At 52.2% G+C, this 57,671-nt stretch carries 49 protein-coding genes, 1 tRNA gene and 1 rRNA gene (1 of these 51 running past the window's edge); 24 read left to right on the forward strand and 27 right to left on the reverse strand.

Annotation, left to right across the window (positions count from 1 at the left end):
- The 5 genes from FHC49_RS08985 to FHC49_RS09005 form a co-directional block, all read right to left on the reverse strand.
- Positions 1-453, reverse strand: a 16S ribosomal RNA gene (locus FHC49_RS08985); the annotation flags it as partial.
- Between the two features lie 489 nt (positions 454-942).
- Entirely contained in the window at positions 943-2,538 is a 1,596-nt protein-coding gene (locus FHC49_RS08990; protein WP_220439575.1) for a cyclic peptide export ABC transporter, read from the reverse strand.
- A gap of 31 nt (positions 2,539-2,569) precedes the next feature.
- Complete coding sequence (fhuB, locus tag FHC49_RS08995; RefSeq protein WP_220439576.1) at positions 2,570-4,561, reverse strand: Fe(3+)-hydroxamate ABC transporter permease FhuB; 1,992 nt, start codon at positions 4,559-4,561, stop codon at positions 2,570-2,572.
- Positions 4,554-5,411 carry an iron-siderophore ABC transporter substrate-binding protein gene (locus FHC49_RS09000; RefSeq protein WP_220439577.1) on the reverse strand — a complete coding sequence of 286 codons (858 nt, stop codon included), beginning with the start codon at positions 5,409-5,411 and terminating at the stop codon, positions 4,554-4,556. Before FHC49_RS09000 ends, fhuB begins: the two co-directional genes overlap by 8 nt.
- Before the next feature lie 2 nt (positions 5,412-5,413).
- Entirely contained in the window at positions 5,414-7,513 is a 2,100-nt protein-coding gene (locus FHC49_RS09005) for a TonB-dependent siderophore receptor (protein WP_255581276.1), read from the reverse strand.
- Between the two features lie 214 nt (positions 7,514-7,727).
- Here FHC49_RS09005 and FHC49_RS09010 point away from each other — a divergent pair, with 214 nt between their 5' ends.
- From FHC49_RS09010 to FHC49_RS09020, 3 genes are all read left to right on the forward strand, one after another.
- A complete protein-coding gene (locus tag FHC49_RS09010; protein ID WP_220439579.1) occupies positions 7,728-8,480 on the forward strand; it encodes a helix-turn-helix domain-containing protein in 753 nt (250 codons plus the stop codon).
- A gap of 225 nt (positions 8,481-8,705) precedes the next feature.
- Positions 8,706-9,041 carry an endoribonuclease SymE gene (gene symE, locus FHC49_RS09015; protein ID WP_220439580.1) on the forward strand — a complete coding sequence of 112 codons (336 nt, stop codon included), beginning with the start codon at positions 8,706-8,708 and terminating at the stop codon, positions 9,039-9,041.
- Between the two features lie 184 nt (positions 9,042-9,225).
- Positions 9,226-9,501 (forward strand): hypothetical protein, encoded by a 276-nt coding sequence (locus FHC49_RS09020; RefSeq protein WP_220439581.1) that lies wholly within the window; start codon positions 9,226-9,228, stop codon positions 9,499-9,501.
- Positions 9,502-9,968: 467 nt separating this feature from the next.
- Here FHC49_RS09020 and FHC49_RS09025 read toward each other — a convergent pair whose 3' ends face one another.
- The 9 genes from FHC49_RS09025 to FHC49_RS09065 all read right to left on the reverse strand — a co-directional run bounded on the left by FHC49_RS09025 (position 9,969) and on the right by FHC49_RS09065 (position 14,988).
- Positions 9,969-10,766, reverse strand: a complete 798-nt coding sequence (locus FHC49_RS09025) for a helix-turn-helix transcriptional regulator (RefSeq protein WP_220439582.1) — start codon at positions 10,764-10,766, stop codon at positions 9,969-9,971.
- A gap of 118 nt (positions 10,767-10,884) precedes the next feature.
- Positions 10,885-11,160, reverse strand: a complete 276-nt coding sequence (locus FHC49_RS09030) for a type II toxin-antitoxin system RelE/ParE family toxin (protein WP_220439583.1) — start codon at positions 11,158-11,160, stop codon at positions 10,885-10,887.
- Between the two features lie 3 nt (positions 11,161-11,163).
- Positions 11,164-11,412 carry a CopG family ribbon-helix-helix protein gene (locus FHC49_RS09035; RefSeq protein WP_220439665.1) on the reverse strand — a complete coding sequence of 83 codons (249 nt, stop codon included), beginning with the start codon at positions 11,410-11,412 and terminating at the stop codon, positions 11,164-11,166.
- A gap of 76 nt (positions 11,413-11,488) precedes the next feature.
- Entirely contained in the window at positions 11,489-12,322 is an 834-nt protein-coding gene (locus FHC49_RS09040; RefSeq protein ID WP_220439584.1) for a DUF4942 domain-containing protein, read from the reverse strand.
- A 114-nt stretch (positions 12,323-12,436) separates the two neighbouring features.
- A complete protein-coding gene (locus tag FHC49_RS09045; RefSeq protein ID WP_220439585.1) occupies positions 12,437-12,778 on the reverse strand; it encodes a TA system toxin CbtA family protein in 342 nt (113 codons plus the stop codon).
- A gap of 23 nt (positions 12,779-12,801) precedes the next feature.
- Complete coding sequence (locus FHC49_RS09050; protein WP_220439586.1) at positions 12,802-13,128, reverse strand: type IV toxin-antitoxin system YeeU family antitoxin; 327 nt, start codon at positions 13,126-13,128, stop codon at positions 12,802-12,804.
- 13 nt (positions 13,129-13,141) lie between these two features.
- Positions 13,142-13,618 (reverse strand): DNA repair protein RadC, encoded by a 477-nt coding sequence (radC, locus tag FHC49_RS09055; protein WP_045411015.1) that lies wholly within the window; start codon positions 13,616-13,618, stop codon positions 13,142-13,144.
- Between the two features lie 10 nt (positions 13,619-13,628).
- Complete coding sequence (locus tag FHC49_RS09060; RefSeq protein ID WP_220439587.1) at positions 13,629-14,075, reverse strand: antirestriction protein; 447 nt, start codon at positions 14,073-14,075, stop codon at positions 13,629-13,631.
- A gap of 223 nt (positions 14,076-14,298) precedes the next feature.
- Positions 14,299-14,988: a hypothetical protein gene (locus FHC49_RS09065; protein WP_220439588.1), complete on the reverse strand. Its 690-nt coding sequence runs from the start codon at positions 14,986-14,988 to the stop codon at positions 14,299-14,301.
- 319 nt (positions 14,989-15,307) lie between these two features.
- Here FHC49_RS09065 and FHC49_RS09070 point away from each other — a divergent pair, with 319 nt between their 5' ends.
- A complete protein-coding gene (locus FHC49_RS09070) occupies positions 15,308-15,661 on the forward strand; it encodes a hypothetical protein (protein ID WP_220439589.1) in 354 nt (117 codons plus the stop codon).
- A 36-nt stretch (positions 15,662-15,697) separates the two neighbouring features.
- On the opposite strand, the gene FHC49_RS09075 is transcribed toward FHC49_RS09070, so the two are convergent.
- Together FHC49_RS09075 and FHC49_RS09080 are read right to left on the reverse strand one after the other, a co-directional pair.
- Positions 15,698-16,588 (reverse strand): GTPase family protein, encoded by an 891-nt coding sequence (locus tag FHC49_RS09075; protein ID WP_220439590.1) that lies wholly within the window; start codon positions 16,586-16,588, stop codon positions 15,698-15,700.
- An 82-nt stretch (positions 16,589-16,670) separates the two neighbouring features.
- Positions 16,671-17,750, reverse strand: coding sequence for a hypothetical protein (locus FHC49_RS09080; protein ID WP_220439591.1), 1,080 nt, complete (start codon positions 17,748-17,750; stop codon positions 16,671-16,673).
- Between the two features lie 370 nt (positions 17,751-18,120).
- On the opposite strand from FHC49_RS09080, the gene FHC49_RS09085 reads away from it, so the two are divergent.
- From FHC49_RS09085 to FHC49_RS09120, 8 genes are all read left to right on the forward strand, one after another.
- The gene (locus FHC49_RS09085; protein WP_220439592.1) at positions 18,121-18,363 is read left to right on the forward strand and encodes an AlpA family transcriptional regulator; all 243 of its coding nucleotides are present in this window, start codon (positions 18,121-18,123) and stop codon (positions 18,361-18,363) included.
- Between the two features lie 303 nt (positions 18,364-18,666).
- The gene (locus FHC49_RS09090) at positions 18,667-19,266 is read left to right on the forward strand and encodes an inovirus-type Gp2 protein (protein ID WP_220439593.1); all 600 of its coding nucleotides are present in this window, start codon (positions 18,667-18,669) and stop codon (positions 19,264-19,266) included.
- 256 nt (positions 19,267-19,522) lie between these two features.
- Positions 19,523-22,936 (forward strand): DEAD/DEAH box helicase family protein, encoded by a 3,414-nt coding sequence (locus FHC49_RS09095; RefSeq protein WP_220439594.1) that lies wholly within the window; start codon positions 19,523-19,525, stop codon positions 22,934-22,936.
- Positions 22,937-22,996: 60 nt separating this feature from the next.
- Entirely contained in the window at positions 22,997-24,631 is a 1,635-nt protein-coding gene (locus FHC49_RS09100; protein ID WP_220439595.1) for a class I SAM-dependent DNA methyltransferase, read from the forward strand.
- Positions 24,628-25,815: a restriction endonuclease subunit S gene (locus tag FHC49_RS09105; protein WP_216422475.1), complete on the forward strand. Its 1,188-nt coding sequence runs from the start codon at positions 24,628-24,630 to the stop codon at positions 25,813-25,815. The genes FHC49_RS09100 and FHC49_RS09105 overlap by 4 nt, the downstream gene beginning before the upstream one ends.
- Positions 25,816-25,821: 6 nt before the next feature.
- A complete protein-coding gene (locus tag FHC49_RS09110; protein WP_220439596.1) occupies positions 25,822-29,103 on the forward strand; it encodes a DEAD/DEAH box helicase in 3,282 nt (1,093 codons plus the stop codon).
- Between the two features lie 152 nt (positions 29,104-29,255).
- Positions 29,256-30,521 carry a hypothetical protein gene (locus FHC49_RS09115; protein WP_255581279.1) on the forward strand — a complete coding sequence of 422 codons (1,266 nt, stop codon included), beginning with the start codon at positions 29,256-29,258 and terminating at the stop codon, positions 30,519-30,521.
- Between the two features lie 512 nt (positions 30,522-31,033).
- A complete protein-coding gene (locus tag FHC49_RS09120; RefSeq protein WP_220439598.1) occupies positions 31,034-31,999 on the forward strand; it encodes a 5'-nucleotidase in 966 nt (321 codons plus the stop codon).
- Positions 32,000-32,076: 77 nt separating this feature from the next.
- On the opposite strand, the gene FHC49_RS09125 is transcribed toward FHC49_RS09120, so the two are convergent.
- From FHC49_RS09125 to FHC49_RS09135, 3 genes are all read right to left on the reverse strand, one after another.
- The gene (locus tag FHC49_RS09125) at positions 32,077-32,952 is read right to left on the reverse strand and encodes a phosphorothioated DNA-binding restriction endonuclease (RefSeq protein WP_220439599.1); all 876 of its coding nucleotides are present in this window, start codon (positions 32,950-32,952) and stop codon (positions 32,077-32,079) included.
- A 214-nt stretch (positions 32,953-33,166) separates the two neighbouring features.
- A complete protein-coding gene (locus tag FHC49_RS09130) occupies positions 33,167-34,432 on the reverse strand; it encodes an integrase arm-type DNA-binding domain-containing protein (protein WP_199952573.1) in 1,266 nt (421 codons plus the stop codon).
- Positions 34,433-34,618: 186 nt separating this feature from the next.
- Positions 34,619-34,703, reverse strand: a tRNA-Leu gene (locus FHC49_RS09135).
- A gap of 215 nt (positions 34,704-34,918) precedes the next feature.
- Here FHC49_RS09135 and FHC49_RS09140 point away from each other — a divergent pair.
- Positions 34,919-35,938 (forward strand): NAD(P)-dependent alcohol dehydrogenase, encoded by a 1,020-nt coding sequence (locus FHC49_RS09140; protein WP_185670116.1) that lies wholly within the window; start codon positions 34,919-34,921, stop codon positions 35,936-35,938.
- Positions 35,939-35,981: 43 nt separating this feature from the next.
- Here FHC49_RS09140 and FHC49_RS09145 read toward each other — a convergent pair whose 3' ends face one another.
- Positions 35,982-37,619, reverse strand: coding sequence for a glycerone kinase (locus FHC49_RS09145; RefSeq protein ID WP_220439600.1), 1,638 nt, complete (start codon positions 37,617-37,619; stop codon positions 35,982-35,984).
- 134 nt (positions 37,620-37,753) lie between these two features.
- On the opposite strand from FHC49_RS09145, the gene FHC49_RS09150 reads away from it, so the two are divergent.
- Entirely contained in the window at positions 37,754-39,253 is a 1,500-nt protein-coding gene (locus FHC49_RS09150) for a helicase HerA-like C-terminal domain-containing protein (RefSeq protein ID WP_220439601.1), read from the forward strand.
- Between the two features lie 138 nt (positions 39,254-39,391).
- On the opposite strand, the gene lptG is transcribed toward FHC49_RS09150, so the two are convergent.
- Both lptG and lptF read right to left on the reverse strand, forming a co-directional pair.
- Complete coding sequence (lptG, locus tag FHC49_RS09155; protein ID WP_220439602.1) at positions 39,392-40,474, reverse strand: LPS export ABC transporter permease LptG; 1,083 nt, start codon at positions 40,472-40,474, stop codon at positions 39,392-39,394.
- Positions 40,474-41,574 carry an LPS export ABC transporter permease LptF gene (gene lptF, locus FHC49_RS09160; protein ID WP_185669170.1) on the reverse strand — a complete coding sequence of 367 codons (1,101 nt, stop codon included), beginning with the start codon at positions 41,572-41,574 and terminating at the stop codon, positions 40,474-40,476. The genes lptG and lptF overlap by 1 nt, the downstream gene beginning before the upstream one ends.
- A gap of 267 nt (positions 41,575-41,841) precedes the next feature.
- Here lptF and pepA point away from each other — a divergent pair, with 267 nt between their 5' ends.
- The 4 genes from pepA (at position 41,842) to FHC49_RS09180 (ending at position 47,454) form a co-directional block, all read left to right on the forward strand.
- Positions 41,842-43,353, forward strand: coding sequence for a leucyl aminopeptidase (pepA, locus tag FHC49_RS09165; protein ID WP_035892787.1), 1,512 nt, complete (start codon positions 41,842-41,844; stop codon positions 43,351-43,353).
- 113 nt (positions 43,354-43,466) lie between these two features.
- Entirely contained in the window at positions 43,467-43,910 is a 444-nt protein-coding gene (holC, locus tag FHC49_RS09170; protein WP_220439603.1) for a DNA polymerase III subunit chi, read from the forward strand.
- Positions 43,910-46,765 (forward strand): valine--tRNA ligase, encoded by a 2,856-nt coding sequence (locus FHC49_RS09175; RefSeq protein ID WP_220439604.1) that lies wholly within the window; start codon positions 43,910-43,912, stop codon positions 46,763-46,765. The genes holC and FHC49_RS09175 overlap by 1 nt, the downstream gene beginning before the upstream one ends.
- A gap of 185 nt (positions 46,766-46,950) precedes the next feature.
- Positions 46,951-47,454: a GNAT family N-acetyltransferase gene (locus FHC49_RS09180; protein ID WP_185669168.1), complete on the forward strand. Its 504-nt coding sequence runs from the start codon at positions 46,951-46,953 to the stop codon at positions 47,452-47,454.
- Positions 47,455-47,480: 26 nt separating this feature from the next.
- Here FHC49_RS09180 and FHC49_RS09185 read toward each other — a convergent pair whose 3' ends face one another.
- The 3 genes from FHC49_RS09185 to rraB all read right to left on the reverse strand — a co-directional run bounded on the left by FHC49_RS09185 (position 47,481) and on the right by rraB (position 49,671).
- On the reverse strand, positions 47,481-48,311 hold the full coding sequence (locus tag FHC49_RS09185) for a topoisomerase II (RefSeq protein ID WP_220439605.1): 831 nt from the start codon (positions 48,309-48,311) through the stop codon (positions 47,481-47,483).
- Positions 48,312-48,437: 126 nt separating this feature from the next.
- Entirely contained in the window at positions 48,438-49,196 is a 759-nt protein-coding gene (miaE, locus tag FHC49_RS09190; RefSeq protein ID WP_220439606.1) for a tRNA isopentenyl-2-thiomethyl-A-37 hydroxylase MiaE, read from the reverse strand.
- 52 nt (positions 49,197-49,248) lie between these two features.
- Positions 49,249-49,671, reverse strand: coding sequence for a ribonuclease E inhibitor RraB (gene rraB, locus FHC49_RS09195; RefSeq protein WP_035892780.1), 423 nt, complete (start codon positions 49,669-49,671; stop codon positions 49,249-49,251).
- Positions 49,672-49,831: 160 nt separating this feature from the next.
- On the opposite strand from rraB, the gene argF reads away from it, so the two are divergent.
- On the forward strand, positions 49,832-50,836 hold the full coding sequence (argF, locus tag FHC49_RS09200) for an ornithine carbamoyltransferase (protein ID WP_220439607.1): 1,005 nt from the start codon (positions 49,832-49,834) through the stop codon (positions 50,834-50,836).
- Positions 50,837-50,921: 85 nt separating this feature from the next.
- Here argF and FHC49_RS09205 read toward each other — a convergent pair whose 3' ends face one another.
- Positions 50,922-51,374 (reverse strand): YhcH/YjgK/YiaL family protein, encoded by a 453-nt coding sequence (locus tag FHC49_RS09205; RefSeq protein ID WP_220439608.1) that lies wholly within the window; start codon positions 51,372-51,374, stop codon positions 50,922-50,924.
- Positions 51,375-51,637: 263 nt separating this feature from the next.
- Between FHC49_RS09205 and FHC49_RS09210 the strand changes: the two genes are divergently transcribed.
- The 4 genes from FHC49_RS09210 (at position 51,638) to ridA (ending at position 53,649) form a co-directional block, all read left to right on the forward strand.
- On the forward strand, positions 51,638-51,742 hold the full coding sequence (locus tag FHC49_RS09210) for a pyrBI operon leader peptide (RefSeq protein WP_072351778.1): 105 nt from the start codon (positions 51,638-51,640) through the stop codon (positions 51,740-51,742).
- Between the two features lie 36 nt (positions 51,743-51,778).
- Entirely contained in the window at positions 51,779-52,714 is a 936-nt protein-coding gene (pyrB, locus tag FHC49_RS09215; RefSeq protein ID WP_220439609.1) for an aspartate carbamoyltransferase, read from the forward strand.
- A 13-nt stretch (positions 52,715-52,727) separates the two neighbouring features.
- On the forward strand, positions 52,728-53,189 hold the full coding sequence (gene pyrI / locus FHC49_RS09220; protein ID WP_123651198.1) for an aspartate carbamoyltransferase regulatory subunit: 462 nt from the start codon (positions 52,728-52,730) through the stop codon (positions 53,187-53,189).
- 73 nt (positions 53,190-53,262) lie between these two features.
- Positions 53,263-53,649 (forward strand): 2-iminobutanoate/2-iminopropanoate deaminase, encoded by a 387-nt coding sequence (ridA, locus tag FHC49_RS09225; protein ID WP_000047541.1) that lies wholly within the window; start codon positions 53,263-53,265, stop codon positions 53,647-53,649.
- Between the two features lie 144 nt (positions 53,650-53,793).
- On the opposite strand, the gene mgtA is transcribed toward ridA, so the two are convergent.
- Positions 53,794-56,502 (reverse strand): magnesium-translocating P-type ATPase, encoded by a 2,709-nt coding sequence (gene mgtA, locus FHC49_RS09230; protein ID WP_220439610.1) that lies wholly within the window; start codon positions 56,500-56,502, stop codon positions 53,794-53,796.
- A 355-nt stretch (positions 56,503-56,857) separates the two neighbouring features.
- On the opposite strand from mgtA, the gene treR reads away from it, so the two are divergent.
- Positions 56,858-57,671, forward strand: partial view of a trehalose operon repressor TreR gene (gene treR / locus FHC49_RS09235; protein WP_220439611.1) — the 5' portion only. The gene runs 134 nt beyond the window's last position; only the first 814 of its 948 coding nucleotides appear in the window; it begins with the start codon at positions 56,858-56,860; the stop codon falls past the right edge of the window.

Below are 57,671 nucleotides of genomic sequence, written 5' to 3' on the forward strand. Positions count from 1 at the left end.
GCCTTCCTCCTCGCTGAAAGTACTTTACAACCCGAAGGCCTTCTTCATACACGCGGCATGGCTGCATCAGGCTTGCGCCCATTGTGCAATATTCCCCACTGCTGCCTCCCGTAGGAGTCTGGACCGTGTCTCAGTTCCAGTGTGGCTGGTCATCCTCTCAGACCAGCTAGGGATCGTCGCCTTGGTGAGCCATTACCTCACCAACTAGCTAATCCCATCTGGGCACATCCGATGGTGTGAGGCCCGAAGGTCCCCCACTTTGGTCTTGCGACGTTATGCGGTATTAGCTACCGTTTCCAGTAGTTATCCCCCTCCATCGGGCAGTTTCCCAGACATTACTCACCCGTCCGCCACTCGTCACCCAAGAGCAAGCTCTCTGTGCTACCGTTCGACTTGCATGTGTTAGGCCTGCCGCCAGCGTTCAATCTGAGCCATGATCAAACTCTTCAATTTAAGTTTGATGCTCGTGAATTAAACTTCGTAATGAATTACGTGTTCACTCAGAGACTTGGTATTCATTTATCGTCTTGCGACGTTAAGAATCCGTATCTTCGAGTGCCCACACAGATTGTCTGATAAATTGTTAAAGAGCAGTGCAACACGGCTTTCGCTCACTGTTGCGAGGTGGCGTATATTACGCTTTCCTCTTTCAGAGTCAAGCGTTTAATTTCGCTTTTCTCTGCCGAGATTCTCAGGAGAACCTCGCTGACCCGGCGGCTTGTTTGCCGTTGTTCCGTCTCAGTGGGGCCGCATTATAGGGAGTTTCTTCAGGGCCGCAACCCTTAAATTGCAGAAAAATGACTGACTGCTGCAATCCCCAGCAGAACCCCGCCTTATACCTATTTACACACAGAGTTATCCACAAATCTCATCTATTCTTATGGTCTCTGCGTATTTTCCCCTTCTTTATATAGAGGGAAAATGGCTTATCGCCCCCACCTACTATTCAACGATACGTCCCGACTCGAGCTTGATAATCCGATCCGCAAGGTGGAAATAGCGATCGTCATGGGTGATCGCGATAATGGTTTTCCCCTCAGCTTTCAGCGCTGGGAGGATTTCCTGGTAAAACACCGCTTTGAATTCCGGGTCCTGGTCGGCGGCCCACTCATCAAACAGGTAGATTGACCGCGCTTCCAGCCAGGCCTGCAACAAAGCCAGCCGTTTGCGCTGCCCTTGCGAAAGCGCCGTCGTAGAGAAACGCCCATCGGCAAAACGGACCTTATGGCTGAGCTTCAGCCGTTCGAGTAACTCCCCCACCTGTTCCGCCGTGCGCTCATGCACAAACGCCACGTTATCGAAAAGGAAGAAATCATTGAACACCACCGAGAAGCATTGCCGATATGCCTCCTGTTGGTCATCGGCAACCCACTGGCCGTTTAAGCGCAGCGTTCCGCTGTCGGGCGGATAGATCCCCACCAGCAGATTCGCCAGCGTCGTTTTCCCACTGCCGTTACCGCCGACGATGAAGACCAGCTCGCCAGGATTAAACGTCAGGTCGAGTGGCCCCAGGGTAAAGCGTTCACCATCTTCCCCCTGATACTGATAGCTCACCTGCTCCAGCGCCAACGAGGTGAATGGCACTTCTGGCAACGGACGCTGCGCCTGCTCCGGCGGTAGCGCCGCCTGAAGTTGCTGCACCCGCTGCATCGCCACCCGCGCGCTGGCGATAGTCGGCAGCGACGACAGCACGCCTTCGACGGGCACAATCATATAAAGGAAGATCATCACATAGCCGGTAATCGCCGCCGGTGGCAGCGTTAGCGCTTCGCGCAGGCCAAACAGCACCAGGCCGATAAACACAAAGAACAGAATGCTGCCCCAGCTCGTCGCCAGCCCATACAGGATGTAGCCCCGCGTCCGCTCCCGGCGCACCGCCTCAATATTCTCCGCCAGTTCGCCGTCCACAAAATGCCGCCGACGCGCGGCGTTAAGCCGATATTCGCGCCCGCCGTCGAACAACGTTTTGCACTGCTGGATCAGCGTATCTTCCCGTCGCCGGGATTGTCGCAGCAGCCCGAGCGCGCGCCCGTGTGCCGCCTGATACCCCAGCGTACCGAGCGCAATAGCCAGTAGCGCCAGCCCCAGCACACTAAAAGAGAGCGTCGCCAGGTAAATCAGGCACCCGAGGATCACCGCGCTATAGATGAAGAGATTCGGCAGGTTAACGAAAAAGACCACCAGCGTATCGAGATCTTGCGTCAGCACCGAGATAGTCCGCGCCATTCCGGAACGCTCCAGCTGCAGCCAGCGGGTTTCACTCACCCGATGCGTCAACTCACTGCGCAGCCGTGCTTTTACCTTCTGCCCAAGATACATAAAGGTGGTTTGCGAGATAACGCGGGTTGCCAGCATCAGGCACGCCAGCAGCGCAAACTGTATTCCCGGTGCCAGCCAGCCGTGTGCTGGCGGCAGATTCAGGCTGTGGTTAATCATCGCCAGCAGTGACGCATTGCTCAGCCCGCTAATCAGCCCGGCAACCACGGCCAGCAGCAGCCAGCCGCCGACCATCCGAAACAACATCAACAACAACGACATGCTCATTCCTTTTTATAGTTTGCTTCTTTTATTACGTCTGATGAGATGACGGCCTATTTCTGCCACGAATCAGCGGCCAGACCAGCAGCGGCACACCGATGAGCGATGCCACCAGCCCCACCGGCAGCTGGCGCGGATAGAGCGCATTGCGCCCCAACCAATCGGCAACGGTCATGATGCAGGCGGAAAGCAGCACCGCGGTGTAGAGCTGCGCCAGTACGCCCTTCACGCCAACCCGGCGCGCCAGATGCGGGCCCAGCAGCCCGATAAACGACACCGGCCCCACTAATAAGGTGGCAAGCCCGGTCATCAGCGCCGCCAGCGCCAGCACACTGAAGCGGGCACGCGGCAGCGAGACGCCTAGCGAACCGGCCACGCTGCCCATCGGCAGCAGCACCAGCCAACGACGAAACAGCGGCGTGATAACCAGCAGCACCAGCGTGGCGATAAACAGCACCTGTGCCAGAGAAGCGCTGATGTAGTAGGTACTGCCGGTCATCAACGGCAGCAGCACCGCGCTGGCGGAGAGGTTATTGAGCATCACGATGCTCACGGCGGCCTGGCATAGCGCATTCAGCGCCAGCCCGTTAAGCAACACGCGCTGAGGGTTAAACGCGCTGCGTCGGCTATTCCACATCGTCAGTAACAAGCTGATCAGTGCCCCCGCCAGGCTACTTAATAGAAGAAAGGCGCTGCCCTGAGTGGGAAACAGCAGGATATAGACAGTGACGCCCATCGCCGCGCCGCCGCCGATGCCCAGCACTTCCGGGCTCGCCAGCGGGTTACCGCTCACGCGCTGCATCAGTACCCCCGCACCCGCTAACAGCGCCCCGGCGCTGATGGCGGCCAGCAGGCGCGGCACCCTGAGCGGCAGCAGTTGCGTCAGCTCCTCATGGCTGGCCCAATGCCAGTGCCCAAGTCCTAGCCCAAGACAGAGCGAAACCACAATGGCGATAAGCAGTACGGCAGCGGCGAGCCACGGCACCCAGCGGTGGGTTGAGGCATCCGCCGTCAGTGGCGACGGGGAAGTATCCGGAACATGTTGCCGGGCATGACGCGCCAGCAGGATCAACAGCGGCCCGCCGGTCAGTGCGGTCAGCATGCCCACCGGCAGCAACTGACCGTTCAATAGCGAAACCCGGGACACGCAGAGGTCGGTAAACCACAGCAGCCCCGCTCCGGTGAGCGCACTGTGCAGCATCAGTTGGCGCGACGTGCGCGCACCGCCAAAGCGGGCAAGATGCGGTGCGGCCAGGCCGATAAAACCAATCACCCCAACGGCATTGACCACCAGCGCGCTCATCACCAGCGCCAGCAGCACCGCCGCGCTGCGAATTTTCAGCGGCGAGGCGCCCAGGCTACTGACCATGGTTTCCGGCAGTTGCAGCAGCTCCAGCGGTCGCCACAAAAATGCCAACGCCAGCAAGCAAAGCGCCAGCCAGGGCAGCAGCGACATCAGCAGATGACTGTCCTCCTGCGCCAGCGAACCGCCGCCCCACATCAACACGGTCAGCAGGAAACGGTCATTGATGATGGCAATAAGCATCGTCAGCGCACCGCACCACAGGTTGATCATCATCCCGGCCTGGATCATCACTAAAGGCGAGAGCCGCTGCCGCCAGCTCAGCGCCAGCACCAGCAGCAGCGCGGCCAGTTCCCCCACGACCACCACCGCCATTTTGACTTCGGTCAGGAGTAGCGGGAACCAGAGTGATGTCAGCCCCAGCGCCAGCGTCGCGCCGGAAGTCATGCCAAGCGTAATCGGCTCCGCCAGCGGATTGCGCAGCGCCCGCTGCATTAACCAGCCGCAGAGCCCGAGCGTCGCCCCGCCGATAATCGCCATGCCCTGCCGCGGTAGCCACATGCTGTGCAGAATAATCGCCGTGGGCTGAAGGTTATTGGCATACAGCAGCGCCCGCAGGCCACCTTCGCGCAGCACGTCACTACCGGCGAGCAACAGCGCCGCCAGCCACAGCAGCGTGATGAGCCCCCAGGAGAGACGGCGGGAATAGGGTTCATGCATCGCGCCACCCCGCAACAAAGGGATAGAGGATATCGGCGAAGCGCCCGGCGGTGATCAGCGCACCGGTATCGCTAATCGGCTGTTCAATCACCGCCATCGGATACCGCGACGTCACTGGCAGGTGCCGCCACAGTGTGCTCTGCCGCCAGCGGGCAACGGCATCACGCTTGTCGTCATCGACCAGCAGGATAAGCCGGGCATCCACCGTGGCAATGCTGGTCAACTCCACCAGTACCGTCCCTTCCGCCCCACGGCTCCCCTGCCAGGCATGATGCAGGCCGCAGGCGGCCAGCACATCACCACTCAAACTTCTCAGGGTGTAGAGCCGCAGATGCAGCGCATCAACGGGCGTGGCGCAGAACACCGGTTGTCGCACCGCCTGGGCAACCTTGCGCACGCGGGCTAGCTGCGATTGCAGATTATTGAGCAACACCTGCGCCTGCGTTTCCCGTCCGAAGACATCACCAAGCTGGCGCGTCGCTTCTATAAAGGAGGCAAGCCCGTGCGTTGGCAGCGTTAGAGTCGGCGCAATTTTTTCCAGCGCGGGCTTCAGCAACGTATGTTGGGGAGTTATCACAATGCGGTCAGGCTTTAAGGCATACAGCGTTTCGAGGTTCGGCTGGAACAGCAGCCCTAAATCCTGCACCGTTGCAGGCAGCACAGGCTGCGGGATCAGTTTGCGATACCAGTCGGGTGCCGAGACGCCAGCAGGTGTGATACCGAGCGCGAGGATCATCTCCGTCAGCCCCCAGTCCAGCACCGCCAGCTTCTGCAGGGCCGCAGCACTCCCGGCCCACGACATCGCGGGAGCCAGCAGTGCTGCGATTAATAACGTGCGTCGTGAGAGCATCGTTACCACTTGTAGCTAACGGTCGCCGTCAGCTGACGTTTCATCGCATATTCACAGCCGTTGTTCTGGCAGGTGGCGAGGTAGGTTTTGTTGGTCAGGTTCGCCGCGTTCAGCGCAACGCCCCATTCACGCCAGTCGTAGCCCAGACGCGCATCGTAGACCGTGGCCGCCGGTACCTTCAGGCTGTTGTCGGTGTTGGCATAGCTGCTGCCGACATAGCGCACGCCACCGCCGATGGAGAAACCGTCCAGCGGGCCGCTCAGCGCATACTGCGTCCACAGCTTGGCGCTGTTGCGCGCAATACCGACCGGATGTTTACCTTCGGTGCCATCGTTCGCGCTGATCACTTCCGGATCGGTCAACGCGTAGGACGCCAGCACAGACCAGGCCGGGGTGATGTTGATCTTGCCATCCAGCTCGATCCCGCGCGATCGGATCTCACCGGTCTGCACGCTGTAGTTGGCGTGATCCGGATCCGGCGTTGCGACGTTGGTTTCCCGCAGGTTAAACAGCGCCAGCGTAAACAGCGCATCCAGCCCAACCGGGTCGTACTTCAGGCCTATTTCCGTCTGCTTGCCTTCCGTCGGCTTAAAGCCGTGACCATAAAAATCGGTCGTGCTGCTCGGCACGAACGAGGTCGAGTAGCTGACGTACGGCGCTAAACCGTTATCGAAGTGATACAGCAGCCCCGCGCGTCCGGTGGTCGCATAGTCGTTGCTTTCGGTACGCGCGTCGGTCAGCAGGTTGGTGCTCTTGGTTTTCGCCGCATCGTAACGCCCGGCCAGGTTCATTATCCAGTTTGCCCATTCAAGCTGATCCTGCAGGTAGAACCCGGTTTGATCGAGCGTGGAGTGGGTGCTGCTGGTGAAGGCTGGTACTTCAACCGGCGTACTGTAATCCGGGTTGAGGTAGTTGATCGGGCTCGCATCACCGTAGCCTGCGCGGCTGCGCACCGAGCTATGCATCCGGTCAATCCCGGCCAGCAGCGTATGCTGCACCGGGCCAGTTTGCAGATGGAACTCCGCCTGGTTATCCACGGCGAAGTTGACCATGGTCTCCTGCAGGTTCATTGAGTAGCGGTCGATCAGCGGCGCATCCGCATGAACGCCCCACGGGTAGACCATCAGGTAATCGCCGGTGCTGCTGATATAGCGCAGGTTCTGGCGGAAGGTCACCGTGTCGTTAAAGTCGTGGCGGAACTGATAGCCGATGCTGCCCTGCTTGCGCTCATAGCTGTCAAAGCCCGGCTGGCCGCCGTAGAACTTGCTGGAGATCTGCCCGTTCGGGTTATAGGTCAGCGTGCCGGAGGTGGGCATCTGGTTGTAGAAGCCGCTGTCCGGGTCTTTACGCAACTGCGCCAGCACCGTCAGGCTGGTGCGATCGCTCGGCTGCCAGGTGAAGGATGGCGCAATGTCGTAATGCTGGTAACGAGTGTGGTCGACCTGCGTTTCGGTATCGAAGAAGGTTCCCGCCACGCGGCCAAGCAGCGTGTTGTCGTCGGTCAGCGGGCCGGTGACATCAAAGCCGGTGCCAAACAGGTTATTGTTGCCGGTGGACATATACACTTCCCCGCCCGGCTGGGCCTGCGGAGTTTTGCTCACCATGTTGACCACCCCGCCCGGGTTGGCCTGGCCGTACAGCACCGACGATGGGCCTTTCACCACCTCAATGCGCGACAGCAGGAACGGGTCCCACGCCGGGCGGCTCCACCAGGCTTCGCGCGGCAGGCGCAGGCCATCAAGATATTCGTCGGCTTCAAAACCGCGCACCACGATAGTGTCGAAACGGGTATCCGGCCCGGCGTTTTCCGATGCCACGCCGGAGACATAACGCAGCGCCTCCGGAATGTTTTTCGCCGCTTGCGCCGCGATTTGCGCCTGTGTAACGACGGCGATACTTTGCGATGTGCGGCTTATCGGCTGGCTGGATTTCGTTCCGGCAGCCGCGTTGTGCGCCACCAGTGAACTCTCATCATCCTGCCCCTGCGACGGTGCCGCGGCGGTGACCACTATTGTCTGTTCTTTTGTGCTATCGTGACCGTTATCCGCAGTGAACGCTTGCCCGCTGTACCCTGCGATGATCGTACATGCAAGTACTTTCAACGGTTTATCCCTGAAAAGCTTGCCAACCTGATTCATAGCATTTCCGACTGTTATTAGAATTGGATGGAAATGATAATTATTCAAGTTTAAAAGAGAAGCCCTTCCGTGGCAGAATGGCGTTACTGGCCATCAGGATGTCGCCATACGGACAAAAGTTGTCTCTAAACGCAGCAGTAAGCATAAATGGTGAGAATCAGACAGAGGGCAGGTGAAGATGACCATTCCACAGGCGATTGAAGGGCTGCGCCAGCTCAAATACGCCCCAGGCAGCGAAGAGCCGGTTCACCAGCACGAGCAGGGGCAGCTGATTTATCCGCTCAGCGGCGTGGCGAAAATCGTCACCCCACAGCATATCTGGCTGCTGTCGCCCGGCCGCGCAATCTGGCTACCCGGCGGGCTGCCGCACGGGCTTCAGGCCGTGGATCGCGTAGTGACGCAGAACCTGTACCTTAGCCCGCAGGCTTCCCGCCTGTTTGGCAATCAGTGCCGCGGCCTGGCCGCCACTCCCCTACTTCACACCCTGATTGATGCCGGGCTTGAAGATGCTATTCCCTCAGAGCGGATGGCCCTGCTTCAGGCGCTACTGATCGACGAACTACAGCGTTTACCCGCCACCGTGCTGTGCCACGTGATCCTCCCAAGCGACCGCCGGGTGCGCCAGGTCTGCGATACGCTGTGTCGCGAGTTGGATCATACCGCGACCCTCGCCTGGTGGGGGCAAAAGGTCGGTGCCAGCGAACGTACGCTGGCGCGCCTGTTCCGTGAAGAGACGCACCTGAGTTTTTCTGAATGGCGGCAGCAGATTCGCCTGCTGGAAGCGGTGTGTAATCTGGCACGCGGCGTGGCGGTGAATACGCTGGCGCAGGAGCTGGGCTATGCCAGCGCGAGCGCGTTTATTGCGATGTTCAGGAAGAAGCTGGGGGTGTCGCCGCAGCGGTATATTCAGGCGGCAATGGTGATGTCGTGATTTTATGGTTATCTATTTTTATTATTAATACGGGGACTGTTTTTAATAGATAATATTAATAATGGTTTCCGGTTTTATATTTAATGGCGTTTATTACGTTTTATTTTCGGCTGGCTTTTATTTTCTGTACTGGGTATATTTACAGGTGTTATTTTGCGCGATGCGGGTGTGCGCCAACACGCCCGCATCGCTAATCACAATTACTATTTAAAAGGAATAGTAACCATGACTGACGCCGATTGTATTGTAGATTCGTTTGAACCAGAAGTAGTGGATGGAAATAAGCGGGATTTAACCGTGAGTTATGCGAGCCGCGCGCCAGATTACCATCGCGTTCCGGCGGTGATGATGAAGGGGCAATGGCTGGAAGCGGCAGGGTTTGCCACCGGCACGAAGGTTGAGGTGCGGGTGATGAAGGGGTGTATGGTACTGACGGCGGTGGAAGCAGAGGCTGACGAGGTGCTGGAGACGGCGCGGGTGGTGAGGAAGTTGTCGGTGCGGAAGCGGAGGCAGGTTAGGGAGTTTATTGGGGTGATTGGGGGGAAAGGGAGTCGAGGGTGAAGGGTGAGATTAGGCGCTGAGAGGCGCCTTTTTTGTTGGCTGATTATCCGGAGAAAATGTATTTATGGTTGTTTGGTACTGGGATATTTACCACTTACTTCCAGTTCAATGAGTTAGAACACAATTATCAGCACAATGAATACGCTATTATTTCCCACATATAATGATGCGTATTCAGGCGACTATGAAGAATAGAACCATTGGGTTCGTTGTTATTTTATTTTTTGTCTGGCTTTTTGCCAAAAACGATAAAGTACCAGCTACCGAAAGTAGTGTTCAAAATTCAGACACATATACATCAAGTTCACTTTCGACAGTCCAGAAAATACTGGACATTACTGGGTCTGGACAACCCGAGCGCCGCTATGTGAATGCTGATACTTTAAAGGTGCGCAGTTCACCGAAAGGAAACGCACTCGATACATTGAAAAGAGAAACATCCGTCAACGTGTATGAGTAGCGCGATACATGGAGTCGGATAAGTGCAGCTAAAGAGCAAGAACACTGGGTTGGTTCGGCATACTTATATGAAGTGGCGGGATGCTATATCAAGAAAGACCTCCTGCAGAGCGCTCCTGCAATTAAGCAACGACCAGCGGAACGGCATACTGCACCGGTAAAACAGCCCGTGAGATCGCCATCCTATGGTTCGTCTTGTTCGTGCTCTTCAGGGAACGTGTGTATTGGGCCGCGTGGGGGGAGGTATTGCATTACTTCTGGGGGGAATAAACGGTATGGGGTTTAGGGAGGAAGTCCATAAAGGAATGTAGCGAAGGCCGGACTCGCACATAGAACTTAACTCCATGATTTAAAATAGTTAATAATAAACTCTACAAGGTTATACCAACACAGATACCAACACGAAAATTCATTGATTTTCGGCATCGAACCAGGACGAGTATGGCTTGGTTGAGATGCCGAACTCTGTTACTCGTCATCTTCCTCGACAGGCTCAAGCGCATCAAGTGGTACTCGCACCATCGCAATAGAACCAATACGGATAAAAGAATCTTCTCCATCTATGTCGGTTAACTGATACCGCTCGGTTGATTCCGGCTCTGATTCAAGAATGTCAAAAAATGCATTCAACTGACCGATATCGCCATCACTTTCGTCCTCGGGTTCATCTGGCTCACAACAAAGCTCAATAACCGGGCCACCATTTACCATGGTGATATGGACATTCCCATACCTGCCTTCATTTGCATCGCCATCTTCTTCATCAGAAACGGGTGGAAAGGCATCAAACAAGAACTGATGGAAAATCACTTCTCGGGCATTTAAGGCATAACGATGCTGTTCAGAGTCGAAAACAAAGAAATGCTCATAATCAGGCGCTGCTATTTCCTGAAAGTATGAGTAAAAACGACGCTTATCAGCCGGGGAAATGGGTAACGGCAAATAATCTTGCTGCCCTCGTAACCAGAGTTTTACCGTCCAAATGCAGCCATCCATTTCAATACCACTAGCGGCGATGCTTTCCAGATCATCATCACTACGGCTACTTTGATTGCGCACTTTTTGCAATAAAGTATCGTTACCAGGAAAAACTGCATTCAATGGTTTCTTTAAGACAGCGCTTATCGCCTGCGCCAGTCCTAACTTGGCCGCAACTTTCCCTGTCTCGATACGTTGGATCTGCTGTTGGCTGGTACCAACCATATCCGCCAATTCACGCTGAGTGATTGATAGTTGAGTACGAAGTTCTTTAATTTTGTTTTGCATGATGCCCTCCCCACTTACCAAGAAGTAATGGATATCATTAAAACACAAAAAAGAGTAAAAAACACAAAAATGAGTTTTAAGTTAGTGGGAAATACTCGCGAATGTGAAGAGCATCTCTTCAACGTTCTTCTTTGGTATGCCAGAGATCCACCATATAGATATCATTGTCACGGAGTTCGTAGTGAACCTCATAGTCATCGAATAACACTTTTCGGACCTCATGAGGTTCATACCGAGTCTGCTGTATGCCAATTGCCGGATGCGCTGTAAGACCAGCACAGCCAATAATCAGGCGATCCAAAAGGTCATCGGCGTGCTGGCGGCTGTACTGAAGGGCAAAACGGTAGATACGCTCCAGGTCATCCTGAGCTTTAAGCGTCCAGTAAACTTCCATTTATCAGGATTTCTTTAAGCGATTAGCAAAATCCACCATGTCCGAGTGGCTCACCACGCGACCGGCATCCACATCGGCAAGACCGGCCTGGATGCTCTGGTAACGCCGTTCTCTTTCGGCCAGCATATTGGTCAATGCTTCTTTAATAATCCAGCTCTTAGAACGGTCCAACTCAATTGCCAGATTTTCAACAGCAGCAGCCAATTCAACGGGTATCTGTGCGCTAATGGTTTGTTTAGTAAGCGAACCCATAGGGATTACCTCATTTAATAACATTTAATAACTCCTATTAAGATTAGCATAGAGGTGCCTATAAAAACATCACATCTCATTTCGCAGGCAACATCCCCGGAAAGTGTTTCGCCACGATATCGTTCATCTTATCTACCAGATCTAAGCGTTTAAAAGTGATATGTCCGCTGCCTTTCTGGAAGTAGCGGATGGTGAACAAATCGTCTTCGAAAACCTGCTGATGCGGATTATCGCGCACGAAATCCATAAAGCGGATAGAGACATCATGCCGGTTATCAGGAATGGTTTTTCCATCCAGCAGGTAGAGCATTCTCTCCAGATCGGCTAGTTGATCGCGCCGCCAGCCCCAGTTCAGGCTGTAGCCCCATCTGTCATGCTTCACCAGATTGTTGAAGATAATCTTCTTGCCGAAGTAACAGGGATTATTGGTTTTGTAGTCCCAGCTTAGCCCTTTGAACACGTTGATAATTCCACGTTCAAAAACATCCTGCTTGTTATGGTGCAACTGTTCAAAGGTACTCAGGATATTGGCTTCGCTAATGGCCGGAAGATCGCCCTCCTCTAGATTCTTCGCCCACTGGCTACGGGCTTCGGCATCCATCAACGTTAACATCCCGGACTTCAGCATCAGATCGCGCCAGATGCTACGGTCGATATTGCGGGTGATGACTGGCATCGCTTTATCTACAGGTTGCACCAGCCAGCAGTCGAAAGAATGGCCCTGCCGCATCGCCCAATGACTCGCTACGTCGCCACCAATCCCGGAAGTGAGTCGGGAAACGTCATCAAGCTGACGAATTAGCGCCTCAATCTGTTTCAACGCAGCATCACGTCCGGTGACGATACGCTCAATGCTGGTTGAGCAAATTAGCTCATTATCGTCAGTTAAGACTTCAGCTTCTGTTTGCATGATTTTTGTCCGTATAAAAGCAAACACGCCTGCCGGGAGTGGCAGGCGCATTATGCAATGAGTTAATAAGGAAATAAGATTGGTGATGTAATTCGGGAAGACGGCTCGCAAGATTCAGCGTATCGAAGGATGAGGGCTTTGCCGCAACAGGCCGGTTGCCTGCCGCGCCCGCAAAATATCCACTGCGCCCAAATAAGGGGACTGCTCCTGACAGTTAAACCCTCTGCGATCGATACGAACCAGTTCGTACTTTTCCACCAGAAAGTTAACAGCATCAGCCAGCGTAATACCGGCGTTGATATGTTCCAGAATAACGATTTCATCGCTGAACGGCGTGTCATTCAGGGTAAGGCCATAATGTTGCTCCAGCAGACGGGTAAGCAGCATCTGCCAGACCGTCACGGGAGACGGGCACGGCTTAGCCGCCCGCTGAATTGTTGCAGGTAAGGTTTTCATTTTTTCTCGCGTGTGAAAAAGGTTTAACGTTGAGTGGGATAAATAACGATGTAGACGTAACCATAACTACCGAGAGTATCGGCTTCACAGGTGAAAGCGTTGTGGTAGAGAGTGACGCTGTGCGCATAACGGGGATTAAGTTCGCCAGTGCTCAGCATCAGTTCCATCTGGCGGATAAAATGCGGGAATGCTTCTTCCAGCTTCAGACATTCGGCGTCACCAAATTTACCGGTGATATTGGCCCGGTCAGCCAGGTAGTGCAGTCGGTTGCCTTCCTGTACCAGCCTTGCGCCAAAATTCGGTGTGAAACTTCGCTTTAATCCCCACTGTATGGCATCAGTCAGTGGCATCTTTTGCCCTCCTTCATAACCAGCCTCGTTCAGCAAATGAAACCACTGTCATGCCTCCGACTATGCAGTGATCCAGCACCCGGATTTCTACCAGCGACAGCGCCTTTACCAGTCTGGCGGTAATCTGTCTGTCGGCCTGGCTGGGCTCAGCTTCACCGGAGGGATGGTTGTGGGCAAAAAGCACGGCGGCTGCATTATGGCGAAGGGCTGATTTCACCACTTCGCGGGGATGCACTTCCGTACTGTTGATAGTGCCGGTAAACAGGGTTTCGTGAGTGATTAACTGATTTTGCTGGTTAAGGTACAGCACTAAAAACACCTCGCGCTCCAGCCCGGTCATTTTCAGGCGCAGCCAGTCCCTGACAACCGTTGTGGACGTGAACGACGCGCCAGGCTCGCGCAGATGGTGTTCAAGCAGCGACAGAGCACGCTGAACAGTTCGCCGGGTTGTCAGCGGTAGTTCCTGCGGTATTGATAAATTGAAAGTCATACCTGTATCCTCAGTCGATAATGCGCATGATGGCGGAGCATTCCTGATGGCGCAGAGCATACTCACGCAGACGATAAAAGTGCGCTGTCATGGCATCGCACCCGGTACGGCAGGCATGATGGCTGTACTCAATAAGACAGACGGTAATTCCGGCGGCCTCTGCACTCATTTGCGCATCATTGCCATTCATGCTGTTAAAGAGTTGCCATTGCGCATCGCGGACAGTATCCGGCACCATAAAAGCGCCGCCATTGCTGAGCGTGTAAAAATTCCAGATACCACCTCTGTAATCCGCACAGAAACGGTCCATCCAGGCGAAGATGCGCGGCTCCAGTAATATCCACTGTGGAATCGTGCCAAAATGCTGCGGCCAAAAGGCGGGGCGTTGTTCATCTGCGACAGGCATGGCGAAAATAGTGTCTGACGATAAGGTGGCGTCAGTAATTGCAGTATTCATGATTAATCACTCCGAAAATAAAAAAGCCAGCCGGTCAGGGCTGGCGTGATGATGAGTCGTTAAATCAGGTCGTTAAAACGCGGTGAGACAGTCATCTCTGCCTGCGTTTACGGATAGTGTTGTGGTGGGTGATGCAATGAGTAAGACGGCATAAAAGCAAAAAGGCCATGCTTCCCGATGGAGGCACGGCCTTTATGCCTGAGCTAGAAACAATACCAAGGGGTTATTGCCCCATGTACTCCACCTTTGCACCGGTGGCGTTACCATCAGCTCCTACAGTAACAACGATTTTATCGTAGGTGCGGTAAGCGGCATTGTAGACTTCATATACCACCGTATTTCCCTTCACTTCATAGCTGCCAAAATCAGCGGCGTCTGCCGTTTCACGGTCATATTCTTTCGTGTACGCCTGTCTGGCCGCTTTCATTACCGAACCTTTGTTGACTTTCAGCGGCTTGTTCCCGGTGACTTCTGCTGATGCGCCTGCAAGGGCGCTGACATATTTAGGACAAACCTGGAGCATATCACCACGGGTAAATTTCATTTGTGTGCCAAAGACCTGCACGCTGGAAATATCCTGAGCGGCAATTGATTCAATGGCTTTCCTGGCTGCGGCGGGTGCCTGTCCGCCTTCGATTTCAACAGCTTTATAGCCGGTCTGTTGATTACACATCTGAGAGGTGGGGATCAGATTCCCATTAATGCTGATACGGCTTCCCATCAGTTCCTGCTGGCCGTTGGGGCAACCCTGCAACTGGCCGAAGATACCAATAGTGTCTTTTTTCAGCATAACCAGCGCCTGACCATCTTCCGTCATGGTCTGACACCAACCATTTTTCACCATCCAGTTGCCAGCCTGCGCAGAAACAGAGGCGGCGGAGAGAAAAAGAGCAATTATTGTTCTGGTTTTCATAAATCACCTGTGGATTGGCAGCAGCGGTCAGGAGAGAACCACTGCATAAGTTATTAATCAGTCAACATCTGTCAAAGGAGCAGGAAACGGCGCGAAACGAGCCAGGATATCCTTACTTTTTGATAGGTTAAGACGATCAATTCATGGATATCGAAAGTTATTATTAATAGATAATAACGATCAATTTCTTATTATTGATCGTTTATACAGATCAATATATTCTTTTCTGACATATACTGCCCCTGAAAAAGTGCAACGTTTGACCGTAAGGCGCGTGCCTGGGGAAATTCACAGAGTCCGGGAAAGAGAGGAACAACGGATGTCAGGAACAGTACAAATTGAGTCGTTCAACGCAGAATTTTTGACCAGAGATAAACTGCACGACCTTATTTTTTACCGGAAAAGTTTTGATATCACGAATGTTACCGACATCAGTGAAACCGTCAAAAGAGTGGAGTATGCGATTGAACATCAGCAGAAGAAATTAACCTGCCGTGTATACACCGAATACAGAAGCACTGCGGTGGCAGGCTCTCTGTGGTCACCAACAGCACTTCTGGGAGCGGTGAGCGCCGCCGCAATCGGTGTCCATAATCTGGCGACATGGAACCCGGACTATGAAATTGGTAAGAATTACGTCAAAAGAACCCTATCCGTAAGGTATAAAAAGTAACGGTTTTACATCTGTCCGTGGCTGAGTCTGTCCGGTTCAGCCAAAAATCCTCTCCCATAATTCAGACGCAAGCTGTACCAGCTTTTCCCGCAACCTCCTCAGCAACAAGCTCCAGCCAGCAGGCAGACGCTCAGAAGCGATCACCGTGTCAAAAGCCGAACCGGCTATTTCACCAAAACGCTGGCGTACTGCAACATCACTCTCCTCCGTATGATTTTCTGGCTTTAACTGGCAATAAAAAGCGCTACTGGCCTGTACGGGTAACGCATGTATCATTAGTTCCACCAGAGCATGCAGGTTATAGCCGGTATGTGCTGAAACGGCCATCACCGGGAAAGAGGACGGCAACTGACCAGCAATCTGCGAACTGATAACCGCAAGTGAAAGGCACTGCTCAGTTGAAGGAACAGCCTGACCGGGCAGTTCTGGCAATGGAGGAATGCGGTCTGCCTGACTGACAACAAACAGGAAACGGGAAGCATCCGCGCCATAAGCAAGCAGTGACCGGTGCGTGACGATATCGACCGCCCGCGCACGATCATCAGCACGCAGGACCCAGATAATCAAATCCAGCTCCGTCAGCAACTTCTGAAACAGAGCCGAATATTCCGCATCGTACTCCGGTGTCTCGCCCACTCCAGGCAAATCCACCAGTGTCATGCTGCGCTCGCCCACGGTGAGCACTATCCGCTGGGGTTCACGGGTACAGCCCAGCAAATCACTGGTCAGACATACCGGTTGTTGAAACAGGGCGTTGCAAAGCGAACTCTTACCCGCCCCGCTTTTGCCCATAATGCCAATTACGGGCTCGTAGTGAATTGCATGTTGCAGATGGGAAATAATACGTTCGGTCGTTTGTTGGGGTAAGAAATTAAGGCAGGCACGCAGGATATCACTGGTATCCTGCGATTCGGGGGTTTGAGGCATGGTTTACTCCTGTGAAAAGCAAAGCCGGAAGAAAATCAACCGGCTATTCACATAAGTAATATAGGCATGAAATTTAGTGGGATTATTGTTTTTTCTTTAATAAAGATATTTTATATTCATTGGGATTGTCTTTATATCTACGATATTCATCACTAATAAGCCCTTCAATAAACTTATTTATGCTAGAACCTTGCAGCTTAACTAGCTCTTTAAGCTCTCTGCGAGTTTTTATAGAAATTTCAGTATTAAGGCTAAAGCTTTTCTTTTTATCTCGTCGCCCGCGCTGCTGAAATGCTTTTTTCATGTTATCCAGAAGTAATTTTTTATCCTGACAATCGATTTTATTTCCCCGTATAACCCAGCAATCAATTGCCCCCATGATCGCAATATATTTCTCATTTGCATCTGCGGGCTTAAACCAAAAAAGGATGTTATCATTAAAATCTTTCCTTTTTAATAAATATTCCCACGCCCATTCAATACCCTCATAGTCTTTTTTCTTTAACCATTTAAATTGTCGAACAGGACTAATCAAGTGAAGCCAGATACTACGAATATGTTCGAATGACTTTTTAATTTGGTTAGGACTGAAGAAATCCGAGAGTTTATTAAAGAAGGTAATAATTAATCGGCTCCTTTCAGCGGAGCTGACGGGATTATCCGAAAGCCTAAAAAAAGAGTATAAACAAGGAGACTCTAAATCCCAATCATCTTGCAACTTTAATTCTGGCAAATTGAGACTACTATTTGATGCAGTTCGGATATATATCCAAAACCAGAAAATAGCTCGCTCATTGGCATCTCCTTTTAACCACCTAAAATCAATATCACGAAGGTAGGGGTCTTCACCTCCATTTAAGATTTGCTTTTTAGATGTAGTATTTTCCTGAGCCAATATCTGCCGGGTCAGATGTTCTATTGCTTGGCTTCCTTTGTCCACCGGAGCAACAGGAGAAAGATCTACATCTGCGCACTCATGATTACTATCATCGCCAGGAAGTTGCTTTACCTCTGATGCCTGCAAGAAAGAGTCTTTCTTGTTATTTTCAGGATCGGTTGAGGTATGTGGTTGCTCAGTCGAAACCATCTCTTTCTGTAATGCTTCATTAGCAAGTAACTTACTCAAAGCACCTAAATGACTATCCTTATCATTCTTATTCACAATAAACACCTGTATTTAAAAACACTATACTTAGTATTTAAATTGTATTCTTACTGGAGTCAACAAGTGAGTTTAATGTAATGCTAATTTTGAGGATAAGCCCACAACAGAAGGGTTAAAATCTAAAAAAACACTATGCCATTATGGTTTTTTACTCTCGTAATCATCGGCAAACACTATGCGCATTTTTCGAAAGAATTTTCAGGCATATCAGTGGGCGCATCATGCTAAAGGTGACATCAATGGGCTGTATGGTTCAGGCAGATGTAACTTTCTACTTCCTAACTCATAGTATGAGATAGATGCCCGTTACTCTCCCATCGACAACAGGCTCTCTCCCAACTCAACACCACCATACGGGAGCATCACTATGACCAGCCAAACGACCTTGCCATTAACTAAAACCCTGGATTCAAAATCAGTATTGAACGACCAGCTCGTCGACATGGCATTTATCACTGCCTACACCAATATGACCGACAAATGGTTCTATAGATTAATTTCTGAAAATGCGTTCCCAGCGCCAATCAAACTTGGTCGAAGTTCTCGTTGGCTAAAAAGTGAAGTCGAGGCTTGGATGACAGAACGGATTGAAAATTCAAGAGGGCAGTAATTATTAACTTTTAGACAAGATCTTGATCTTAGTGACAAATGAAACATGCAAAAATAAATTAATTATCCATTCCAAATAGCAGAGGTTGCATAGAAACAAAATGAACTATAGCTATAAATATATCAAATAATTTAATTTGGGTTTTTTAGTATAATTAATACTCTTCCCAGACTTGCATTCATTACTTATCCAATCTATTCACTAAATATCATTACGTATCGTACTTACCCTTATCACTTACACTGAAGATATTTTACCTGCACTTCCCCATCAGCTAATAACATTTAAAAACAGGTCTAACCTATGAATAATAGTCACCAATATAACCCATCATGGAATCCAAACTGGTTTCTTTCAGTAATTCTGGATAATCATATCGATGCAATGGTAGCCAGATATTCTTGTTTACTAACATTACGCCTAGACTTCTTTTATAAAAAGGATACCTCTCGCTACTTACATCAAGATCATCATGCACTTGAGCGTGACCTGCGATTATTGATGAATAAAATGATGCAAAAAGCTGCTATTGTGGGCTATTTCTGGGTCATTGAATGGACAGCCGATCATGGCTTCCATGCACATGCTGCATACTGGCTGGATGGGCATCAAACGCAAAGATCCTATCCTTTTGCACAGCAGGCAGGAGAATTCTGGAGGCAGTTAACCCAACAGGAGGGCTATTTTAATATATGCCAGTTTAAAGAACCTTATAAAGCCGATATCAATATTCCCGTGCGTTATAATGAACCCGCCAGCATTCTAAATATTCGTCGGGTATTGAGCTATCTGACAAAAGAAGAGCAAAAAGAGGGGCTCTGTTCATACGGATGCAATGAAGTCCCACAACGTCCAATGTCAGGGAGGCCCCGTAAAGCGATGGAGACTATTTCTGAAAATTAGTACCGAACCGTTCAATCGCTTGTTCCACAAACACATAGAAAGGCTCGCAGGTATTTGAGTTTCAGGTAAATGTTAATAGTCTGAAATGCATGCTGTCATCTGCGCCTTCTGTATCATTGCTGCCAGTGCAGTACCATGAGACAACATTCAACAGTAATGTTGTTTAGTGAATAAGTCTGGGCTCACTTTGTCAGCCAAATTAGTGTGATATCCTTTCCAGAATTCCTGTTGTATCCACGACATAAGGCGATGATTGATGGAGCAGTCTCTCAATTTTGAAATGTTGCGCAGCCAGTGGCCGGAACTGGCGGAACTCGCGTATATGGCAGAACGCTATGTCCATTCTGACCCGGAAAGCTGTCTGGTGAAGCTACGTAACTACACTGAATTGATGGTTCGCTGGTTATATCGTCAGGAGCGGTTGCCGGAAGGCATCAAGGCGAATCTGTACGATTTAATGAACGCCGATGTGTTTACCAGCATGATGCCAGAAGCCATCATCATGAAAATGGACGCGTTGCGTATCCACGGCAACCGTGCCGCGCACGGCGGGCGAATCAAAGCCAAGGATACCTACTGGCTGCTCAAGGAAGCGTACTTGTTAGGCATCTGGCTATACGTCCGCTATGCCAACGGCAACGTTGACGATTGCCCTAAATTTACCCTTCCTCCTCTGACGCCATCTTCTGCGAGCTCCGATAAAAAACACCTAGAAGAAGCAATACAGGCGCAAATCGAAAGCCGCGATCGTGAACTGGCGCTTCAACGTGCATTACAGCAGGAGCAGGAAAAGGCCGAACTGCTCACCCGGCGCCTGGATGAAGCCAGAGCGCGTAACCAGCATGTTGCCGATATCCTCTCTATTGATGAAGCGGAAACCCGCCGCCGCCTGATTGACTCCCGTCTGCTTGCCGCCGACTGGAATGTAGGGGAAGAGCTTAAAAATACCGATCAGGTTACGCAGGAGCATCCTGTTAAAGAACAGCCTACCGCAACCGGTGACGGTTATGCGGATTATGTCTTGTGGAATGAGGCGCATAAACCGCTGGCGGTGGTGGAAGCAAAAAAAACCAGCGTCAATGCCGAGCAGGGGCGAATTCAGGCCCGACTGTATGCCGACTGGCTGGAAAAAGAATATGGTCAGCGCCCGGTCATCTTCTACACCAACGGTTATGATATCTGGCTGTGGGACGACCATAAAACTCATGGTTATCCTCCGCGTCGGGTATTTGGCTTCTACAGCAAGGAAAGCCTGCAATATCTTATTCAGCAGCGTGAAACTCGTCTGCCGCTGAACAGTGTGCCGCACGTTAAGGATAACGAAGGTAAGGCCGTTGCCGGACGTTTGTATCAGCTTGAAACCATCGCCCGCGTCAGCGAACGGTTTACCAACAAGTACCGACAATCGTTAATTGTTCAGGCGACAGGCACAGGCAAAACCCGCGTAGCGATTGCGCTAAGCAAACTGATGATTGATGCCCGCTGGGTAAAACGCGTCCTGTTTCTTTGTGACCGCAAAGAGCTACGTAAACAGGCGGCGAATGCCTTCAATCAGTTCACCAATGAGCCGCTGTATGTGGTCGGGAAATCGAAGAAAGCAGACAGGCAGAATGCCAGGATCTACATCGCCACCTATCCCGGCATGATGAAAATCATGGACCATTTTGATGTAGGTTATTTCGATCTAATCATCGCAGATGAATCCCACCGCTCTATCTACAACGTCTACGGCGATCTATTTAAGTATTTTGATGCCCTCCAGATTGGCCTGACGGCCACGCCTATCGACATGGTGAGTAAAACCACTTTCGGTCTGTTCGGTTGTGAAGGTCGTATCCCTACCGCCAACTACAGCCTGGAAGATGCCATCGCCGATAACAATCTGGTTCCCTATGAGGTTGTCACGCACACCACAGAATTCCTGCGCGAAGGCATCAAACGGGAGAAATTAAGCGACGAACAAATCCGCGAGCTGGAAGAACAGGGTATCGATCCCAATACACTGGAATTTGATGGCAAGGCGCTGGATGAGGCGATCTACAACAAAGACACCAACCGCTATATCCTGCGTAACCTGATGGAAAATGGCCTGAAAGATCGGGATGGCCAGCTTCCCGGTAAAACCATCATTTTCGCCCGTAACCATAAACACGCGCTGTTGCTGAATGAGTTGTTCGACGACATGTACCCGCAGTTTGCCGGACGTTTCTGCCAGGTCATCGACAACTACGATCCCCGCGCCGAGCAACTGATTGACGATTTTAAAGGACTGGATGAAAGCACCAATAAAGAGCTGACCATCGCTATCTCTGTTGACATGCTCGATACCGGTATTGATGTCCCGGAAATTGTGAATCTGGTCTTTGCCAAGCCGGTTAAATCGAAAGTGAAGTTCTGGCAGATGATTGGCCGTGGTACACGCCTCTGTTCGGGGCTATACGGCAACGATGACAACGGCAAGCCGCTGGATAAACAGAAATTTCGCATCTTCGATCACTGGGGCAACTTCGAGTATCACGAGCTGCATACCGAAGAGGCCGAAATCACAGCTACTAAATCGCTGGCGCAAAAACGCTTCGAAGCGTGGGTTATGCTGGGGGCTGCTGCGCAGCGTAAGTTCGATAAACAGGCGGTGGATTTAGTCGCTCACCAGCTCCGCGAGCAGATCAACGCGCTGGATGAAAAGTCGATTGCTGTACAGGAGAAGTGGCAGCAAAAAGTGCAGTACAGTGATGAAAAAGTGCTGCGCCAGCTTTCCCCGAAAACGCAGCAGGATTTACTATCTGTCCTAGCCCCGCTGATGCAGTGGCTGGACGTGCGCGGGCAAAGCGATGCCATGCGCTTTGATATGGATATTCTGGCGGCGCAAACTGCCCGTTATACCAACCCGGAAGAATTGGATGTGCTCTGGCCGGTCATCCTGGAGAAAGTGGAACGTCTGCCGCCGCATCTGGCACAGGTTCAGCAGCAGGGACAACGGATTAATCAGCTTCGTGATTTAGGCTGGTGGAAGCAAGCCAGTCTGGAAGAGTTGGAGGATATCCGCATTCACCTGCGCGGCATCATGCACCTGATGGAAAAAGATGCGACGCCGAAATTTGGTTCGATACAGGTGGATATTACCGAAGATGCGAACCTGATTCAGACGGAAACCCGCAAAACCAACATCCGCTCGATTGATTTCAAACTGTATCGTCAGCAAGTTCAGGGGGCGCTGGAGCCGCTGTTTCAGCAAAATCCGGTGCTGAAGAAAATCCGCAATGGCGAGCCAGTCACGCAAAATGAGCTGGATGAACTGGCGAAGCTGGTGCTGATCCAGAACCCCAACGTTGATATCCGGGCGCTGAAAGAGTTCTATCCGCAGGCGACCGCCAGCCTGGATAAACTTTTGCGTACCATCATCGGGATGGACAGCGACGCGGTGGAAGTACGTTTTGCCCAGTTCGCAGCTGACAACAGCCTGACCAGCCAGCAACTGCGCTTTCTGTCACTGCTGAAAAACCACATCCGCGATTACGGCACTATTGAAATGCGGCAGCTCTTTGAACAGCCGTTTACCCATATCCACAACGAAGGTGTTACCGGCGTTTTCCCAGACATAGAGCAGATCGCCCGGTTGCAAAAGATAGTCGAAGAGCTGGGTGTTGTGACCGACGCAGCGACGGTATAATACGCACATGACAAGCCCCGGCAGCGGGGCTTTTGTATTTATAACAGGGTATACGTAACAATGATCACCGGTGACTTAAAAAGTAAAATCGACGGCCTGTGGGAAGATTTCTGGGTGGGTGGTATCACCAACCCGCTGACCGTAATCGAACAAATCACTTACCTGATGTACTCCCGGATGCTGGATACCCAGGAACAACGCGACGAGAAGCGTAAACAAATCGCGGGTATTGATTTTAAACCGCGTTTTGCGCCAGAACAGCAGGAGTTCCGCTTCAGCCACTATAGCAACCTTGGCTCGGACGAAATGATGGAAGTAGTGCGCGACGGCGTATTCCAGCATTTTCGTCAGCTCGGCCAGGCCGATGCGTCGAAGGTGACGCTACTGGGCAACTTTATGAAAGATGCCCGTCTGGAGATCGTCAAACCGTCGCTGTTAACCAAAGCCGTGGAGGTGATCAAAAATTTACCGCTGGATCGTGGCGACACCAAAGGCGATCTCTACGAATACCTGTTAAGCAAGCTGACCACTGCCGGGATCAACGGCCAGTTCCGCACGCCGCGCCACATTATTCGCACGATGGTTGAAATGATGGAGCCAAACCCTGCACGTGGTGAAACGATCTGCGATCCGGCCTGTGGTACGGGCGGTTTTCTGGCAACCAGTTATGAGTACCTTCTGGAGAAATACAGTTCACTGGAGTCCATTCATACCGAGATTGGCACCAACGAACGCGGCGAATTAGAAGAGCAAAAAATCTTTACCGGCGATCTGCTGACGCCGTGGCGTGACCATGTGGATAACAACATGTTCCACGGTTACGACTTTGATACCACCATGCTGCGCATCGCCGCTATGAACCTGATTATGCACGGCGTGGAAGCGCCGGATATTCACTATCAGGACACCATGAGCCAGAGCTTCAGCACCAACTTCCCGCAGGCTAGTAAAAACGCATTCAACCTGATTCTGGCGAACCCACCGTTTACTGGTTCACTGGACGAGGAAGATATCGACTCCACTCTGTCGGCAATGGTGAAAACCAAAAAAACCGAACTGCTGTTCCTGGCGCGGATTCTGCAAATGCTGAAAGTAGGCGGACGCAGCGCCACTATCGTGCCGCAGGGCGTGCTGTTTGGCTCCAGCAAAGCCCATCAATCTCTGCGTAAAACGCTGGTGGAAGATAACCAACTCGAAGCGGTGATTAACTTGCCTTCCGGTGTATTCAAGCCTTATGCAGGCGTAGCGACGGCAATCCTGATCTTCACTAAAGGCGGTCAGACGGATGAGGTCTGGTTCTACGATCTACAAAATGACGGCTACAGCCTGGATGACAAACGTAACCCGATAAAAGACAACGACCTGCCGCATTTGCTGGCGAGCTGGAAGCATTACCGTACTTTGCGCGGGCTGCCGGTTGATAACTTTATGGGAGAGAAATCAGCCTCATTGCTGAAACAGCAGCATCCAGAAGGGATTGATGCTGGCGTTGATTTTAAAGTTCGCACTCAGGCGGCGTTTGTGGTGCCGAAAGCTGATATTGCCGCACAGAAATACGACCTCTCTATCAATCGCTATAAAGAGGTGGTGTATCAGGCCGAGGAGTATGAAGATCCGAAGGTGATACTGAAGCGGCTGAGGGACCTAGAGAAAGAGATTCTGGCGGATTTGGATGAGCTGGAGGGGATGCTGTGAGCTGGCAGATGGTGAAGCTTAAAGATTGCTGTGAAGTTGTGGGAGGTGCAACACCTAAACGTAACATCGTATCCTACTGGGGCGGTGATATTCCGTGGATAACGCCAAAAGATGTGTCAAATCTTAGTGAACCTTATATTTACGAGGCACCGGAATATATAACTAAAACAGGGTATAAAGCTGCTGCAACATATATGTTACCTGTAGGAACGATTCTACTCACATCACGAGCACCAATAGGAAATGTAGCTATTGCTGGTATTGAACTTTGTACAAATCAGGGTTTTAAAAGTTTAATTCCTGGGCGAAATGTTCACAATAAATATTTATATCATTGTATTAAGAAATTTGTGCCACAATTGGAGCTATTAGGTAATGGTGCAACTTTCAAAGAAGTATCTAAAAAAGTTGTAGAAAATTTTGAAATCCCGTTGCCTCCTTTTGAAGAACAGAAACGTATCGCGGATATTCTTGATAAGGCTGATAGCCTACGTCAAAAACGCGAGCAAGCCATGAAACTGGCTAACGATTTTTTGCGTACTACGTTTTTGAATATGTTTGGCGATCCTGTTGAAAATCCAAAAAAACTAAAAAAAGCTCCCATTACTGAATTGGCAGAGGTCATTACCGGATTTGCATTCAAAAGTAATGAGTACATTAGTGATGCACCAGAATCAGTACGGCTTTGCAGAGGGGCAAATACACTTACGGGGTATTTAGATTGGGCTGATACAAAATTCTGGCCAAAAAATAAACTAGAAAAGCTAGATAATTATTTAATTAAGGCGGGTGATATTATCCTTGCTATGGACCGTCCGTGGATATCAAGCGGGTTAAAAGTATGCATATTCCCTGAAAATCAGCGAGAAACGTACTTAGTTCAGCGTGTAGCTAGGTTACGACCTCGTTGCGAATCTTACACAAACTATATTTACAGTTGTATTAAATCGCCAGCTTTCGAAAAGCATTGCTGCCCGACAGAAACAACGGTGCCACATATATCTCCTGTTGAACTTAAAAACTTTGAAGTTCTAATTCCGCCCGACGAACTTATGGCTAATTTTCATTCGATTGTATCAATAATCAATAATAGCTTAAATAAAATGGCGTCAGGCGATATTGATAGCGACGCCCTCTTCTCTAAGTTAAGTCAGCAGGCTTTTTCAGGACATCTTAAGAGGTAAGTACATATGGACTTATTTGACCTGTTAACAATTAAATTTACCTTGCCCGCGAAAGCTGCCCCTGTAAGAAAAGTGGGTGGGAATTATGTTCATAAATTACTTTGCCGATCAACAACAGTATCGGCTCAAGTCAGAAATGCACGTTTCCAAGGATATTTTGAACTTGTTACGGGTCTAAAGCCCCCTCTAGACTATATCTATCTGAAAGATCCAAATTCCAGGGGGAAATGCGCAGATGGTGTAGCTTCCCTTAAAGCGAAGGAACCATTTACATTCGAAAAATGGCGAGAAGATACTGAGTTAAGCTGGGAGCAATTTCCAGAGCAGGTATTTAGCACTTCGCCTAATGAGATTAATGAACAATGGTATCATCAATTTCAGTTTAGAGAGGACGACCCAGAGCACCGTTCTCCAGGTCTCAGAAAACCCCAACTGGGTGCACTTCATGCAATTGCAGGCTATTTCGCTACTGATTTGCAGGTAGAACCTGCTACCGTCGTACTGCCCACTGGAACGGGAAAAACGGAAACAATGCTGGCTACCATGATATACCAGCGATGCGAGCGAATTTTGCTCATAGTTCCATCTGACTCTCTCCGAACACAAATATCAAAAAAATTCATTGAGTTGGGATATTTGCCAGAGCTAACAGTCGTTCCGCCTAACATTGCCCTCCCTAATGTCGCTATTATTAAGAAGGGAATTCAGGTAGCGGAAGAAGCTAAGCAATTAGTTTGTGAATCAAACGTCTTGGTTGCTACGACCAACGTTTTGTCTGCCTGCTCCGAAGCAGCATTAAATGCACTTTGCGAGTCGTGTAGCCATCTTTTTGTTGATGAGGCCCATCATATCTCAGCCTCATCATGGCAGACAATTCGCGAACGATTCACAGACAAACGTGTAGTGCAGTTTACAGCTACTCCCTTTAGGAATGATAAAAAGTCCCTTGGTGGAAAAATTATCTATAACTATACGATGGGGGAAGCCCAACGAGCAGGCTATTTTACAAATGTAAATTTGCTGCCTGTAGAGGAGTATTACTCTGACCTTATGGATCATGCAATCGCGGATACAGCTGTAGGTCAACTGCGTATAGACTTAAATAATGACCTTGACCATTTGCTCATGGCGCGTACTAGCAATAAGCAGCGAGCAGAAGAAATACTTACTATTTATCAGAAAATTGCACCAAACTTTAATCCAATTGTTGTTCATTCTGATTATCCTAAAGCGGAAATAAAAAAACGTCTTAATAAATTATTATCAAGACATTCAAGAATCGTTATTTGCGTAGACATGTTGGGAGAAGGATATGATCTACCCAACCTGAAAATTGCCGCTTTGCATGATCATCATAAGTCTCTTGCCGTAACTTTGCAGTTCATTGGCCGCTTTACTCGTGTCAATAAAGCACAGAAAATTGGTCAAGCCAGTGTAGTCATGAATATTGCAGACCCGAATGTTGAAGGTGAATTACAGCATCTATATTCAACAGATGCCGATTGGGATAATGTATTAAGGCGACTCTCTGAAGGGCGAATTGCTAGAGAGATTAGGTTACAAGAGGTCGTGGATGCCTTAAAAAGGAAAGGTGATTTACACGATCAGATTTCTCTATGGAATCTTGAGCCAAGTTGTTCAGTCATGTTATTTCAAACATACTGTGACAATTGGGAGCCTGAAAGATACAAGGAAAAACTGCCCAGATTCGATGAATCCTGGCATGCAATAGCAGAAGATGAGAATTTGCTTATTGTGCTAGCTGTCCAGGCAACTTCAGTCCGGTGGGGAAGCTACAAAGATCTTAAAGATACCAATTATAAAATTCTAATTGCTCATTGGGATCAAGACAGATCCGCCTTGTTTGTATTCTCAAATGACTATAAAGCATTTCGAGTTGAGAATCTAGTCAGTACTATTTGTGATGATAAATTTGAAGTTGTCAGTGGTGAAAAAGTCTTTAATGTATTTAATGGTATTGAATATCCTTTGGCAAGAAATTTAGGCGCATCTCAAATTGGGGCAATCAGCTTTACTCAATATTTTGGCCCAAATGTCACTGAGGGGCTATCACTAATTGAAGCGTCTCAATCAAGCTTAAGCAATATTGCTGCATTAGGTTATGAATCCGGAAACCGTGTAATCTGGGGATGCTCGCAACGCAGAGGTAAAGTCTGGTCACCACAAAAAGGTGGCAGCATTGCTGATTGGTGCAACTGGGTTAAGAAAGCCTGGGACAAGATCTTTAGTTCGGAACCGGATCCAAACAATCTTACGCGTAACTTTTTGCGTCCTGTCCCATTACTTGAACCCTATAATGAATATCCAATATCAGCTCAATGGGGTGAGTATTTGCTTACTGCGTTCGAAGATAAAGTTATTTTTCATTTTGATACTGTATCTGCTCATTTATATTTAGTAGAGGTCAGGACTGCTGGAAAATTTGAAGATGGTAATGTGCGACTCATTTTCTCTACAGATGAAACGTCATCTGAATATAAATTATGTCTCACGGGAAGTGCTACAGCGAAAGGTTATGCCTATCAGTTGATATCTGGCCCTGACGTTTTTGTACAGCGTGGTGAATCTGAACCTGTATCACTATCAGAGTATATGGAAATTGATCCAGTAATGATTCATTACTCCGATGGCTCATTTTCATACAACGCTCATATAGTCCATGTAAGCCAAAATATTGGCCTTTATGACAAAGACGAAATTGTAGCTTTTGATTGGAAGGGAACTGATGTTCGAGTGGAATCAATGGGCTATACTCGAGATCCATCATCCATCCAATGGCGTTGGTACAGTGAAATTAAAGATAATTACGATGTCATTATTAATGATGATGGTAAAGGTGAGTCAGCAGATTTAGTGGGGTTGAGAATAGTTGATGACTGTATTGTTCTCTCTTTAATCCATTGCAAGTATTCAGGCTCAGAAGAAGCTGGAGCAAGACTTAAAGATCTTTACGAAGTATGTGGGCAGGCGCAGAGATGCATTCGTTGGAAACACCTGAATCTTTCCTATTTATACCATCACATTAAGCGTCGCGAGGAACAGTGGCGATCGCGTGGTCATTCTCGCTTTCTGAAAGGCACTATAAAAGACCTTGCTGCTATGAAAGAGCGCTCCAGAATCACACCTCTTAAATTCCAAGTTGTTATTGTTCAACCAGGACTTAGAGTAAGCAAAATTAATGAAGAAGGCCTTAAATTACTTGGCAGTACGGCCTTATTTATCAAGAAAACAACGATGGCAGATTTAGTTGTTATTGGTTCTAAATAGGGCGAAAAATTGACAATTTTCGACTTTAGCAATATTAAACAACGAATTGAATATGCTATAAAAATGATGGAAAAAGCAAGAAAAGAGAGTAAATTATGATCCTATTCTTTTATCCTTACATAATGCTTTGCTATAGCGCTGGATACGCTTTATTGCAAACACTGGATGGGATGGGTGTGATTAGTACCAACTTTGTGGAAATGAACGCACAGGGTGCTCTTTTGAGCAGTTACTGGTCTCCCAATAAAGTTGCTGTAGTCTTAGGAGGATGTTTTCTTGAGCTCTTTATTTTATTATTACCCTTTATTTTCTTGAGCTCATGGATACTTGCCAGAAAAAAGGGACTCATCATTTGTTTTGTTCTTCTTATAACCCCTGGCCTATTATCGCTCTGTCACCTTCTTCCTGCTATCCAGTGGTTGCCATTGACCTATGAAATAGGAGGTGCAGGTGCAACAGGTAACGCAGCTGGACTCGGAAGTCTTAGCCTCATAGGGCTATTGTGCGGTTGGATTTTGGCAGTAATCATTAGTGATATTTTTGCTACAGGAGAGAAATTCAGACAGTGGACAGATATTTTCCTAATACTGACAGCAGTTGGTAACGGTATTTTCTGGGTCTCAGACAGAGAGGTAGCAGTCGGTAAAACCGCATATGAGAAAACAATTACGGATATTAATGATGCAGCCAAATATCTTCTTTTTCAGGTGAAAGACTACAGCCGCATGTGTGACAATAACGGGCTTACCGAAATGTCATCTTGTCAGTGGGCATCGTACATTCAAGAAACGCTAGAAAATATTGCTAGTACAAAATCATCTGTTATTGAATATGTAATACCTGAAAATCTTGACACCTTCTACCGAATTCCTGAGTACTATAGTAATCAAGTATCTCCAGATAAAATCAGACAAGAATTTCAAGACTTCAATAAAAAACTATGCCCAAATAAACCTCTTTCCAAAACAATAACACAATTGCCATCACCTTCTCGATGGTGCCAGACACCACCCCCAGCTTACTGCAATGCCATTCAAGAGGGAAAATATAAAACAGGCATGTCAGACCGTTTCGCTGTCGCCAATGAGTGTGTAACTACATCATTATTAAGGTACCGCCAAGTTTTATTAAAAGAACAAGCTCGTTTATCCTTAAGTAAAAATGCCCCTCATTATAGATGGATGTGGTTTATTGCTATGTCTTTTTTTATTGGTGGGAAAATTGCCAATGTAATGACAAAAATAGGTAATGTAGAGAATCGTGGCATAACTGAAAAACATAGAGTTAAATTTATCCTTTTAAAAATACTTGGCTTTATTGTGCGTACATTAATAAGATGTGCCATCTTGTGTTGGAAAGTGTTTTTTTCAACGTTCAATTATATCAAAAAATTGAAGGAAATAAAGAATGATACTTAAATAAAATAGTGGCAAACTTTCAATTGCAAGGTTAATCTTGGTGTTGAAATGAATAAAGAAAAAGGGGTACTTTCTCCTGTACCCTTGGAGTTTACGTTAGATGATACATCTGAATCTACTGTGGGGATTCACACTAGCGGCAACAGTGTTTTGTACTCAACCGGTAATACAATAGCATCCATGACTGATTGAGCGTAGAGCTCAGTAACGTTATTAATTAACAAACTATTGAAAGAATTCGCGGATCGCTCTTACCGATAAAATCAGTGAATGTATTGCTCTTGGTGATAATACCATTGGGAAAAATTACCAACCAGCCATCCCATTAAGGCTAGCCGATTAACTTTAATTAAACGGATATGGCAAATAATTCAAATGTCATTACCACGGTTGATTTTTTCGTAGTAAAACAGCGTAACCCTTTTCTCCCGGTTTGCATCCAAGAAACCTGCTCATCATTGCTGCTGAAGATATATACTGCCCTTACACGATAATTGTTTAGGAAAGTAACCATGCCTTTAGATTTAAGTAACACTTTAGTTATTGGCATCAGCGCAACTGCGCTTTTCGACATGAGCGAATCCGATCGTATGTTTCGGGAAACCTATGCGACCGATCCTGATAGTGCCATTGAGAAGTACCGCGCTTACATGCTCGAACACGAAAACCAGCCTTTACAGCCCGGAACAGGCTACCCCTTAGTCAAAGCATTGCTGGGTCTGAACCGGTACCGCCAGCCGAATGATAAATCGCCGTTGGTTGAGGTTGTTGTGATGTCGCGTAACAGCCCTGATACGGGTATCCGCGTTTTGAATACTATCCGCCATGACAGGCTCGATATCACGCGTTCTGCCTTTACGGCAGGCGAAACCGTTGCCGATTACCTTGATGCATTTGATGTGGATCTATTTTTAACAACTAACGTTGAAGATGCGCAAAAGGTGATTGATTCCCGATTCTGCGCTGCTGCAATCCTGAAAGATCCGCCTTCCGACGCCTCCGATATCCCGGAGGGGCAAGTGCGCATTGCTTTTGACGGCGACGCGGTACTTTTTTCCGATCAAAGCGAGTTAGTATATAAAACACAAGGGATGGCTGCCTTTCATGCTCAGGAAGACGCGCAGCAGGATATTCCTATGGAAGAAGGGCCATATGCCACTCTGTTAAAAAAAATAGCCAAGCTTCAGGAACGACTGCCAACCCGCGTTGAGTATTCTCCCGTCCGTATTGCACTAGTGACGGCCAGAAACAGCCCATCAGAAATGCGCGTCATTAAAACGCTCAGAAGCTGGGGAGTATACGTCGATGAGGCTTTTTTTCTGGGTGGTGTAGAGAAAACAAAAGTCCTGAAGGCGTTTAAGCCACACATTTTCTTTGACGATCAGGATGTGCATTTGATCGCAGCGGCAAAGGTTGTACCTTCTGGAAAAGTCCCTTATGCCAGTAACTCCGAACTTGCAGAACGTGAAGCATCGTGATTATCGCTAACAAACCATTTAGTCATTAAGACTGAATGGTTTGTATGCCACTCGCAAAATATCTGCCCTACCTCAAATCAATGCTCTCCTCTGAACACCTCTTTCCTGTGCCATTCCACAAACTTCTCTCCCGGATAATTTTCTTTAACAGGTGGCAACGCAATCGCCTTTCCCGCAAAATCCCAGAACAGTCGCTGTACCACCCCACCACCATTTACCGCGTCGGAAACATTCACACGCATATTTTCATCCAAACCAATCGAACCACGATCAAACGCTTTATGATGGATTGCGCACAACGCCAGGCCGTTAGGTACTTCACAAGGGCCATGGTGCTGCTTCCATCTGATATGGGCAGCTTCCAGAGCAATCGGCGCATTGTCGTGGCGCATGTTAAAGCCGCATATAGCGCATTGATAATTGTAAGCACGTAGCACCATCTGGCGGAATTTCGGATCGCGTTGACGGAGAGAGGTGCGAATATCAAAACCCATTTCGTCAGCGATGTCTTCCTGAATACTGGCCGGGAAATGTGCCTCCAGGAGCTGCTGCGCCAGCGTATCAATTAACCTGTGATTTTTTGCCACCAACGCAAAATTGTCGGCATCAAATCCACCCGCGACATTATATTCGGTGAGTTCACGACGGGGCGGCTGGCGGCTACCATTGGTTGAGCACAGTTCCGCGTTTTGTAGTTCCCAGAAGCCATCGCCCTTCAGACGCCAGAACGGCATGTCCGGGCGCTGGTCACGGCGGTGCGGTCCATAACGTTCCAGAAGCTCCAACAGGGGCTCGTAGATTTCAGAACTATAGTTAAACAGGCGCTCATGACCCTGCCGATAGCGTGAAAGGACATGCAGCAGCAATAATGGCTTATGTGGCGCACGCTGTTCGCCTTTGCGCCAAATGGTGATATTTGATATCGCTTGCTTCAGGGTTTTGTCAGAGGTCATTACGTTGAAGAATCCATGAGCACATATTTGCGATGATGCTCGCAACTTTATGTACATTCAAGGCATTATTGCAGACGTCCTTTTTGTCTGGCGACTCTGTATCTGGCAGATGGAATTCTGATAACAACGGTAAAAAATACAGCGACCAACCAGTCCTAAAGGGCTGGTTGGTCATTTTAATTTAAACATCAACCGAGAAATAAAGGCATTCAACTCACTCGCCATTACCCCGGTTGATCTTCGCATAGTCAAACGGCGTAATCCCTTTCCCTCGATTGGCATCCAGAAAATCCGCCCACCACTGCAACATCAGCTTGCGCTCATCCAGGTGTTCCGCTTTATGGATATACGCCGCCCTCACCGAATTGCGTTCCATATGGCTCATCTGCCTTTCCACCGCATCCTTCGACCATAGTCCTGACTCAATTAACGAACTACAGGCCATTGTGCGAAAGCCATGACCACAAACCTCAACTTTAGTGTCGTAACCCATCACCCGTAGCGCACTGTTTACAGTGTTCTCGCTCATGGGCTTACGCGGATCGTGATCGCCAATAAAAATCAGCTCATGCTCGCCACAGAACTGTTTTATCTGCTTCAGGATCGCCAGCGCCTGCTTTGAAAGCGGCACCAGATGCGGTGTACGCATCTTTGAACCTCGCTGAGAATGTTTCACATCAGGAATGGGCTCTCGCTCAGGTGGGATGGTCCACATTGACGTTTCAAAATCGATTTCTGACCAGCGAGCAAAACGCAGCTCACTGGACCGAATAAAGATAAGCAGGGTGAGTTCTGTCGCCCAGCGGGTTAGCGGCCTGCCGGTATAGCTATCTATTTTCTCAAGCAACTCAGGGATGCGCTTTAATTCCAGCGCCGGACGATGTTGTCGATTACCGGAAGCAACCGCCCCAGCCATCTCTTGTGCCGGGTTATAATCAATTAACCCACTTTGCACTGCATAACGCATAATGGCCGTAGTGCGCTGTTGAAGACGAGCAGCAACCTCAAGACGTCCAGACATCTCTACGGCTTTAATGGGCGCTAATAAATCGCGCGTTTTTAACTCAGTGATATTACGTTCACCAAGCGCTGCAAAGAGATTATCTTCCAGACTTTTTAGCACACGATGGGCGTGATCTTCAGACCACTTTTTATTGGTGCCATGCCACTCGATCGCTACCTCTTTAAAGGTTCGTGCTTTACTCTGTTCAACCTTATCATTTTTCTTTTTGTCTCCCGGATCGACGCCATTCGCTAGTAGCTTACGCGCTTCGTCACGACGCGCTCTGGCATCCGCCAGTGTGATTTCAGGGTAAACCCCAAGTGCCAGCATCTTTTGCTTGCCGTCATAACGGTACTGCAAACGCCAGTACTTAGAACCATTAGGATGGACAAGTAGGTGCATACCGCTGCCATCGGTCAGTTTGTATTGCTTATCCGTTGGCTTGGCTGTTCTGACCTTGATATCTGTTAACGCCATGCTTATCCCCTCCCTGTTGGTACAAGCATTATCGAACCGTAAATACCATCATCTGTACCAACATGTGTTGGTAGATGTACGTTGATGTCGGTTGACCTTGAGAGAGTTAATATAGCGGGAAAGATAGATAAATACTGGATTTTAGACATAAAAAAAGACCTCAGTTGAGGTCCATTTACATGCTTTTGGTGCCGAAGGCCGGACTCGAACCGGCACGTATTTCTACGGTTGATTTTGAATCAACTGCGTCTACCGATTTCGCCACTCCGGCACTGGAAAGGTATGCGGAAAACGTTGAGGATTATACCTGTAGCGCGCCACCATGCAAGTACCAGCACTAGCATAACTCGCTAAGTGTCGAAAAAACCAGCACAACTCCAATCCTGGTCACGTTTTCGCTGGCAACCCATAATCCCCCCTTCCGCCAAGCGCCCCGCCCCCACATGCTCTACACTCTCAGTTCAACACCACACTGAGAGATACACGATGTCCATAATAAAAAGCTACGCCGCGAAAAATGCCGGGGCAGAACTGGAAGTCTGGGAATACGATGCCGGGGAGCTGCTGCCGGAAGACGTTGAGGTGAAAGTGGATTACTGCGGGATCTGCCACTCGGACCTGTCGATGATCGACAACGAATGGGGGTTCTCTCAATATCCGCTGGTTGCCGGCCACGAGGTGATTGGTCACGTGGTGGCGCTGGGCAGCGCGGCGCAGAGTAAGGGGCTGAAGATTGGTCAGCGCGTGGGCATTGGCTGGACGGCGCGAAGCTGCGGCCACTGCGATGCCTGTATCGATGGCAACCAGATTAACTGTACCGAAGGCTCGGTGCCAACCATCCTCAACCACGGCGGCTTTGCCGATAAGCTGCGCGCCGACTGGCAATGGGTTATTCCACTGCCGGACAACATTGATATCGAAACCGCAGGCCCGATGCTGTGCGGCGGGATCACCGTCTTTAAACCGCTGCTGATGCACCACGTTACCGCCACCAGCCGCGTAGGGGTGATTGGGATTGGTGGTCTGGGGCATATCGCCATTAAGCTGCTGCGCGCGATGGGTGCTGAAGTTACAGCGTTCAGCTCCAATCCGTCGAAAGAGCAGGAAGTGCGGGCGATGGGTGCAGACCATGTGGTTAACAGCCGTTCGCCGGAAGCGCTCAAAGCGCTGGCGGGTCAGTTTGATCTGATAATCAACACCGTCAACGTCGACCTGAACTGGCAGCCGTACTTCGAAGCGCTGGCCTCGGGCGGCAACTTCCACACCGTCGGCGCGGTGCTGACGCCGCTGCCGGTACCGGCGTTTACCCTGATTGGCGGCGACCGCAGCGTCTCCGGTTCGGCGACGGGTAACCCGTTCGAACTACGCAAGCTGATGAAGTTTGCTGGTCGCAGCAAAGTCGCGCCAATTACCGAGCTGTTCCCGATGTCGAAAATCAACGATGCCATCCAGCACGTGCGTGACGGTAAAGCCCGTTACCGCGTGGTATTGAAAGCTGATTTCTGATGTTTATCCGGCGGCGTTCTGCCGCCGGTTCTTCTCTTCGCCGTTAAGCTTTTGCGAAGGCCGCGAAGACTTCCGCTACGGCAACGGCACCTGGGTCCGGCACGCCGTTCAGGTTATCGCTGTTCACGTACGACGCGCGCCCCGCTTTCGCTTTTTGCATCGTCGCCGTGCTGTCAGCACCCTGCTGTGCTGCCGCAATCGCTTCTGCCAGCCCCTTATCTCGCAGCGCTTCCAGCGCCGGTTGCAGAGCATCGATTAACGTACGGTCGCCGGGTGCGGCACCGCCGTAGAACTTCATCTGCTTTAACCCGGCCAGTAGCGCATTTGCCAGCGGCTCCCCCTGCGCTAACGCCTGCCCGGCAGCGGTGAAGAACAGCGACATCAGCACGCCGCTGGAGCCACCCATCACGGTTGCCAGACGTTCGCCAATCAGCTGTAGAAGCTGCGCCGGGTTGTTTAGCGGCAGGGCGTTCTGCTGGAGCAACGTAGCGACATCCTGCGCGCCCAGCGCAAAGGTCGAGCCGGTATCGCCGTCGCCTACCTTGGCATCCAGCGCATTCAGGCGACTCTCTAAACCCAACAGCGTCTGGGTAGCCTGTGCCACCAGCGCATGCACCTGCGGGTTCTCCGACGGCTGCACCTCCAGCGCGTCGTGAACTTTGGCATGCGCCAGGGTTCTCAGTGGCGCAAAGGCCACGGCTTTCACCCAACCGCTGGTCTCAACGTCGGCCAGCAGCGCCTCTTCAATGGCCTGATTCAGAACGATCAGCGAGAGCGAGAAGCCCTTCATATCGAGCGAACTGACCAGCGTCGCCGGGCCAATCAGATAGGCTATCTGCTCGCGCAGTGCGGAGTGCGCAAGCTCTTTGGCGAGCAGCGCCATCTCAAGCTCCGACACGCCGCCGAGGTTGTTGATCAGCACCGCCACGCGGTTGTCACCCGCTGAGGCTTTCAGGGTCTCAACCAACGTGCCAATCAGCTGTTGGCTGTTATGGCTGCTGACCGTCGAAGCACCTGGCTCACCGTGGATGCCAAGCCCCAGCTCCACCTGACCGGGCTTAATGCGGTCTTCGGTCTCACCGCCGGGTAAATTGCAGGTCTCCATCGCCAGCCCCAGGCTGAACACGCCGCGACTCGCCTGCTGGGCTATCTCGTATACTTCGCTGAGCGATTTCCCCTGCTCCGCCGCATAGCCCGCCACTTTATGCACCAGCGCCGTGCCCGCAATGCCGCGCGGCTGTTTGTTGTCCGGCAGTGCAACGTCGTCGGCGACAATCACCATCTCGACCTTCAGGCCGTAGCGTTTGGCCTTTTCGGCGGCAAGGCCAAAGTTGAGGCGGTCGCCGGTGTAGTTTTTGACGATCAGCAGACAGCCACGATCGCCAGTTACCGCCACGATGGCGTTCAGCACCGCATCAACGCTCGGTGAGGCAAAGAGATCGCCGCATACGGCAGCGGTGAGCATGCCTCTACCAACAAACCCCGCATGCGCCGGTTCGTGGCCGGAGCCGCCGCCGGAGATTATCGCCACCCGGCTTTTATCCCAGTCGCTGCGGGCGACAATACGAATCGCCGGGTCGATATCCAATCGCACCAGGTTCGCGTGAGGTGCGGACAACACTAAGCCTTCAAGCGCATCGTCCACAAGGTGTTTGCGCTCGTTAAAAAAGAATCGGGACATAGCATTCCAAAAAAAAGTAAACCGTATGCAAAGCATAGTCGGCGCTGGATAACGCGCCGCAAAACAGACAATTTACTGCCGCGAGATGTCGTTGTTTTGCCTATACTCGACGCAGAATAAATGGAGGATTACCCATGAGCGCACCATTGCTTATCGCACGCACCCAGGACAAGCAGCTTGAACTGCTGCCCAATATGGCCAACCGTCACGGGCTGATTACCGGCGCCACCGGTACCGGGAAAACCGTTACCCTGCAAAAGATGGCCGAGTCGTTCTCGGAGATTGGCGTGCCGGTCTTTATGGCGGATGTGAAAGGCGACCTGACCGGCGTGGCAGAGGAAGGCCAGGCCTCAGAGAAGTTAATGGCACGCCTGAATAATATCGGTGTGACCGACTGGGAGCCGCATGCTAACCCGGTGGTGGTGTGGGATATCTTCGGCGAGAAGGGCCACCCGGTTCGCGCCACAGTCTCAGACCTCGGCCCGCTGCTGCTGGCTCGCCTGCTGAACCTCAACGAGGTGCAGTCCGGGGTGCTGAATATTATCTTCCGCATCGCCGACGATCAGGGCCTGCTGTTACTGGACTTCAAAGACCTGCGGGCCATCACCCAATACATCGGCGATAACGCCAAATCATTCCAGAACCAGTACGGTAATATCAGTACCGCCTCCGTCGGTGCCATCCAGCGCGGGCTACTGACGCTGGAACAGCAGGGTGCCGAGCACTTCTTCGGCGAGCCGATGCTCGATATCAAAGACTGGATGCGCACCGACAGCAACGGTAAAGGCGTCATTAATATCCTCAGCGCAGAGAAGCTCTACCAGATGCCGAAGCTTTACGCTGCCAGCCTGCTGTGGATGCTCTCCGAACTGTACGAGCAGTTGCCGGAAGCGGGTGACCTCGAAAAACCGAAGCTGGTTTTCTTCTTCGACGAAGCGCACCTGCTGTTTAGCGATGCGCCGCAGGTGCTGCTGGATAAAATCGAACAGGTGATCCGCCTGATTCGCTCTAAGGGCGTGGGCGTCTACTTTGTGTCGCAGAATCCGTCGGATATTCCTGATGCGGTACTGGGCCAGCTAGGTAACCGCGTGCAGCACGCGCTGCGCGCCTTTACGCCGAAGGATCAGAAAGCGGTGAAAACGGCGGCGCAAACCATGCGCGCTAACCCGGCGTTTAATACCGAGCAGGCGATTCAGGAACTGGGAACCGGCGAGGCGCTGATTTCGTTCCTCGATGCAAAAGGCAGCCCGTCCATCGTTGAGCGAGCGATGGTTATCGCGCCGTGTTCACGCATGGGGCCGGTGACCGACGATGAACGCAATGGGCTTATTAATAACTCACCGCTGTACGGTAAGTACGAAGATGAAATAGACCGCGAGTCGGCGTTCGAGATGCTGCAAAAAGGGGTACAGAATAGCGCCGGTCAGGCAGATGCTCCGCCCGCTAAAGGCCAGCAGAGTGCTGATGACGGCATCCTTGGCGGGCTGAAAGATATTATCTTCGGCACCACCGGGCCGCGCGGCGGCAAGCACGATGGTCTGGTGCAAACGGCGGCGAAAAGCGCCGTGCGTCAGGTGACGAACCAGATTGTGCGTGGGATGTTGGGTAGTCTACTGGGTGGGCGGCGGCGTTAACGCCGTATCCGGCCTATAACTCGTAGCCCGGGCGAGCGGCAGCGACCCCGGGGATAACACCGATGTTCCAAAGGAATTCAGAAATTTCGGGCATAAAAAACCCGGCGTCGCATTCGCTCGGCCGGGCTACAGAAGGGGTTAGGCTTTTCGCATCATTAGCCAGAGGCTTATGAGGAAGAAGCTGGCGCTTGGCAGCAGCGCCCCGATAATCGGCGGGATACCGTAGACCAGCGTCAGCGGGCCGAAGATCTGGTCAAGGACGTAGAACACAAAGCCGAAGCTAATCCCCGTCACCACGCGCACACCCATCGGCACGCTGCGCAGCGGGCCAAAGATAAACGACAGCGCCATCAGCATCATTACCGCCACGGAGAGCGGCTGGAAGATTTTGCTCCACATATTGAGCTGATAGCGACCGGGATCCTGGCCACTGGCCTGTAGATACTTCACGTAGTTGTGCAGGCCGCTGATAGACAGCGCATCCGGGTCCAGCGCCACTACGCCGAGCTTATCCGGCGTCAGCGTGGTTTTCCAGGTACCGCTCACCGTTTGCGAACCGGTAATCTGTTTCGGGTCGGTCAGGTTAGATTCATCCACCTGCGACAGGCGCCACTCCTTCTGATCCTGATCGAACTTCGCGCTGGCCGCATAGCGTACGGACTGCAGACGACGCTCGCTATTGAAGGAGTAGATGCTCACACCACCCAGCTCATCGGTGCCCTTTACGCGCTCGATATAGACAAAGTTGTGGCCGTCTTTCGCCCACATGCCCTGCTGGGTAGAGAGTAACGAACCGCCGTACATCTGCTGAGCGCGGTAGTTACGCGCCATCTGTTCGCCCTGCGGAGCAACCCACTCGCCCATTGCCATGGTCAACAGCACCAGCGGGATCGCGGTTTTCATCACCGACAGCGCCACCTGCAGACGGGTAAAGCCGGAAGCCTGCATCACCACCAGTTCACTGCGCTGAGCCAGCATCCCCAGGCCAAGCAGTGCGCCAAGCAGCGCCGCCATCGGGAAGAAGATCTGCACGTCTTTCGGAACGCTGAGAAGGGTATAAATGCCCGCGCCCAGCGCGTCATAGCTCCCCTGCCCGGCTTTCTTCAACTGGTCAACGAACTTGATAATGCCGGACAGCGACACCAGCATGAACAGCGTCATCATGATGGTGGTGAAAATGGTTTTACCGATATAGCGGTCAAGTACACCAAATGGCTGCATTATACCGCTCCTTTATGCGTAAAACGGGCGCGAACGCGGCGCATCGGGACGGTATCCCAGAGGTTCAGCACCACGGCCAGCGCGATGTACGCCAGGTTGACCGCCCACATCCATATTGCCGGGTCGATTTTGCCTTTGCCCGCATTCGACTTCAGCGAAGTCTGCAGCAGGAAGAACACCAGATACAGCAGCATAGCTGGCAGCATAGAGAGTACACGGCCCTGACGTGGGTTGACCACGCTGAGCGGCACCACCATCAGCGCCATGATAAAGACAGTCAGCACCAGCGTGAAACGCCAGTGCAACTCCGCGCGAGCACGGTCGGTATCCGTATTCCACAGCGTGCTCATGTTCATCTGTTCGGTATCGGTCGGGTCGGCGGCTACGGCCTGGTGGCCAATAATGGCCTGATAGTTTTTAAAATCGGTAATGCGGAAATCACGCAGCATCGCGGTGCCTTCAAAGCGCGTACCCTGATTTAAGGTCACCACCTGAGAACCGTCTTTGCGCTGCGAGAGCTGGCCGGTGTCGGCCACCACCACAGAAGGGCGCGCGGTGCCTTTCGGCCGGAGCTGCGCCAGGAAGACGTCATGGAAGCTTGCGCCATTCACGCCTTCAATAAATAACACCGCGTTACCATCGGTAGACTGCTGGAACTGGCCCTGTGCCAGCGCCGCCATGCCGGGGTTCGCTTTGGCTTCGGCGAGCACTTCATCCTGATGGCGAGACGACCACGGCCCCGCCCACATCACGTTGACGGCGGCAACAATACCGGTAAACAGCGCGAGGACCATCGCCGCTTTCACCAGCACGGCTTTACTCAGGCCGCAGGCGTGCATCACCGTGATTTCACTTTCGGTATACAGTTTACCCAGGGTCATCAGAAGACCGAGGAACAGACTCAGCGGTAGGATAAGCTGCGCCATTTCAGGCACGCCGAGCCCGAGCAATGAGAGCACGAGGTTTGTCGGGATATCACCATCGACCGCCGCGCCGAGGATCCTCACCAGTTTCTGACAGAAAAAGATCAAAAGCAGGATGAAGAGGATGGCAAGCTGGCTTTTTAGCGTCTCCCGCACCAGATATCGTATGATTATCACTATAAATACGCCCGTAAAAACCCGTCTTATTGCAGGAAAATAGCTTGTTTCATGGCTTAAACGTCATTTATTCTCTTGAGTCGTCGAAAACATCGCTAAGATTAAATGACTCAGCGGCTTCACGTTTCAGGACTTGTTCTGACGTGCCAGGACCGTAATAACGTTAAGATTAACACGAAGTCACCGCAACAGCGGAAATGAGTTACGTAAGCTTGCAATTCTATCCGTAGCCACCGCCGTTGTCTTTAAGATTCAGGAGCGTAGTGCATGGAGTTCAGTGTAAAAAGTGGTAGCCCGGAGAAGCAGCGGAGTGCCTGTATCGTCGTGGGCGTATTCGAACCACGCCGCCTTTCTCCCATCGCCGAACAGCTCGATAAAATCAGCGACGGCTATATCAGTGCGCTGCTGCGTCGCGGCGAACTGGAAGGCAAACCGGGACAGACCTTATTGCTGCACCACGTACCAAACGTGCTGTCAGAACGCATTCTGCTGATTGGCTGCGGTAAAGAGCGCGAGCTCGATGAGCGCCAGTACAAGCAGGTCATTCAGAAAACCATCAACACCCTGAATGATACCGGTTCAATGGAAGCCGTCTGCTTCCTGACCGAACTGCACGTCAAAGGCCGCAATAACTACTGGAAAGTACGCCAGGCGGTTGAGACGGCAAAAGAGACGCTGTACAGCTTCGATCAGCTCAAAACCAACAAAAGCGAGCCGCGTCGCCCGCTGCGTAAAATGGTCTTCAACGTGCCAACCCGCCGTGAACTGACCAGCGGCGAACGTGCTATCCAGCACGGTCTGGCCATTGCTGCCGGTATCAAAGCAGCGAAAGACCTCGGCAACATGCCGCCAAACATCTGTAATGCGGCTTACCTGGCCTCTCAGGCGCGTCAGCTTGCCGACAGCTACAGCAAAAACGTCATCACCCGCGTCATCGGCGAACAGCAGATGAAAGAGCTGGGTATGCACTCCTACCTCGCGGTCGGCAACGGTTCGCAGAACGAATCCCTGATGTCGGTCATCGAGTATAAGGGCGTGGCTTCCGAAGACGTTCGCCCAATCGTGCTGGTGGGTAAAGGCCTGACCTTCGACTCCGGCGGTATCTCCATCAAGCCTGCCGAAGGCATGGACGAGATGAAGTACGACATGTGCGGCGCAGCGGCGGTGTACGGCGTGATGCGGATGGTTGCGGAACTGCAATTGCCAATCAACGTTATTGGCGTGCTGGCAGGCTGCGAAAACATGCCTGGCGGGCGCGCGTATCGCCCGGGCGACGTGCTGACCACCATGTCCGGCCAGACCGTTGAAGTGCTGAACACCGATGCCGAAGGCCGTCTGGTGCTGTGCGACGTTCTGACCTACGTTGAGCGCTTCGAGCCAGAAGCGGTTATCGACGTGGCAACGCTGACCGGTGCCTGCGTGATTGCACTGGGCCATCACATCACCGGCCTGATGTCGAACCACAACCCGCTGGCGCACGAGCTGATTGGCGCGTCCGAGCAGGCTGGTGACCGCGCGTGGCGTCTGCCGCTGGGCGATGAGTATCAGGAACAGCTGGAGTCTAACTTCGCGGATATGGCGAACATCGGCGGCCGTCCTGGTGGTGCTATCACCGCGGGCTGCTTCCTGGCGCGCTTTACCCGTAAGTACAACTGGGCGCACCTGGACATCGCCGGTACCGCATGGCGCTCCGGCAAAGCCAAAGGCGCAACCGGTCGTCCGGTGGCGCTGCTGTCGCAGTTCCTGCTGAACCGCGCTGGTTTTAACGGCGAAGAGTAAGGCACAACCCCCTCACCCTAACCCTCTCCCCACTGGGGAGAGGGGACCGCCCTTCTCCACGTTCGGGAAGGGCGTCAGGGGGCGATTTAAAACCATCACAAGAAGCCCCATATATGAAGAATGCGACGTTCTATCTTCTGGACAATGACACCACCGTCGACGACCTCAGCGCCGTCGAGCAACTGGTGTGTGAAATTGCCGCAGAACGTTGGCGCGCTGGCAAGCGCGTGCTGATCGCCTGCGAAGACGAGCAGCAGGCCATTCGCCTGGATGAAGCCCTGTGGAGCCGTCCTCCGGACAATTTTGTGCCGCATAATCTGGCGGGCGAAGGCCCAAGAGGCGGTGCGCCGGTGGAGATAGCCTGGCCTGCCAAGCGCAACAGCAGCCCACGGGATATACTGATAAGTCTGCGGGTAAACTTTGCAGATTTTGCCACCGCTTTCACAGAAGTGGTAGACTTCGTCCCTTACGAAGAAACTCTGAAACAACTCGCACGCGATCGCTACAAAGCCTACCGCGTGGCTGGTTTTAACCTGAATACGGCAACCTGGAAATAATGGAAAAGACATATAACCCGCAAGATATCGAACAGCCGCTTTACGAGCACTGGGAACAGCAGGGCTATTTCAAGCCTAACGGCGACGAAAGCAAAGAGTCCTTCTGCATCATGATCCCGCCGCCGAACGTCACCGGCAGTTTGCATATGGGTCATGCTTTCCAGCAAACCATCATGGACACCATGATTCGCTACCAGCGCATGCAGGGCAAAAATACCCTGTGGCAGGCGGGTACCGACCACGCGGGTATCGCTACCCAGATGGTGGTTGAGCGTAAGATTGCCGCGGAAGAAGGTAAAACTCGTCACGACTACGGTCGCGATGCCTTCATCGACAAAATCTGGCAGTGGAAAGCGGAATCCGGCGGCACCATTACCCGTCAGATGCGCCGTCTCGGCAACTCTGTTGACTGGGAGCGCGAGCGCTTCACCATGGACGAAGGCCTTTCCAATGCCGTGAAAGAAGTCTTTGTCCGCCTGTACAAAGAAGACCTGATTTACCGTGGCAAACGCCTGGTAAACTGGGACCCGAAACTGCGCACCGCCATCTCTGACCTGGAAGTGGAAAACCGCGAGTCTAAAGGCTCAATGTGGCACATCCGCTATCCGCTGGCCGACGGCGCGAAAACCGCAGACGGTAAAGATTACCTGGTCGTCGCGACCACCCGTCCGGAAACCATTCTGGGCGATACCGGCGTGGCCGTGAACCCGGAAGATCCACGCTATAAAGATCTGATCGGCAAGTTCGTTGTTCTGCCGCTGGTTGACCGCCGTATTCCTATCGTGGGCGACGAACACGCCGATATGGAAAAAGGCACCGGCTGCGTGAAGATCACCCCGGCGCACGACTTCAACGACTATGAAGTCGGTCGTCGCCACGCACTGCCAATGATCAACATTCTGACCTTTGATGGCGACATCCGCGAAACCGCGGAAGTGTACGACACCAAGGGCGAAGAGTCTGACGTTTACTCCAACGCTATCCCGGCTGAATTCCAGAAGCTGGAACGCTTTGCCGCGCGTAAAGCGATCGTGGCTGCCATCGATGCGATGGGCCTGCTGGAAGAGATCAAACCTCACGATCTGACCGTTCCTTACGGCGACCGTGGCGGCGTGGTTATCGAGCCAATGCTGACCGACCAGTGGTACGTCCGTGCCGACGTGCTGGCGAAACCAGCGGTTGAAGCGGTTGAGAACGGCGACATTCAGTTCGTACCGAAGCAGTACGAAAACATGTACTTCTCCTGGATGCGCGATATTCAGGACTGGTGTATCTCCCGTCAGCTGTGGTGGGGTCACCGTATCCCGGCATGGTATGACAACGACGGCAACGTCTACGTTGGCCGCACCGAAGACGAAGTGCGTCAGGAAAACAACCTCGGCGCCGACGTTGCGCTGCGTCAGGACGAAGACGTTCTGGATACCTGGTTCTCCTCCGCACTGTGGACCTTCTCTACCCTGGGCTGGCCGGAAAACACCGACGCACTGCGTCAGTTCCACCCAACCAGCGTGATGGTTTCCGGCTTCGACATCATCTTCTTCTGGATTGCCCGCATGATCATGATGACCATGCACTTCATCAAAGATGAAAACGGCAAGCCGCAGGTTCCGTTCAAGACCGTCTACATGACCGGTCTGATTCGTGACGACGAAGGCCAGAAGATGTCCAAGTCCAAAGGTAACGTTATCGACCCGCTGGATATGGTCGACGGTATCTCCCTGGCAGACCTGCTGGAAAAACGTACCGGCAACATGATGCAGCCGCAGCTGGCTGAGAAAATTGCTAAACGTACCGAGAAACAGTTCCCGGACGGCATCGAGCCGCACGGCACCGACGCCCTGCGTTTCACCCTGGCTGCACTGGCTTCTACCGGCCGCGACATCAACTGGGATATGAAGCGCCTGGAAGGTTACCGTAACTTCTGTAACAAGCTGTGGAACGCCAGCCGCTTCGTGCTGATGAACACCGAAGATCAGGATTGCGGCTTCAACGGCGGCGAAATGACCCTGTCTCTGGCAGACCGCTGGATCCTGGCGGAATTCAACCAGACCGTGAAAGCGTACCGCGAAGCGCTGGATAACTTCCGCTTCGATATCGCCGCGGGCATCCTCTACGAGTTCACCTGGAACCAGTTCTGTGACTGGTATCTGGAGCTGACTAAGCCGGTAATGACCGGGGGTTCCGAGTCTGAACTGCGCGGTACCCGCAATACGCTGGTCACCGTGCTGGAAGGTCTGCTGCGCCTGGCGCACCCGATTATTCCATTCATCACCGAAACCATCTGGCAGCGCGTGAAAGTGATTTGTGGCAACACCGCAGACACCATCATGCTGCAGCCGTTCCCGGAATATAACGCCGCGCAGGTTGATGAAGCCGCGCTGGCCGATACCGAGTGGCTGAAGCAGGCGATCGTTGCCGTACGTAACATCCGTGCGGAAATGAACATCGCCCCAGGCAAACCGCTGGAGCTGCTGCTGCGTGGTTGCAGCGCTGACGCAATGCGTCGCGTGAACGACAACCGTAGCTTCCTGCTGAACCTGGCCCGTCTGGAAAGCATCACCGTGCTGCCAGCCGATGACAAAGGTCCAGTTTCCGTGACCAAAATCATCGACGGCGCCGAGCTGCTGATCCCGATGGCTGGCCTCATCAACAAAGAAGATGAGCTGGCGCGTCTGGCAAAAGAAGTAGCGAAAATCGAAGGTGAGATTGCCCGTATCGAAGGCAAGCTCTCCAACGAAGGTTTCGTTGCTCGCGCACCGGAAGCGGTGATTGCTAAAGAGCGTGAGAAGCTGGACGGTTACGCAGAAGCGAAAGCGAAGCTGATTGAGCAGCAGGCGGTCATCGCCGCGCTGTAAAAATCGAGCCTGTACGTTTGCCGGGCGATCCGGCAAACTGTCGAGTAGCCCGGACGAGGTGCATTAGCGCCGACTCCGGGTTATCCACGGTACGGTTCCAACCTCCTGAATTATCCTCGCTTGCACTCCCCCTCCCCGCAGTGTTATTAACTGCATATGTTCCACGTTTACGTCATGAGTTCGCTATGAGTGTCATTACCCCTGTCTCTGCAACGCTGCGTCGCCTTACGGCTGACGACAACGCCGCCATTGCCAACGTTATCCGCCAGGTCTCTGCCGAACACGGCCTGACCGCCGATAAAGGCTACACGGTGGCCGACCCCAATCTGGACGAGCTGTTTCAGGTTTACAGCCAGCCGGGTGCGGCCTACTGGGTGGTTGAGCAGAATGGTCAGGTGGTAGGTGGCGGCGGCGTCGCGCCGTTAGGCTGTAGCGAGCCGGATATTTGCGAACTGCAAAAGATGTATTTCCTGCCGAGCGTACGCGGTCAGGGGCTGGCGAAAAAGCTGGCGCTGATGGCGCTTGAGCACGCCCGCGAGCAGGGTTTTAAGCAGTGCTACCTTGAGACCACGGCGTTTCTGACAGAAGCTATTCGTCTTTATGAACATCTGGGATTCGAACATATCGCCGAGCCGCTGGGCTGCACCGGGCATGTCGATTGTGAAGTGCGGATGTTAAAGCCCCTCTGAGAGGAATCAGAAGGGCTCGGTCTACCTTATTGCATCTCGGCAGAGAGCGTGAAACGAATCACGCCGGCGGCACGCGCGGTCGGCAGCTTGAGAACCTGAGTCCAGAGCTCCTGTACCATTTCACAAGCCATTTTCTCTTTACCCACGCCTTTGCTCGGGTCAGCCATAATCTGAATGTCCGGTCCGTAGCGCTGTACCAGCCCCGGGCTAATCGCTTGCAGATCTTCCAGCGCTAACTGTTTTTCCTCCGCCGTGACCGTATGCTTGCCAGGGCCATAGGCGGCGTTCATCATTGCTATATCGCTCGCCATACGCCGCGCCATAATCTCGTTCGGAATAAGGCGAACCGGGTTAATTCCCCCTTTCACCGCAGGGAACAGAAAACGAAAACATTCGTCATCTCCCACATTCTTGACCGCAGCAATCTGTTCGAGGTTAATCTTCATATACTCGATAACATTGGCATCAGGTGCCTGCTGCAAACGCGCCATCTGTAGTTGAAGAATCTGTGGTTGTATAGCATCGATGATCTGCTGCTCGCTTTTCCCCGCCTCTTTCATCTGTGCAGCCTGATTACGAATATGCTCCCAAAGCGCGGGTTCCTGCGCTTTAAGCACCTGGTAAACCGGCATGGTCAGCATCGCATTTTCAAACTTCTGCGCTTCGCTTAGACCATAGTCCGGGTTTTCACGCGGGATCAGGTAGTGCACGTCGAACAGGTTCCAGCCAACAATTGCAACGACAAAAATCACACCACCTGCGACCTTGCCAATCCAACCTTTTTTGCGAAATACGCCAACGATGATGGCGATAACCGCCCCGATATACCCTGCCAGTAATACGTGTGCCCAGTTCATTGATTATCCTTAGCCAAATCGACAAATATGCCGGGAATTATGCTTTCCTGTTCTGTGTGTCGATTATTGCGGCAAAGGTGAGGCATTTCCAGCCACCAGATTTTTCTGCCGGGAAGCTGAGAACAACTATGCGGGCACGCCGCTGTGGAAGCGGAACTCTTCATCCGGAGCGGTGATAAGCGACGCTTCCACTTCACCGAAGAAACGCACCCGCTCGCTGATATCGCCGTCAGCGATTTGCTGCGCCAGCGTCAGGTAGTCCTGATAGTGCCGCGCTTCTGAACGCAGCAGCGACAGGTAAAACGCCTGCAGATCATCATCCAGATACGGCGCCAGCGCGGCAAAGCGTTCGCAGGAGCGGGCTTCGATGTACGCCCCGCAAATCAGCTTATCAATCAGGGTAAGGGGTTCATGCGTGCGCACCGCTTTGAGCATCCCTTTAGCGTAGCGACTGGCGGTGATTTTCACGTATGGGATATTGCGCTTCAGCATCGCCTCACGCACCTGTGTGAAGTGGTGCAACTCCTCTTTTATCAGCAGCACCATGCTGTCGATAAGCTGCCGTCCCCATGGGTCGTCGGTCTGCGGCATCGCGCTTTTACCCATCTGTTTATGCAGCGCGGTAAAGTCTGGCTCAACGCCGTCGCGAAAGGTGAAAGCTTCATAGGGCTTCAGCCAGTCGAGCAGCGCCTGAGCGCCCTCTTTATCCGCCACATATTTACGCACCAGCAGCATCGCGGTTTGCGCCGCTTTTAGCTCACAGACTAAATGATCGGTCAGCAGCAGAGGGAGATTGGCCGGATCGCGGGCTTTATCGAGCCACGCCTGAGGCGTTTTACAGTGCAGGAAGTTGAGAACCGGGGAGAGTATTTGCGGGTAATCCATACCAAAATCCTTGCCCTACGGCAGCGGGTGCTGCCGTAGGGTATATGATGACTTAGTGACGTACGCCGTCGTCTTCTTCGTCGACGAAATCTTCGTCGTCGTCATCACCCTCTTCGCCGTTCGGGTCTTCGTAGTAGGTTCCCCAACCGTCGTATTCCACTTCAAATTTCTCAGCCAGGTTCATCAGTTGCTCAACCTGCGCGTCGATAAGCTCTGCGTTCAGCGCGCTTTCGCTCAGGATATCGCAGCAGATCACGGTGTCGCCTTCTTCCACTTCCAGCTCTTCCGGTTCCGTCACTTCGTAGCCCAGCTTGAACGCTTCTACCGCCGCTTTCTCCAGACTTTCGAAATCGTCTGCGGAAAGGTGATGTTCGATGGTGTACAGCGCATCAGGATCGCTGCCGTCTTCCAGCAGTTCTTCAATGATCAGACGGGTCTCTTCGCGCTGTTCTTCCAGATGTTCAGGGTTTGCCATGGCTCGTTCCTCATAATGTGGCTGATACTCTTATTGTCACATACCGTTGCCATTGCCTCCACCTTTCCGATAAAGATTTGTTATTGGGGTTGCAAATGAATATTCATCCATATAAAGTGAATTTTAATTCAATAAGTGGCTTGAGCCAGGTGAGGGAATTATGTCTACTCTGTATAAAAAGAACTTCTTAAAATTACTCGATTTTACCCCTGCAGAAATCACCACCCTGCTGCAGCTCGCAGCAAAACTAAAAGCGGATAAAAAAAGCGGCACGGAGTCGCCGAACCTGACCGGTAAAAACATCGCGCTCATCTTCGAAAAAGACTCAACCCGTACACGATGCTCTTTCGAAGTTGCCGCATACGATCAGGGCGCTCGCGTCACTTATCTTGGATCCAGCGGCAGCCAGATTGGCCACAAAGAATCGATTAAAGACACCGCTCGCGTGCTGGGCCGCATGTACGACGGCATCCAGTACCGTGGCTACGGCCAGGAAGTGGTGGAAACGCTGGCCGAGTATTCCGGCGTGCCGGTATGGAACGGCCTGACCGATGAGTTCCACCCAACCCAACTGCTGGCGGATCTGCTGACCATGCAGGAACACCTGCCGGGCAAAGCGTTCAACGAAATGACGCTGGTTTATGCTGGCGATGCGCGTAACAACATGGGTAACTCAATGCTGGAAGCCGCGGCATTAACCGGTCTCGATCTGCGTCTGGTGGCACCACAGGAATGCTGGCCAGAAGCGAGCCTGGTCGCAGAGTGCAAAGCGCTGGCGCAGAAGAACGGCGGTAACGTAACCCTGACGGAAGATATTGCCGCAGGCGTGAAGGGCGCGGACTTTATCTACACCGACGTGTGGGTATCGATGGGCGAAGCCAAAGAGAAGTGGGCGGAGCGTATTGCGCTGCTGCGCGGCTATCAGGTGAATAGCGCCATGATGAAACTGACCGGCAATCCGCAGGTGAAATTCCTGCACTGCCTGCCTGCGTTCCATGATGACCAGACGACCGTAGGTAAGAAAATGGCCGCTGAGTACGGCATGCACGGCGGGATGGAAGTGACCGATGAGGTGTTTGAATCTCCGGCCAGCATCGTGTTCGATCAGGCGGAAAACCGGATGCACACCATCAAAGCGGTGATGGTCGCAACGCTAAGCAAATAAGCTCACAATGTAGCCCGGCCGAGCGCAGCGACGCCGGGAAAACCCCGGAGTCGGTACTATCGCACTTCGTCCGGGCTACCGTTCGTCATTCGACCAGAAGTTTCACAACCGCTTTACGCACTTTCGCAGGCTGCCCCACCGCGCACAGCGGCTTGTGGACTTCACCTGGGTAGAAGACCACGAAGTCACCTTCGCTCATCACCACCATCTTTTCCTGCACGCCTTCCGGCAGAAACGCGATATCTTTGTCCGCCAGCCAATCGGTGTCCGGCTCGCCCGCAGGCTGGGTGCTGAACGCCATTCCTTCCTGGCCTTTCAGTACCACCTGGATATCCAGATAACGTGCATGATACTCCGCACGACGATCGGCAAACGGTTCGGTCATGTTCTCAGAGATCATATAGAACAGGCGGTTGCCGTCGATATCATATTTCCCTTCCGAGGTAGCATCGGTAACGTTCGCCATAAGGTGGATAATAGCCTGACGCAGCTCTTCCGGCAGCCAGGACTGAAGGTGATGGATGTTGCCAATAATCATGATGACTCCACAAATAAAACAATGTTTCAATTTTCAGTTGTTATACGTAAATTCGCGATACCATACCAGTACTTTTTATCATGACTCTGCCATCCTGCTGGTTTAGCGCACACTTTTTCTGCCCTGCATAAAAATTGAATTTATACGCATAAAAAATGAATTTTTATTGTATGAGAATCGTTTTCGTTGATTAAAATGTGAATCAGACGCTTGATTGCCAGATAAAGCTGCGTATAATGCCACCCGTTTTGCCGGGAGGAATTATGGTTCAGTGTGTACGACATCGCGTCTTACCGCGTCTGAAAACAGACGCTGGCCTGCCGTTTTTCCTTTCCGTAGCATCCGTATTCGTAAAGCCCCTTATTTAAGGGGCTTTTTTTTTGCGCCGTCGTCAGGAGATAACCATGGCTAATCCGCTGTATCAAAAACACATCATTTCCATAAACGATCTCAGCCGCGAAGACCTTGAACTGGTTTTGGCGACCGCCGCCAGCCTGAAAGCGAACCCACAGCCGGAGCTGCTGAAGCACAAAGTGATCGCCAGCTGTTTCTTCGAGGCCTCGACGCGCACCCGTCTCTCTTTTGAAACCTCCATGCACCGTCTGGGGGCCAGCGTGGTCGGTTTCTCCGACAGCGCCAACACCTCGCTCGGTAAGAAAGGCGAAACCCTCGCCGACACCATCTCGGTGATTAGCACCTACGTTGACGCCATCGTCATGCGCCACCCGCAGGAAGGCGCGGCGCGTCTGGCCACCGAGTTCTCCGGCAACATTCCGGTACTGAACGCCGGCGATGGCGCGAACCAGCACCCAACGCAAACGCTGCTGGACCTGTTCACCATTCAGGAGACCCAGGGCCGCCTGGAAAACCTGAACATCGCCATGGTCGGCGACCTGAAGTACGGCCGCACCGTCCACTCGCTGACCCAGGCGCTGGCGAAGTTTAACGGCAATCGCTTCTACTTTATCGCCCCGGACGCGCTGGCCATGCCGCAGTACATCCTCGACATGCTCGATGAGAAAGGCATTGTCTGGAGCCTGCATAGCGCCATCGACGAAGTGATGGCTGAAGTCGATATTCTCTATATGACCCGCGTACAGAAAGAGCGCCTCGACCCGTCCGAATACGCCAACGTCAAGGCACAGTTCATCCTGCGCGCGGCGGATCTGGTCGGCGCACGCGATAACATGAAGGTGCTGCACCCGCTGCCGCGCATTGATGAGATCACCACCGATGTCGATAAAACGCCGCACGCCTGGTACTTCCAGCAGGCCGGCAACGGCATCTTCGCCCGCCAGGCGTTACTGGCACTGGTACTGAATAGCGAACTGGCTCTGTAAGGGGGAAACGACGATGACACACGATAACAAATTACAAGTAGAAGCCATCAAACGCGGCACCGTAATTGACCATATCCCGGCCCAGGTTGGCTTTAAGCTGCTAACCCTGTTCAAGCTGACCGAAACCGACCAGCGCATCACCATCGGCCTGAACCTGCCATCCGGCGAGATGGGGCGTAAAGACCTGATTAAAATCGAAAATACCTTCCTGACCGATGAGCAGGTCAACCAGCTGTCGCTGTACGCACCAGAGGCGACCGTTAACCGCATCGATAACTATGAAGTGGTGGGCAAATCGCGCCCGAGCCTGCCGGAGCGCATCGAGAGCGTGCTGGTGTGCCCGAACAGCAACTGTATTAGCCATGCCGAACCGGTTTCCTCTAGCTTTGCAGTGAAAAAACGTGCCGATGACGTTGCACTCAAATGCAAATACTGTGAAAAAGAGTTTTCTCATTATGTGGTGCTGGCCAACTAATTGCGGTTGGTATTGAAATGTTGCCTCTCTATAATGGCTAACACCTTAATACTGCAGTTCATCTGGAGATATCATGAGCAAAACTATTGCGACGGAAAATGCACCAGCAGCGATCGGCCCATACGTTCAGGGCGTTGACCTGGGCAGCATGATCATCACTTCCGGTCAGATCCCGGTAGACCCGAAAACCGGCAGCGTGCCGGAAGACGTATCTGCTCAGGCGCGTCAGTCGCTGGAAAACGTGAAAGCTATCGTTGAGGCCGCTGGCCTGAAAGTGGGCGATATCGTGAAAACTACCGTATTCGTTAAAGATCTCAACGATTTCGCGACCGTTAACGCCACTTACGAAGCCTTCTTCACCGAGCACAACGCCACCTTCCCAGCGCGTTCCTGCGTAGAAGTGGCGCGTCTGCCGAAAGACGTGAAGATTGAAATCGAAGCGATTGCCGTGCGTCGCTGATTGCACGCAGTATGAAGAAAAGGCAGCCGATGGCTGCCTTTTTTGTTTTAGTACGGTGGGTTTCCCGGCGGCGCTTCGCTTGGCCGGGCTACAGGAAGCACGAACGTAGCCCGGGCGAACGCAGTGACCCCGGGATCTCACTCATCACTGCCAGCCATAACGACGGGTGAAGAACCCTTTCACCATCTGCGTGAACGTCATATAACCCACCAGAATCGCTACCAGCCATGGGAAGTAGCTCAGCGGCAATGCTTCCAGTTGCAGATAGCTTGCCAGCGGTGAGAACGGCAGTGCGATACCAATCGCCATCACCAGCAGCGTCATGGCGAACAGCGGCCACGCGGCACGGCTCTGCACGAACGGAATGCGGCGAGTACGAATCATATGCACAATCAGCGTCTGCGACAGCAGCCCTTCAATAAACCAGCCGGACTGGAACAGAGTCTGCATTTCTGGCGTGTTGGCTTTAAACACCCACCACATCAGGCAGAAGGTCAGAATGTCAAAGATCGAGCTGATTGGCCCGAAGAACACCATAAAGCGGCCCAGATCGGCCGGGTTCCAGCGCTGCGGTTTACGAATCTGCTCGTCATCGACGTTATCAAACGGCAGCGCCACCTGGGATACATCGTACAGCAGGTTCTGAATCAGTAAGTGTAACGGCAGCATTGGCAGGAACGGCAGGAAGGCGCTGGCCACCAGCACGCTGAAGACGTTACCGAAGTTGGAGCTGGCGGTCATCTTGATGTACTTCAGCATGTTCGAGAAGGTGCGGCGACCTTCGATCACCCCCTCTTCCAGCACCATCAGGCTCTTTTCCAGCAGGATGATATCTGCCGCTTCACGGGCGATATCCACCGCGCCGTCCACGGAAATACCGATGTCCGCCGCACGCAGCGCTGGCGCATCGTTGATGCCGTCGCCCATAAAGCCCACCACATGCCCTTCGCGTTTCAGCAGCGTCACGATGCGCTCTTTATGCATCGGCGTCAGGCGAGCAAACAGCGTGGTACGCTGGGCAAGCTTCGCCAGCTCGTCATCGCTCAGGTGCTCAATCTCACTGCCGACAATCACGTCACCCGCATCCAGCCCCACTTCGTGGCACACTTTCGCCGCCACCAGCTCGCTGTCGCCGGTGAGGATTTTCACGGTGATGCCGCTCGCTTTCAGCGCTTTCAGCGCCGGTGCGGTGGTCTCTTTCGGTGGATCGAGGAACGCGATATAGCCTTCGAGGATCAGATCGGACTCATCAATGCGCTGATAGTCGCCTTCACGCGCTGGCAGGAACTTGCTCGCCACCGCCACCACGCGCAGCCCCTGACGGTTCAGGGTATCGGTCACGCGTTTGATACGGCGCAGCATGGTCTCGTCCAGCGGCACGATTTCACCGTTATGGTAGACCTGCGTACAGACGTTGAGGATCTCCTGCAGCGCCCCTTTGCAAATCAGCTTATGCACATCTGGCTTTTCGCTGACCACCACCGACATGCGGCGACGTTCGAAATCAAACGGGATCTCATCCACTTTCTGCCAGGCGGTCGACAGCTCGCGGGCCGCCACTTCATCCACCCCTTCCAGCACCGCGGTATCCAGCAGGTTTTTCAGCCCGGTCTGGTAGTGGCTGTTAAGCCATGCGGTTTGCAGCACGCGCTCGCTCACCTTGCCGGAGATATCGGTGTGGTTCTCCAGCACGATTTTATCCTGGGTCAGCGTACCGGTTTTGTCGGTGCAGAGGATGTCCATCGCGCCAAAGTTCTGAATCGCGTCGAGGTGCTTAACGATAACCTTCTGTTTTGACAGCTTCACCGCCCCGCGCGCCAGCGTCGAAGTGACGATCATTGGCAGCATTTCTGGGGTCAGGCCCACCGCGACGGAAAGCGCAAACAGCGCCGCTTCCCACCAGTCGCCTTTGGTATAGCCGTTGATAACTAACACAATTGGCGCCATCACCAGCATAAAGCGGATCAGCAGCATGCTGACGCGGCTGATGCCTTTCTGGAACGCATTCGGCTCGCTTTCCTGCTCGCTCACGCGACCAGCCAGTTGCCCAAACCAGGTGTTGGCCCCGGTAGCAATCACCATCGCCTGCGCGGTGCCGCTCACCACGTTGGTGCCCATAAAGCACAGGGTGTCGCACTCGAGCGGGTTGGTCTGATCCGGCTCGCGGGTATGTGCCACTTTCTCAACCGGCAAGGATTCGCCGGTCAGCGATGCCTGCGCCACGAACAGATCGCGCGCCTGAATCACGCGCAGGTCGGCCGGGATCATGTCCCCCGCCGCCAGTTTGATGATATCGCCCGGCACCAGTTGGTCGATAGGCAGTTCCACCCAGCTGCTCTCGCCCTTGTCATTGATAACGCGCAGCACCGTCGCGGTGTTGCTCACCATCGCTTTCAGGGTGTCTGCCGCTTTGGTCGAGCGGGCTTCCTGGACAAAATTCAGCAGCGTGGAAATGCCCACCATCAGCACGATGACCACCGCCGCGAACAGATCTTCCGTCGCGTAAGAGACGGCGGCCAGCACAGTCAGCAGGATGTTGAACGGGTTACGGTAGCAGAGCCACAGATGCACCCACCACGGCTGCGGCTGCTGCGCTGGCAGCTTGTTTTCGCCGTGCGCGACACGCGCCTGCTCGACTTCCGCGGCGTTCAGCCCTTCCGGATGGGTGTTAAAGGTTTCCCACAGCGCCTGTTCACTGAGGTGCGCCATTTTCAGGCACTGTTCACTAAGCGATGGCGGAATAGGCGTATGAGCAACGCTCTGCTGAGAAGGCATAGGATCGCGCTGTACCAGACGGCGCGGCAAATGGCGGCCAAGCTGCGCGAACAGCTGCCGGGTTAAATTTTTCAGCATACAAAAGTCCTCCGCAGTCGCCGGAGGCAACCGCAGACAGGCCTGTGGGCACAGTGAATCTGTACCGTAAAGGCACTTCATTTTTATTGCAGGGACATTAAGACGTGTCACTGCCTCACATCATCGGCAAGGCAGCGAAAAGCTGGCTTACCGGAAAGTTACTCTCCAGATGGAGAGACGGGTGGGATCGGGATCCATACAGCCTCCGGTAAGATTGATAATAGAAAACGCCGCGGATTATACGCAGAAATTCATAAGGTTTGTGACAATTAGAGCGATATAATAACGTCAGGCAATTCAACGGTACGTCAACCATCAGGTAGACGGCATAAAATATTCACGCGGGGCAACTATTATGGAAAATCGGCTGACTATTAAAGATATCGCTCGCCTGAGCGGTGTCGGGAAATCAACCGTCTCCCGCGTGCTGAATAATGAAAGCGGCGTCAGCGACCGCACCCGCGAACGTGTCGAAGCGGTGATGGCGCAGCACGGCTTCTCCCCTTCCCGCTCCGCACGCGCCATGCGTGGGCAGAGCGATAAGGTAGTGGCGATTATTGTCACCCGTCTGGACTCGCTGTCGGAAAATCTGGCGGTACAGACCATGCTGCCCGCCTTCTACGAGCAGGGCTATGACCCCATCATGATGGAAAGCCAGTTCTCACCGGAGAAAGTGGTCGAGCATCTGGCGATGCTGAAACGCCGCAATATTGACGGCGTGATCCTGTTCGGCTTTACCGGCGTGACCGAAGCGATTCTGGGCGACTGGCACTCGACGTTGGTGCTGATGGCTCGTGATGCCAACGGTTTTGCCTCCGTCTGTTATGACGACACCGGGGCGATTACGCAGCTGATGCAGCGCCTGTTCGAACTGGGCCATCGCCATATTAGTTTCCTCGGCGTTCCTCCTGCCGACGTCACCACCGGGCAGCGCCGTCACGATGCCTATCAGGCATTCTGCAAGCGCCACAAGCTCACACCAGTTGCCGCCCTGCCGGGCCTGGCGATGAAGCAGGGTTACGACTTCGCAAGCCAGGTTATCACCCCGGAGACCACCGCGCTTATCTGCGCGACGGACACCCTCGCCCTCGGCGTGAGCAAGTATCTTCAGGAACAACGCATCGATAACGTGCAGTTGGCGAGCGTCGGTAACACGCCGCTGACCAAGT

The sequence above is a fragment of the Kluyvera sp. EC_51 genome (assembly GCF_019584505.1).
GTDB classification, from domain to species: Bacteria; Pseudomonadota; Gammaproteobacteria; order Enterobacterales; family Enterobacteriaceae; genus Kluyvera; species Kluyvera sichuanensis.

Coding starts and splice junctions, on each gene's coding strand:
- FHC49_RS08990 (WP_220439575.1), bottom strand. CDS start 2,538: ATGTCGTTGTTGTTGATGTTGTTTCGGATGGTCGGCGGCTGGCTGCTG.
- fhuB (WP_220439576.1), bottom strand. CDS start 4,561: ATGCATGAACCCTATTCCCGCCGTCTCTCCTGGGGGCTCATCACGCTG.
- FHC49_RS09000 (WP_220439577.1), bottom strand. CDS start 5,411: ATGCTCTCACGACGCACGTTATTAATCGCAGCACTGCTGGCTCCCGCG.
- FHC49_RS09010 (WP_220439579.1), top strand. CDS start 7,728: ATGACCATTCCACAGGCGATTGAAGGGCTGCGCCAGCTCAAATACGCC.
- symE (WP_220439580.1), top strand. CDS start 8,706: ATGACTGACGCCGATTGTATTGTAGATTCGTTTGAACCAGAAGTAGTG.
- FHC49_RS09020 (WP_220439581.1), top strand. CDS start 9,226: ATGAAGAATAGAACCATTGGGTTCGTTGTTATTTTATTTTTTGTCTGG.
- FHC49_RS09025 (WP_220439582.1), bottom strand. CDS start 10,766: ATGCAAAACAAAATTAAAGAACTTCGTACTCAACTATCAATCACTCAG.
- FHC49_RS09030 (WP_220439583.1), bottom strand. CDS start 11,160: ATGGAAGTTTACTGGACGCTTAAAGCTCAGGATGACCTGGAGCGTATC.
- FHC49_RS09035 (WP_220439665.1), bottom strand. CDS start 11,412: ATGGGTTCGCTTACTAAACAAACCATTAGCGCACAGATACCCGTTGAA.
- FHC49_RS09040 (WP_220439584.1), bottom strand. CDS start 12,322: ATGCAAACAGAAGCTGAAGTCTTAACTGACGATAATGAGCTAATTTGC.
- FHC49_RS09045 (WP_220439585.1), bottom strand. CDS start 12,778: ATGAAAACCTTACCTGCAACAATTCAGCGGGCGGCTAAGCCGTGCCCG.
- FHC49_RS09050 (WP_220439586.1), bottom strand. CDS start 13,128: ATGCCACTGACTGATGCCATACAGTGGGGATTAAAGCGAAGTTTCACA.
- radC (WP_045411015.1), bottom strand. CDS start 13,618: ATGACTTTCAATTTATCAATACCGCAGGAACTACCGCTGACAACCCGG.
- FHC49_RS09060 (WP_220439587.1), bottom strand. CDS start 14,075: ATGAATACTGCAATTACTGACGCCACCTTATCGTCAGACACTATTTTC.
- FHC49_RS09065 (WP_220439588.1), bottom strand. CDS start 14,988: ATGAAAACCAGAACAATAATTGCTCTTTTTCTCTCCGCCGCCTCTGTT.
- FHC49_RS09070 (WP_220439589.1), top strand. CDS start 15,308: ATGTCAGGAACAGTACAAATTGAGTCGTTCAACGCAGAATTTTTGACC.
- FHC49_RS09075 (WP_220439590.1), bottom strand. CDS start 16,588: ATGCCTCAAACCCCCGAATCGCAGGATACCAGTGATATCCTGCGTGCC.
- FHC49_RS09085 (WP_220439592.1), top strand. CDS start 18,121: ATGACCAGCCAAACGACCTTGCCATTAACTAAAACCCTGGATTCAAAA.
- FHC49_RS09090 (WP_220439593.1), top strand. CDS start 18,667: ATGAATAATAGTCACCAATATAACCCATCATGGAATCCAAACTGGTTT.
- FHC49_RS09095 (WP_220439594.1), top strand. CDS start 19,523: ATGGAGCAGTCTCTCAATTTTGAAATGTTGCGCAGCCAGTGGCCGGAA.
- FHC49_RS09100 (WP_220439595.1), top strand. CDS start 22,997: ATGATCACCGGTGACTTAAAAAGTAAAATCGACGGCCTGTGGGAAGAT.
- FHC49_RS09110 (WP_220439596.1), top strand. CDS start 25,822: ATGGACTTATTTGACCTGTTAACAATTAAATTTACCTTGCCCGCGAAA.
- FHC49_RS09120 (WP_220439598.1), top strand. CDS start 31,034: ATGCCTTTAGATTTAAGTAACACTTTAGTTATTGGCATCAGCGCAACT.
- FHC49_RS09125 (WP_220439599.1), bottom strand. CDS start 32,952: ATGACCTCTGACAAAACCCTGAAGCAAGCGATATCAAATATCACCATT.
- FHC49_RS09130 (WP_199952573.1), bottom strand. CDS start 34,432: ATGGCGTTAACAGATATCAAGGTCAGAACAGCCAAGCCAACGGATAAG.
- FHC49_RS09140 (WP_185670116.1), top strand. CDS start 34,919: ATGTCCATAATAAAAAGCTACGCCGCGAAAAATGCCGGGGCAGAACTG.
- FHC49_RS09145 (WP_220439600.1), bottom strand. CDS start 37,619: ATGTCCCGATTCTTTTTTAACGAGCGCAAACACCTTGTGGACGATGCG.
- FHC49_RS09150 (WP_220439601.1), top strand. CDS start 37,754: ATGAGCGCACCATTGCTTATCGCACGCACCCAGGACAAGCAGCTTGAA.
- lptG (WP_220439602.1), bottom strand. CDS start 40,474: ATGCAGCCATTTGGTGTACTTGACCGCTATATCGGTAAAACCATTTTC.
- pepA (WP_035892787.1), top strand. CDS start 41,842: ATGGAGTTCAGTGTAAAAAGTGGTAGCCCGGAGAAGCAGCGGAGTGCC.
- holC (WP_220439603.1), top strand. CDS start 43,467: ATGAAGAATGCGACGTTCTATCTTCTGGACAATGACACCACCGTCGAC.
- FHC49_RS09175 (WP_220439604.1), top strand. CDS start 43,910: ATGGAAAAGACATATAACCCGCAAGATATCGAACAGCCGCTTTACGAG.
- FHC49_RS09180 (WP_185669168.1), top strand. CDS start 46,951: ATGAGTGTCATTACCCCTGTCTCTGCAACGCTGCGTCGCCTTACGGCT.
- FHC49_RS09185 (WP_220439605.1), bottom strand. CDS start 48,311: ATGAACTGGGCACACGTATTACTGGCAGGGTATATCGGGGCGGTTATC.
- miaE (WP_220439606.1), bottom strand. CDS start 49,196: ATGGATTACCCGCAAATACTCTCCCCGGTTCTCAACTTCCTGCACTGT.
- rraB (WP_035892780.1), bottom strand. CDS start 49,671: ATGGCAAACCCTGAACATCTGGAAGAACAGCGCGAAGAGACCCGTCTG.
- argF (WP_220439607.1), top strand. CDS start 49,832: ATGTCTACTCTGTATAAAAAGAACTTCTTAAAATTACTCGATTTTACC.
- FHC49_RS09205 (WP_220439608.1), bottom strand. CDS start 51,374: ATGATTATTGGCAACATCCATCACCTTCAGTCCTGGCTGCCGGAAGAG.
- FHC49_RS09210 (WP_072351778.1), top strand. CDS start 51,638: ATGGTTCAGTGTGTACGACATCGCGTCTTACCGCGTCTGAAAACAGAC.
- pyrB (WP_220439609.1), top strand. CDS start 51,779: ATGGCTAATCCGCTGTATCAAAAACACATCATTTCCATAAACGATCTC.
- pyrI (WP_123651198.1), top strand. CDS start 52,728: ATGACACACGATAACAAATTACAAGTAGAAGCCATCAAACGCGGCACC.
- ridA (WP_000047541.1), top strand. CDS start 53,263: ATGAGCAAAACTATTGCGACGGAAAATGCACCAGCAGCGATCGGCCCA.
- mgtA (WP_220439610.1), bottom strand. CDS start 56,502: ATGCTGAAAAATTTAACCCGGCAGCTGTTCGCGCAGCTTGGCCGCCAT.